The organism is Bacterioplanoides pacificum, from assembly GCF_042648445.1.
GTDB lineage: Bacteria > Pseudomonadota > Gammaproteobacteria > Pseudomonadales > Oceanobacteraceae > Bacterioplanoides > Bacterioplanoides pacificum.
Genome location: NZ_JBHRYB010000015.1, coordinates 173015 through 219418, shown reverse-complemented (window position 1 = coordinate 219418; position 46404 = coordinate 173015). Strand labels below are relative to the sequence as shown.

Annotated in this window: 42 protein-coding genes and 1 riboswitch (1 of these 43 running past the window's edge); of the genes, 26 read left to right on the top strand and 16 right to left on the bottom strand. The window is 52.2% G+C overall.

Annotated elements, in window-relative coordinates; translation table 11 throughout:
• The 3 genes from ACFOMG_RS15915 to queE all read left to right on the top strand — a co-directional run.
• Window positions 1-195, top strand: a 195-nt coding sequence (locus ACFOMG_RS15915) for a hypothetical protein (RefSeq protein ID WP_376868078.1), incomplete at its 5' end; no start/stop codon positions are given.
• A gap of 113 nt (window positions 196-308) precedes the next feature.
• Entirely contained in the window at window positions 309-983 is a 675-nt protein-coding gene (queC, locus tag ACFOMG_RS15910; protein WP_376868076.1) for a 7-cyano-7-deazaguanine synthase QueC, read from the top strand.
• The gene (queE, locus tag ACFOMG_RS15905; protein WP_376868075.1) at window positions 983-1723 is read left to right on the top strand and encodes a 7-carboxy-7-deazaguanine synthase; all 741 of its coding nucleotides are present in this window, start codon (window positions 983-985) and stop codon (window positions 1721-1723) included. The genes queC and queE overlap by 1 nt, the downstream gene beginning before the upstream one ends.
• Before the next feature lie 269 nt (window positions 1724-1992).
• On the opposite strand, the gene ACFOMG_RS15900 is transcribed toward queE, so the two are convergent.
• Entirely contained in the window at window positions 1993-2955 is a 963-nt protein-coding gene (locus ACFOMG_RS15900) for an alcohol dehydrogenase catalytic domain-containing protein (protein ID WP_376868074.1), read from the bottom strand.
• On the bottom strand, window positions 2952-3854 hold the full coding sequence (hdfR, locus tag ACFOMG_RS15895; RefSeq protein ID WP_376868072.1) for an HTH-type transcriptional regulator HdfR: 903 nt from the start codon (window positions 3852-3854) through the stop codon (window positions 2952-2954). The genes ACFOMG_RS15900 and hdfR overlap by 4 nt, the downstream gene beginning before the upstream one ends.
• A gap of 118 nt (window positions 3855-3972) precedes the next feature.
• Here hdfR and maoP point away from each other — a divergent pair, with 118 nt between their 5' ends.
• Genes maoP through rimK form a run of 3 tightly spaced genes read left to right on the top strand, consistent with a single transcriptional unit; the run spans window position 3973 to window position 5643 of the window.
• On the top strand, window positions 3973-4320 hold the full coding sequence (gene maoP, locus ACFOMG_RS15890) for a DUF413 domain-containing protein (protein ID WP_376868070.1): 348 nt from the start codon (window positions 3973-3975) through the stop codon (window positions 4318-4320).
• On the top strand, window positions 4310-4741 hold the full coding sequence (locus tag ACFOMG_RS15885) for an ATP-dependent zinc protease family protein (RefSeq protein ID WP_376868068.1): 432 nt from the start codon (window positions 4310-4312) through the stop codon (window positions 4739-4741). Before maoP ends, ACFOMG_RS15885 begins: the two co-directional genes overlap by 11 nt.
• Window positions 4738-5643, top strand: a complete 906-nt coding sequence (gene rimK / locus ACFOMG_RS15880; protein WP_376868067.1) for a 30S ribosomal protein S6--L-glutamate ligase — start codon at window positions 4738-4740, stop codon at window positions 5641-5643. The genes ACFOMG_RS15885 and rimK overlap by 4 nt, the downstream gene beginning before the upstream one ends.
• 70 nt (window positions 5644-5713) lie before the next feature.
• On the opposite strand, the gene ACFOMG_RS15875 is transcribed toward rimK, so the two are convergent.
• The gene (locus ACFOMG_RS15875; protein ID WP_376868066.1) at window positions 5714-7114 is read right to left on the bottom strand and encodes an AmpG family muropeptide MFS transporter; all 1401 of its coding nucleotides are present in this window, start codon (window positions 7112-7114) and stop codon (window positions 5714-5716) included.
• Entirely contained in the window at window positions 7114-7599 is a 486-nt protein-coding gene (locus ACFOMG_RS15870) for a YajQ family cyclic di-GMP-binding protein (RefSeq protein ID WP_376868064.1), read from the bottom strand. The genes ACFOMG_RS15875 and ACFOMG_RS15870 overlap by 1 nt, the downstream gene beginning before the upstream one ends.
• A gap of 121 nt (window positions 7600-7720) precedes the next feature.
• Here ACFOMG_RS15870 and ACFOMG_RS15865 point away from each other — a divergent pair, with 121 nt between their 5' ends.
• The 6 genes from ACFOMG_RS15865 (at window position 7721) to ACFOMG_RS15840 (ending at window position 15670) form a co-directional block, all read left to right on the top strand.
• A complete protein-coding gene (locus ACFOMG_RS15865; RefSeq protein WP_376868063.1) occupies window positions 7721-8737 on the top strand; it encodes a hypothetical protein in 1017 nt (338 codons plus the stop codon).
• A gap of 20 nt (window positions 8738-8757) precedes the next feature.
• Window positions 8758-9678, top strand: coding sequence for a ketopantoate reductase family protein (locus ACFOMG_RS15860; RefSeq protein WP_376868062.1), 921 nt, complete (start codon window positions 8758-8760; stop codon window positions 9676-9678).
• Window positions 9675-11672: a two-component system sensor histidine kinase NtrB gene (locus ACFOMG_RS15855; RefSeq protein ID WP_376868060.1), complete on the top strand. Its 1998-nt coding sequence runs from the start codon at window positions 9675-9677 to the stop codon at window positions 11670-11672. Before ACFOMG_RS15860 ends, ACFOMG_RS15855 begins: the two co-directional genes overlap by 4 nt.
• A gap of 18 nt (window positions 11673-11690) precedes the next feature.
• Window positions 11691-11923, top strand: a riboswitch (cobalamin riboswitch).
• A 7-nt stretch (window positions 11924-11930) separates the two neighbouring features.
• Window positions 11931-13784 carry a TonB-dependent receptor domain-containing protein gene (locus ACFOMG_RS15850; RefSeq protein WP_376868059.1) on the top strand — a complete coding sequence of 618 codons (1854 nt, stop codon included), beginning with the start codon at window positions 11931-11933 and terminating at the stop codon, window positions 13782-13784.
• 10 nt (window positions 13785-13794) lie between these two features.
• Window positions 13795-14349: a cob(I)yrinic acid a,c-diamide adenosyltransferase gene (locus ACFOMG_RS15845; protein ID WP_376868058.1), complete on the top strand. Its 555-nt coding sequence runs from the start codon at window positions 13795-13797 to the stop codon at window positions 14347-14349.
• Between the two features lies 1 nt (window position 14350).
• Complete coding sequence (locus tag ACFOMG_RS15840; protein WP_376868057.1) at window positions 14351-15670, top strand: cobyrinate a,c-diamide synthase; 1320 nt, start codon at window positions 14351-14353, stop codon at window positions 15668-15670.
• 113 nt (window positions 15671-15783) lie between these two features.
• Here the strand turns inward: ACFOMG_RS15840 and ACFOMG_RS15835 are convergent, their stop codons facing one another.
• The 3 genes from ACFOMG_RS15835 to aceE are packed head-to-tail and all read right to left on the bottom strand — an operon-like array spanning window position 15784 to window position 21863.
• The gene (locus ACFOMG_RS15835) at window positions 15784-17805 is read right to left on the bottom strand and encodes a methyl-accepting chemotaxis protein (RefSeq protein ID WP_376868056.1); all 2022 of its coding nucleotides are present in this window, start codon (window positions 17803-17805) and stop codon (window positions 15784-15786) included.
• Window positions 17806-17843: 38 nt separating this feature from the next.
• Window positions 17844-19157: a 2-oxo acid dehydrogenase subunit E2 gene (locus ACFOMG_RS15830; RefSeq protein WP_376868055.1), complete on the bottom strand. Its 1314-nt coding sequence runs from the start codon at window positions 19155-19157 to the stop codon at window positions 17844-17846.
• Between the two features lie 12 nt (window positions 19158-19169).
• On the bottom strand, window positions 19170-21863 hold the full coding sequence (gene aceE, locus ACFOMG_RS15825; protein ID WP_376868054.1) for a pyruvate dehydrogenase (acetyl-transferring), homodimeric type: 2694 nt from the start codon (window positions 21861-21863) through the stop codon (window positions 19170-19172).
• Between the two features lie 116 nt (window positions 21864-21979).
• Between aceE and cobO the strand changes: the two genes are divergently transcribed.
• The 4 genes from cobO (at window position 21980) to ACFOMG_RS15805 (ending at window position 28101) form a co-directional block, all read left to right on the top strand.
• Window positions 21980-22624: a cob(I)yrinic acid a,c-diamide adenosyltransferase gene (cobO, locus tag ACFOMG_RS15820; RefSeq protein WP_376868052.1), complete on the top strand. Its 645-nt coding sequence runs from the start codon at window positions 21980-21982 to the stop codon at window positions 22622-22624.
• A 223-nt stretch (window positions 22625-22847) separates the two neighbouring features.
• Window positions 22848-23477 carry a translesion DNA synthesis-associated protein ImuA gene (gene imuA / locus ACFOMG_RS15815; protein ID WP_376868050.1) on the top strand — a complete coding sequence of 210 codons (630 nt, stop codon included), beginning with the start codon at window positions 22848-22850 and terminating at the stop codon, window positions 23475-23477.
• Complete coding sequence (locus ACFOMG_RS15810) at window positions 23474-24964, top strand: Y-family DNA polymerase (protein WP_376868048.1); 1491 nt, start codon at window positions 23474-23476, stop codon at window positions 24962-24964. Before imuA ends, ACFOMG_RS15810 begins: the two co-directional genes overlap by 4 nt.
• Window positions 24961-28101 (top strand): error-prone DNA polymerase, encoded by a 3141-nt coding sequence (locus ACFOMG_RS15805; protein ID WP_376868046.1) that lies wholly within the window; start codon window positions 24961-24963, stop codon window positions 28099-28101. The genes ACFOMG_RS15810 and ACFOMG_RS15805 overlap by 4 nt, the downstream gene beginning before the upstream one ends.
• Here ACFOMG_RS15805 and ACFOMG_RS15800 read toward each other — a convergent pair.
• Together ACFOMG_RS15800 and ACFOMG_RS15795 are read right to left on the bottom strand one after the other, a co-directional pair.
• On the bottom strand, window positions 28022-30412 hold the full coding sequence (locus ACFOMG_RS15800) for a putative bifunctional diguanylate cyclase/phosphodiesterase (RefSeq protein WP_376868044.1): 2391 nt from the start codon (window positions 30410-30412) through the stop codon (window positions 28022-28024). The genes ACFOMG_RS15805 and ACFOMG_RS15800 overlap by 80 nt on opposite strands.
• 148 nt (window positions 30413-30560) lie before the next feature.
• Complete coding sequence (locus ACFOMG_RS15795; protein ID WP_376868043.1) at window positions 30561-32081, bottom strand: FMN-binding glutamate synthase family protein; 1521 nt, start codon at window positions 32079-32081, stop codon at window positions 30561-30563.
• Window positions 32082-32247: 166 nt separating this feature from the next.
• Here ACFOMG_RS15795 and ACFOMG_RS15790 point away from each other — a divergent pair, with 166 nt between their 5' ends.
• From ACFOMG_RS15790 to ACFOMG_RS15780, 3 genes are read left to right on the top strand one after another with little or no spacing between them, the layout of a single operon-like run.
• Window positions 32248-33789: a cryptochrome/photolyase family protein gene (locus ACFOMG_RS15790; protein WP_376868042.1), complete on the top strand. Its 1542-nt coding sequence runs from the start codon at window positions 32248-32250 to the stop codon at window positions 33787-33789.
• Window positions 33790-33800: 11 nt separating this feature from the next.
• Entirely contained in the window at window positions 33801-34010 is a 210-nt protein-coding gene (locus ACFOMG_RS15785; protein WP_376868040.1) for a DUF2256 domain-containing protein, read from the top strand.
• On the top strand, window positions 34011-35561 hold the full coding sequence (locus tag ACFOMG_RS15780) for a DASH family cryptochrome (RefSeq protein ID WP_376868039.1): 1551 nt from the start codon (window positions 34011-34013) through the stop codon (window positions 35559-35561).
• Window positions 35562-35676: 115 nt separating this feature from the next.
• Here the strand turns inward: ACFOMG_RS15780 and ACFOMG_RS15775 are convergent, their stop codons facing one another.
• From ACFOMG_RS15775 to ACFOMG_RS15765, 3 genes are all read right to left on the bottom strand, one after another.
• On the bottom strand, window positions 35677-36006 hold the full coding sequence (locus ACFOMG_RS15775; RefSeq protein ID WP_376868038.1) for a hypothetical protein: 330 nt from the start codon (window positions 36004-36006) through the stop codon (window positions 35677-35679).
• 252 nt (window positions 36007-36258) lie between these two features.
• Complete coding sequence (locus tag ACFOMG_RS15770) at window positions 36259-37173, bottom strand: TIGR01777 family oxidoreductase (RefSeq protein ID WP_376868036.1); 915 nt, start codon at window positions 37171-37173, stop codon at window positions 36259-36261.
• Between the two features lie 116 nt (window positions 37174-37289).
• Complete coding sequence (locus tag ACFOMG_RS15765) at window positions 37290-39056, bottom strand: acyl-CoA dehydrogenase C-terminal domain-containing protein (RefSeq protein ID WP_376868034.1); 1767 nt, start codon at window positions 39054-39056, stop codon at window positions 37290-37292.
• Window positions 39057-39220: 164 nt separating this feature from the next.
• Between ACFOMG_RS15765 and ACFOMG_RS15760 the strand changes: the two genes are divergently transcribed.
• The 4 genes from ACFOMG_RS15760 to ACFOMG_RS15745 all read left to right on the top strand — a co-directional run bounded on the left by ACFOMG_RS15760 (window position 39221) and on the right by ACFOMG_RS15745 (window position 41364).
• Complete coding sequence (locus ACFOMG_RS15760) at window positions 39221-40228, top strand: NAD(P)/FAD-dependent oxidoreductase (protein WP_376868033.1); 1008 nt, start codon at window positions 39221-39223, stop codon at window positions 40226-40228.
• Between the two features lie 84 nt (window positions 40229-40312).
• A complete protein-coding gene (locus ACFOMG_RS15755) occupies window positions 40313-40711 on the top strand; it encodes a sirohydrochlorin chelatase (RefSeq protein ID WP_376868032.1) in 399 nt (132 codons plus the stop codon).
• Between the two features lie 52 nt (window positions 40712-40763).
• Window positions 40764-41111, top strand: a complete 348-nt coding sequence (locus tag ACFOMG_RS15750; RefSeq protein WP_376868030.1) for a type II toxin-antitoxin system Phd/YefM family antitoxin — start codon at window positions 40764-40766, stop codon at window positions 41109-41111.
• On the top strand, window positions 41092-41364 hold the full coding sequence (locus ACFOMG_RS15745) for a Txe/YoeB family addiction module toxin (RefSeq protein WP_376868028.1): 273 nt from the start codon (window positions 41092-41094) through the stop codon (window positions 41362-41364). The genes ACFOMG_RS15750 and ACFOMG_RS15745 overlap by 20 nt, the downstream gene beginning before the upstream one ends.
• A gap of 253 nt (window positions 41365-41617) precedes the next feature.
• On the opposite strand, the gene ACFOMG_RS15740 is transcribed toward ACFOMG_RS15745, so the two are convergent.
• The 4 genes from ACFOMG_RS15740 to ACFOMG_RS15725 all read right to left on the bottom strand — a co-directional run bounded on the left by ACFOMG_RS15740 (window position 41618) and on the right by ACFOMG_RS15725 (window position 43762).
• Window positions 41618-42001, bottom strand: coding sequence for an SMI1/KNR4 family protein (locus ACFOMG_RS15740; RefSeq protein WP_376868027.1), 384 nt, complete (start codon window positions 41999-42001; stop codon window positions 41618-41620).
• Window positions 42002-42083: 82 nt separating this feature from the next.
• Complete coding sequence (locus tag ACFOMG_RS15735) at window positions 42084-42383, bottom strand: hypothetical protein (protein WP_376868025.1); 300 nt, start codon at window positions 42381-42383, stop codon at window positions 42084-42086.
• Window positions 42384-42410: 27 nt separating this feature from the next.
• Window positions 42411-42881: a hypothetical protein gene (locus ACFOMG_RS15730; protein ID WP_376868023.1), complete on the bottom strand. Its 471-nt coding sequence runs from the start codon at window positions 42879-42881 to the stop codon at window positions 42411-42413.
• Window positions 42882-43504: 623 nt separating this feature from the next.
• Window positions 43505-43762, bottom strand: coding sequence for a type II toxin-antitoxin system RelB/DinJ family antitoxin (locus ACFOMG_RS15725; protein ID WP_376868021.1), 258 nt, complete (start codon window positions 43760-43762; stop codon window positions 43505-43507).
• 269 nt (window positions 43763-44031) lie between these two features.
• Between ACFOMG_RS15725 and ACFOMG_RS15720 the strand changes: the two genes are divergently transcribed.
• The 3 genes in view from ACFOMG_RS15720 to phrB are tightly spaced (each overlapping or abutting the next) and all read left to right on the top strand, a layout consistent with a single transcriptional unit that may run on beyond the window.
• On the top strand, window positions 44032-45021 hold the full coding sequence (locus ACFOMG_RS15720; protein ID WP_376868019.1) for a YbgA family protein: 990 nt from the start codon (window positions 44032-44034) through the stop codon (window positions 45019-45021).
• Window positions 45011-45877 carry a MerR family transcriptional regulator gene (locus ACFOMG_RS15715; protein ID WP_376868017.1) on the top strand — a complete coding sequence of 289 codons (867 nt, stop codon included), beginning with the start codon at window positions 45011-45013 and terminating at the stop codon, window positions 45875-45877. Before ACFOMG_RS15720 ends, ACFOMG_RS15715 begins: the two co-directional genes overlap by 11 nt.
• Window positions 45874-46404: the 5' portion of a deoxyribodipyrimidine photo-lyase gene (gene phrB / locus ACFOMG_RS15710; protein ID WP_376868015.1), read on the top strand. The gene runs 1014 nt beyond the window's last position; 531 of the gene's 1545 nt are visible here — the first part of the coding sequence; the start codon lies at window positions 45874-45876; the stop codon falls past the right edge of the window. The genes ACFOMG_RS15715 and phrB overlap by 4 nt, the downstream gene beginning before the upstream one ends.

Sequence of the window (46404 nt, the reverse complement as noted above, 5' to 3'; positions counted from 1 at the left end):
ACCAAGCCAGCGTGTCAAGCAGTTATTTTTAAAAAGTTATTTAAAAACAAGCACTTAACCAGTTCCGTCTGGCTTTCCTTTTCGCCCTCAGCGATCAGGAGCGGCGCATTCTACAGACATAGAAAAAGCCGTCAACACCTTTTTGTAAGTTTTTTACAGCAAGATGAAATTTGTCCTTTCTCCTCCGACCGCTGAGTTTTAGCACTGCTTCTATAAAGAACGTATACTTGTCGGCGGTACACAATCCCGTGCCCTGATTCGGACTGTTCTCTGTTTCAGCATCTTAGTAATAAAAGAGAGACCTGTTTATGTCTGCTACAGCAGCTGAAAAGGCCGTCGTTATCTATTCCGGCGGCATGGATTCCTTCACTATTCTGAATAAGGCTCAGCAAGACGGCTATGAGCTGTACGCCCTGACCTTTGATTACGGCCAGAAGCACTCCAAAGAAATTGAGTTCGCTAAACGAGTCTGCGCCGAGCTGGATATCCGCCATAAGATCATCGATATCACCGCCATCAATCAGCTATTGCAGAGTTCTTCCCTGACGTCGGATAAAGACATCCCTGAGGGTCACTACGAAGCCGCCAATATGAAGTCGACCGTGGTGCCTAACCGCAATATGATTCTGCTTTCACTTGCGATTGGTTACGCCGTCGATATTGGCGCCAATAAGGTGTTCTACGGCGCCCACTCCGGCGACCATGCCATCTACCCGGATTGTCGGCCTGACTTCGTTCACGCTATGAATAAAGTCGCCAAGCTGGCCAACTACGAGCCGGTGGATATCGTGACGCCTTATTTAGACAGCGATAAAATCGAGATTCTGGCCGATGGCCTGGCAATGGGTCTCGACTACGGCAAATCCTGGACCTGCTACAACGGCCGTGACAAAGCCTGTGGTAAATGTGGCTCTTGCGTCGAACGATTGGAAGCGTTTGAAAAGAACAATGCCACCGACCCGCTTCCGTACGAGACAGCCTGATGCCCGCTCCTCAATCAGGCAATCGAACGAAAGAGAAGCGGTACCGGGTCAAAGAGATCTTTTACACCCTGCAAGGCGAAGGCGCTCAGGCCGGGCGCCCTTCGGTGTTCTGCCGCTTCAGTAAATGTAATTTATGGAATGGTCGCGAAGACAGCCGTGCAGCTTCCATCTGCGATTTCTGCGATACCGATTTTGTGGGCACTGATGGCCAGCTCGGCGGTCAATACAGCGCCGAAGCCCTGGCCCGGCAAATTGCCGACCTCTGGCCTGGCGCGACCGGTAATAAAGTCGCTAAACCCTATGTTGTCTGTACCGGGGGGGAACCTCTGTTACAACTGGATGAGCCTTTGATTGATGCTTTGCACCAGCAGGGTTTTGAAGTGGCCGTTGAAACCAATGGCACCCTGCCTGCACCAGCGGGTATCGACTGGATTTGCCTGAGTCCGAAAGGCAAGTCCGAGATTGACCTGATTCGCTGCGACGAATTAAAGCTGGTGTATCCACAACCGGATGCCATGCCTGAACGGTTTGACTATATCGAAGCGGATCATCGTTATTTACAGCCGATGGCCGATTATCAACCGGTTGTTTTTGCCAGTGATAAAGGCCTGGATGCTCAGTTAGAAGGGGCGAAAGAAGGTCTTTCGAAAACCAATACTCAGAAAGCAGTGGATTTCTGCTTAAAACACCCTGAGTGGAAACTGAGTTTGCAAACCCACAAAATGCTGGGCATTGAGTAAATTATTTCGCGTTATTAAAAAAGAATCGAATATCTTTCAAAAGCAGCTGCAGGATGCAGCGGTAGGATCGTGGTTCAGGGACGAACTTTCGATCCTGTGGCTGAAAGATGTTCGGTTCTTTTCAGCAGTATTCGTTTCGATAACGTACCGCTCAATCCCAGTTATTTTTCAGTCACACCCATCGCAATCGCCATCTATGGCTCCGGCGATGGTACGCAGCTCCATGCTGCTGTTTTGAAAAACAACCGAGATTAAGTGGCTATTTGAAATCAAAGCTCCGCTTTCATCACCACTTTATTTTTTAACTCACCGGCTTCGTAAGCGCGGTGGATACCAGCGACATCCGACATCCGCTTTTCGTCAGCTTCAGGCACCTGAATCAAACCGGCATCGATGCTGTCACTCAACTCCGCCAGAAACTCACCATGAGCCTTACGCCCATTACCAGTTAACAACGGCAACAGCATAAAAATGGCATGAATCGTCAGGGATTTCACATGCGCCTGAGTCAGGTCGTAAGTGTTGCGCGCATTAATCGTCGCGACCTGGGCATACGGAGCCGCCACGCTTAACGCTTGCTGAAAGCTGTCGCCGCCAAAGGTATCCAGCACCTTGTCGAACCCGCCGTTAACAAGGGCCGCCACGTCATCATGCAACGCTGCTGTAACCCCTTGTTGTTGCAACTGCGCCAGCCGCTCATCATTGCCGGCACTGCCATAAACGGCGATGCCCTCTTTCTGCGCCAGACGAACGGCCCACTGCCCCACGCCACCGGAGGCCCCCAACACTAACAGTTTATCCTCACTGCTGATCACCAGGCGCTGCAACGCCTCAAACGCTGTGATGGCGACCAATGGAATAGCCGCGGCCTGCGCCAACGACAACGATTGCGGCGCTCTGGCGAGTAAGTCGGCATCACACACCATTTCTTCGGCCAGCGCGCCGCCGCTTCCCTTCACCCCGCCGGCACAGCCATACACTGCATCACCCACAGCCAGATGATCAACACCGTTCCCGACCGCAATCACCTCGCCACTGACATCACAGCCCAGCACACCCGCTGTATTAATAATGGGTGCCAGACCGGCACGGATTTTGGTATCAACCGGATTAAAGCCGGCGGCACATACCCGGATTTTTACCTCACCCGGCTGCAATTCGGCTAACACGATTTCCCCCGGCTGCATCACCTCCGGGCCCCCTGTTTGCGTCACAATCCAGGCCCGCGTCATAAGCTGCTCCTGTCATCAGAAAGATCAGTGGGGGCCAGCGACGGCGCCGCAATAGGTTCACGCAGACACAGCTGACCAATCAATTTTTCTAACAATGCCGGGCTTGCATGACTGCTGCTGTAACTGGCGTACAGGGTTCGTTGCAATACCGGCGCCTGGTGCAACACCGTCAGCTGACCGGAGTCGATAAAGGGTTGTGCCAGGCTCAGTGGCAGATAGGCACAACCGGGTTTATTTAATACACAATCCAATGCGATCCGGCCAGTATTGGTTTGCAGAATAGGCATCGCTTCCACCGGGCAAGACTGGGCCTGCTGCATCTGAAACGATACTCCCCAGTCCACCAGCACATACGCATCCCGCAACGCCTGCTGCCAGTTATCACACGGCAGAGAGCTGACCAGATACAATTCCAGCATCAGTACTTCGCGGGTAATCAGTTCATCCACTTTGGGTGCATCAAATACAAATGCCAGATCCAGTGAGTGCTCCATGACCTGACGAATCAGCGTGTTGCCGCTGTGCGCCACGGCATTAAATGCCAGCTCCGGCTGCTCTTTAATCAGACGTAACAATTCATGTTGCAGAAAGGCATCCCATAAATTGGGCGTTGCGCCTACGGACAGCTGCTTCTGTTTATCATCACTTAAGGCAACTTCCTGACGCATACGCTGCACCAGCAGCAGGCTGTTCTCAGCCAGAGGCATAAGCTTTTCGCCCGCTGGGGTCAGACGGATGTTGTTACGCTGCCGGGTAAATAACTCAACACCCAGCAACCCTTCGAGCTGACGCACCCGGGAGCTGACCGCCGACTGAGTCAGATAGAGGTTTTCCGCCGCCCGGCCAAAATGACGGGTACGCGCAACCTCAGTAAATGTTCGCAATAATTCGGTATCCATAACGCCTTTTTAAAACAAAATTGCTTTTCGTGTCGATCAATTTTTTTCGTTTTACCCGTCCGCAGCACATCACCATACTCCGCGGCGTTTTTTCGGCTATTGTGGATAACATCCCATTATGACAACACAAACCAGTTTCAGCGGTTACGGACGTTTTTTCGATGACGCTAACTATCCATACGGCTTTGCCCGCTCCGGTGACTTCAGCCGCAATCAGGCAGACCTTCTGGAGCAGTACGGTAACGCGTTAAAAGCACTGCATCAGGGCGATTGCCAGCCCCGGGATGAGCAGGAAGCACGTTTTGTTGAGGTTTGTCAGGGCCAACAAGCGGCCCAAAGCCCGTTAGAAAAAGCCTGGTTGCTATACCTTACAGGTCTGAAAAAGCGTAACGTATACTTCAGCGCATCTACCGCTGCTTCTGTTGCAGAACAAGGAAACGATAACAACTATGACGATGACGACTAAACAGACCCTGGGTTTTATCGAACGCATTGCTTTTGATGATCTGGATATTGATTGCAAAGCCAAGGTCGATACCGGCGCCTGCAGCAGCAGCCTGCACGCTGAACGCATTGAGGTGTTTCAGCGGGATGGTAACGACTGGGTGCGTTTTCATGTGTTGTTTGACAGCAACAAGGCGCGTATTGATCGCCTGTGTGAAGCCCCGGTACTGACTCAGCGTCACGTGACCAGCTCCAATGGCCAGACCAGCCATCGTTATGTTATCGCAGCCAGTATTACGTTAGCTGGCCAGCAATTCACAACGGAAGTTACCTTAAGCCACCGTGGCAATATGACGTACCCGGTGTTAATTGGCCGTAAAGCATTAAGCGGCCGCTTTATTGTCGATGTGTCTCAATCATTTGCAGGAGACAAAAAAGGATGAGAATCGGAATTTTATCACGCAACAGCAAGCTGTATTCCACCCGGCGCCTGGTAGAGGCCGCCGAAGAACGCGGCCATGAAGTTCAGGTGCTGGATACGCTGCACTGTTATATGAACATTAACAGCAGCGATCCCAGCATTCATTACCAGGGCGAGGAGTTACCGTCGTTCGATGCGGTGGTGCCTCGTATCGGTGCTTCGATTACGTTTTATGGTACAGCGGTATTGCGTCAGTTTGAGATGATGGACGTTTACCCGCTGAACGAATCTGTAGCGATCAGCCGCTCACGCGACAAATTGCGCTCGATGCAACTGATGTCGCGCAAAGGCATTGGTTTACCGATTACCGGCTTTGCTCACAGCCCGGATGATATTCCTGACCTGATCAAAATGGTCGGCGGAGCCCCGCTGGTGATCAAGCTGCTGGAAGGTACCCAGGGTATTGGTGTGGTACTGGCGGAAACCAAAAAAGCTGCCGAAAGTGTGATCGAAGCCTTCCTGGGGATGAAAGCTAACATCATGGTGCAGGAATACATTAAAGAAGCCGGTGGTGCCGATATTCGCTGTCTGGTGGTCGGTGATCGGGTCGTGGCGGCGATGAAACGCCAGGCACAGGAAGGCGAATTCCGCTCTAACCTGCACCGCGGTGGTACCGCCTCAGTGATCCGCATCACTCCGGAAGAACGTGCCACCGCAGTAAAAGCAGCCAAAGCCATGGGACTGAATGTCGCCGGGGTGGATATTCTGCGTTCTAACCGCGGTCCGGTGGTGATGGAAGTAAACTCTTCCCCCGGTATTGAAGGTATCGAACGCTCCACCGGTATTGATGTCGCGGGCAAAATTATCGAGTTTATCGAAAAAAATGCCCGCTCAAACCGTACCCGCACACGGGGCAAAGGCTGAACCTTTTATCACGCCTCAACAACATCACATCTCAATAACGGGCCTGTCGCTGACGACAGGCCCGTTGTGATCACAGCTCTGCAGAGCGCTTTTGTTGTTCCTCCTGACGGTGATGCCACATCAGCACCACCACCAGCGCAATCGCCGGAATCCCCAACACCGATGCCAGAATAAAAAACTCGGTGTAACCTGAGCTGTCGACCACCCAGCCGGAAAAACCCGAGATAAACTTACCGGGTAAGGTCATCAGCGAGCTGAACAAGGCGTATTGCGTGGCGGTATAACTGCGATTGGTCAGACTGGACAGGTAAGCAATAAAAGCCGTACTGGCGATACCCCCACTGAGATTATCAGCACTGATCACCAGCGCCAGCCAGGCCAGCGATGGCTTCAGCTGAGTGCCCATATCCAGACCAGCCTGCACAGCCAGCAGCGCAAATAGCAGGTTGGTGGCAGAGACCAGCACAGCGCCCAACAATAATGGCCGCAAGATGCCGTAACGCACCACCAGCACGCCACACAATGCCGAACCGGCAATGGTCATAAAGAAACCGAATATTTTCGCCACATTGGCCATTTCTTCTTCGCTATAACCAAGGTCGATATAAAACGGATTCGCCATGATCCCCATGGTGATATCACTGAGGCGGAACAGCGCAATAAACAACAGAATTAATAACGCAAAGGCACCATTGCGCTGAAAAAACTCCAGAAACGGACAAATCACCGCCCCTAACAACCAGCGCTGCCAGGCCGGGCGTTGAGCCAGATGCATAGGCCGGCCCATCACCTGATCGACCATCAGAGCTTCATCTGCAGCTCGCTGCTGGGCACTCTTGCGCACCGTAGCGTCTGCCCATAACGTCACCAGCACCATCAGTGCCGCCAATGCTGCCATGATGCTGTAGGCCGTTGGCCAGTCTCCCCAGCTGGCCAGGTACAAAGCACCGGCCCCGGCAACCAATAACGCCAGACGATAACCAAAGATATACGCCGCCGACATCGCACCCTGCATCGTATCTTTGACAATTTCAATGCGATAAGCATCCAGCGCGATATCCTGGGTAGCGGATGAAAAGGCCACCAGCACGGCTGCTGCCGCCAGCCATAACAGCGACTGCGGCGGATGCCAGTGACTCATCACCAGCAACCCCGCCACAATCCCCAGCTGACCAATCAGAATCCAGCTGCGCCGCTGGCCAAACGCTTTGGTTAACAGCGGAATCTTCAGCCGGTCAACCACCGGCGCCCAGAATATTTTGACCGAATAAGTCAGACCGACCCAGGCAAAAAAACCAATCGAGGTACGTTCAATCCCTTCCAGCCGTAACCAGGCCGTCAATGTAGTGAACACCAATAAAAACGGTAAACCAGCCGAAAAACCCAGCAGTGCAATCACTATCACCGGTTTGCGGAAATACACCAATAAGGCTTCACGCCAGCTTCCTGCTGACCGGGAAAGCGCCATCATTAATCTTTAAAGTTTTTAAACATCAACGGCATCTGAATCGACTCATCAGAACGGAACAACGCCATCACATCCTGCAGATCATCACGTTTTTTACCGGTCACCCGCACCATCTCGCCCTGAATCGCAGCCTGAACTTTCAGCTTGCTGTCTTTAACCAGCTTTACCATTTTTTTCGCCAGTTCTTTATCAATACCCTGACGCATAGTCGCGGTTACTTTTACCTGCTTCCCGGCACCCACACAGTCGCTGTACTCCAGACAACTGACTTTAATTTTGCGTTTGATCATGGCGCCTTCCAGCATGGGTTTCATCTGTTCAATCTGGAACTCTTCATTCGCCGTCAGCGTGACAATAAAATCCTTCAGTTCAAAACTGGCATTCACACCTTTAAAGTCAAAACGAGTAGATAACTCGCGATTGGCCTGATCGACCGCATTCTGGGCTTCGTGTTTATCCACTTCGGATACCACATCAAATGAAGGCATGGCCTTACTCCTGCATTCACACAATCAAAATTTAACCGCCGCACTGTAACACGGAATGTGGTTGCCACCGACACTGGCATTTGCATAAAACTCAGCTACCTTTTTGGCTATGGAAACCAAAATGACACTGCACGGCGCCGGAAGTTATTATTTTTCGGTGCGCGGAGCGAAAGACCAGGCCATTTTTCACTCAGTACTGGAATACGGATACGGGGTGGAGATTCTTGCAGGCATCAAACAGACCCGGCTACTGGCCTACGTGTTCGATGAACATCAGATGCAATTTGTGATGCAGTGTGATCGCGACTGGACAGAAGTGATGGACGACATCCAGATCGCTTTTGACGATATGCACGAGCGCTGCTGGCACAAGCGCCGGCAGTTATTGTCTGACCAGGGTATCGTGTTACTGGTGGATGAGCGTGCTTACCTCACCGACCTGATCATGCAACTGCACCGCTGGCCGGAAACCAGCCGGCGGGTTTCCGACGCCAGCCTGTATCCCTGGAGCAGCGATCGCCACTATCGCGCACTGACACCCCCCGCCTGGTTAGACGTGGAACCGATGCTGAATCTGCTATGCAACAGCCGCCATAACCGCGCACAACGCTACGACAGTGTGATGCAACAACCTCATAACAAAACACTGGACCTGCAACATGGCAGCCACCCCACGTATCAGGCGCTGGCACGGGATGAATTCATCAGCCGCTTTATGAAAAAACAAGCCCTGAGTCAGGCAGCCCGCAGCAATGACGATCTGCAACGGCTGTTTAACGATGCCTGTCAACTGGTTGCTGAACGGTTTGACGTCAGTGTTGAACACATGACCAACCCGATCAATCGCCGCCATTTCCACCGGCTGATGCCGGTGGTGGTCTGGTTATTACGGGAACGTGGTGCCCATCTGGATGACATCACCAGACTGGTGGGTGAAGACGAAAGCCGCTTACGGCTGTGGCTGCGTAATCTGCCTGCCGATCATCCGGCGTCGTTGCTGAATAAATTGTTGGCGTTGTGGTCTCCACAACCCCCGGCAGCAGCCCGGCCTGCAGCAGCCGATAAGCTGGACAGCGCTACAGCTGACAATCCACCGGAAACGGCGGCGGACGCGTTACTGACTTCCGGTTCCGGCTAAAGCCACCTTATAATCGGCACATGACTACTGCCGTTTCCACTTCCGCCGCGCCACACCCCCGCAACCCGCCTGCTGCCAGCATCACACTGCTTGGCATGGGGGCCATCGGAACCCTGATGGCCTGGCACTGGCGAAGCCAGCGACTTTTCTGCCTCAGCCGCAGTCAACAAGGCTGTGAACGCCGGATACAGGACCAGCAAGGTGCCAACCACACCTTGTTATTACCCCACTGGGACCATGCCCCGACAGACTGGCTGGTGATAACCACCAAAGCGGCTGACACCCTGAACGCTCTGCGTCCGTTGCAGCCCGACCTGCCACGAATAAACAATATCCTGCTGCTGCAGAATGGTATGGGTCAGCAACAACAGGTTGCTGAATGGCTCAGCCAATTCAGCCAGGCACCACAATTGTGGGTGGGTATTTCCACCGAAGGGGCTTATCGCTCAAGCCAGCAACAGGTTATCTGGGCCGGTTGTGGAGAAACCTGCATCGGCCGCTGGTCTGAGCAAGACCGGATTCCCGCTCCGGCATTGCCGAACACCCGGAGTGTCAGTGACATCCATACCCGTATGCGCGCCAAGCTGGCCATTAATGCAGTGATAAACCCAATGACGGCAGTCCTTCAGTGCCGTAATGGCGAACTGCTCAGCAATGCGGATTATTCCCGCCAGATGACCCTTCTGGCGAATGAAATTCAGTGGTTATATCAGCAACTTGGCTGGTCACTGGATTTTTCCTTAGCTCAGCGCGCCGCCGAAGTCGCACAAGCCACTGCGAATAATCTCTCATCATCGCTACAGGATGTGTTAAATCAGCGCCCCACTGAACTGAACTACATTACCGGCTTTTTATTACAGCAGGCGCAGAAACATCAGTTGTCGTTACCCCACAGCGAATACTGGTTACAACAGCTGGGCGAGCGGAGCCGCAACGAATGATGCTGGCACGGCAAAAAGCCATATTCGCCACCCTGCTGACGATCAGCAGTGTGATCCTCATTGCGACCTTGTCTTATATTGCCGCTGCCGATCGTATTGGCCGTCAGCAACTGGCGCCTCAGGTAAGCCAGATCATGGCCGGCATACTGCAGACCGAGCTCAGTCACCATGCCGATCTGCTGGTACTACAAACCATGCTGCAACGCATGACCCAACATTATCAGATAGACGAAGCCGCACTGTATAACGACCAGCAACAACGCTTGATTCACAGCTACCAACACACGTTAACACCCCAACTTAACGCCCACCTGGCGGAAGAATCCCAGCCAACCGACGGCCGGCAGATGTTGTTTCCGCTCAGTTATCACGATCTACAGGGCAAACCACAGCGTTTTACTCTGGCTATTATTAACCGTGCCTCCCTGCCCGGCTTTTTTCTGCTCGATACCCTGACAACCACCCTGTTTGTTGTTTCCTTGTCAGCGTTGCTGTGTTTTCTGCTGTATCTGGCAATCCGCCGCTGGCAACGCTCTCCTTACGACACGTTATTACAGGAGTTACAGCAACAGGCCGAACAACCTCACGGTGACGTGCAGCTGAGCGCCAGTGATCCGGATATCCAGCCGCTGGTCAATGCCCTGAACGATATTTTCTGGCTGCGGGAACAGCGTCACCGGGATTTGCGCAGTGCCCGGCACCAGGCAGAAAGTGCCCGCTGGCGGGCAACCCGGTTGTCGGATGAAACCCGTCGTATCAATGACCACCTGGCCAAAGAAGTTTCGATTCGCCGCGGTATTGAAACCCAGCTGAAAAATACCCAGAGCCTGCTCGATAATATACTTCACGCCATGCCCTCGGCCATTTTTGCCGTCGATGAACAACTGCGCATCGTACAATGCAACCAACAGGCCGGAGAATGGTTACAACATGACCCACAGCAACTGGTGGGTCACCGGCTGGTGCGACTGATTCCGGAACTGGAAACACAAAATATTCTGTTTGAGCGCGAGTTACCGCAACCAGAAAAAATTGAACGTTTAGCCCTGCCCAGTCTGGGACAAAACATCACGGGTGACCTGTTAATTTACCCGATTCAGCACGCCCGCCAGGCGAACCGTGTGATTCGTATTGACGATGTCAGCGTACGTCTGCGCATGGAAGAAATAATGGTGCAGAGCGAAAAAATGATGTCGGTCGGCGGCCTGGCCGCTGGTATGGCACACGAAATCAATAATCCGCTGGGAGCGATATTACAAAATGTGCAGAATATTCGCCGTCGTCTGCAAGCCGGCCTCAGTGCCAACCAGAAAGCAGCCAATCAACACGGGCTCGATCTTGAGAAACTGCAACATTATTTACAGCAACGTCAGATTTTTCTGTTTATTGATCATATCCAGCAAGCCGGCGAACGGGCAGCCACCATCATCCGCTCCATGCTTCAGTTTGCCCGTAATGACCACCTGCAGAAACGCCACATTAATATCCACGACCTGATAACAACCAGCCTGACCATTGCAACCACCGACAGTGATCTGAAACACATTCGGATTAACACCGAACTGCCAAAAACGCTGCCTGACGTCGCATGCGTACCCAGTGAAATTGAACAGGTACTGCTTAACCTGATCAAAAACGCACAACAGGCGCTGGATGATAGCCAACAACAAACACCAGCTATTCAGATTCGCGCCTTCCTCCAGCAACAGTCTGCACCAGCTCCACAACAGCAACAAATTGTGATCCAGGTTGAAGACAATGGCCCGGGGATTAAGAGCGCTGATATCCCACATATTTTTGAACCTTTCTACACCACCAAAGACGTGGGAGAAGGCACAGGCCTTGGGTTATCAGTCTCGTATTTTATTATCACCGCCCATCATCAGGGACAACTTAATTACCGGTCAGGTAAGGATGGTGGATCCTGTTTTGAAATTGTTTTACCACTTAATGCCCCCGCTCCTCAGACTTTGGTAACAAACACTGAAACTTGACCAGTTTTCAGCCAGCGGATATTCTGCCGCCCCTCAGGTGCTCTGATCTTCGATCAAGTTAAACGGGAAATTGGTGTCATTCAGCTCCCGCTGAAGCAATCCAATGCTGCCCCCGCAACGGTGATCGGCCTATCCGACTGACCTCAGCCACTGTAACTTAACCGTTATGGGAAGGCGTCAGTTGGCGTTACAGGTTTCAAACTGTGTAACAGGCCGTCAGCCCGGATACCGGCCTGATAATGTTCAACTCGTATTGCGGTGGGCGATACAGAAGAAGTAGCCAAAACAGAGGCTACTTGTTTTGATTCCCGCCGATTGGATAAATCCTATCGGACTCTTATGAAAAAACTGATCTTATTCTCCGGACTGATCTCAGCAACATTTTCTTATGCTGAAACCCAGCTGGATACGCAAACCGTTACAGCAACGCGCTTACCTGAAAACACCATCAATGATGCACAATTGATTATCATTGATCGTGAGCATATTGAGATGAGCAACGCTCAATCACTGCCGGAGTTACTCAACCTCGAGTCAGGTATCCAATTTACTCAGAATGGTGGCCGCCTGAACACCACCAATCTTTATATCAACGGTCTGGATAACAAGCGTATTACAGTATTGATTAATGGTGAACGCGTAGGAACGGGCACAAACGGAACAACGGCTTTTAATCTGATTGCACCGGAACAGGTAGAGCGGATTGAAATAATTCAGGGGGCGCGTGGTGCGTTATACGGTGCGGATGCCCAGGGTGGTGTGATTAATATTATTACCCGAAACGAGACAGATAACAGCCAGCTGACCGCGGCCTTTGGCAGTGATAAAAACAGAGAGCTGAACCTGAGAACTGCCACCAGCATTGGTCGTACAAGTCTTTATTTCAATGCACAACACGATGCCAGTGATGGCTACGACATCAAAGATGATGACGAAAGTGACAAAGACGGTCATGAGCGTTACAGCATTGCAGGTGGAGCCGCGATCGAAATCAGCAAACAACAAAAGCTGGCACTCGATTATCAGCGTAGTAAAGGTAACTACGAGTACGATGGTAACTTTGGCAACAACGCCGACTTTGATAATCAGGCACTTTCTGCCAGATATCAGATCGTTGCAGAAAAATTAACAATCAGTGCAGCGGCTGGTCGCAGCGAAGATAACAGCTGGGACTATAAGGATCATCAGAAACGCTCTGCAGATGATTTATTTGCCACTACAAAAAACACGGCCAGCCTCATTGGTCGTTACCGTGTTAATTCACAACATTCTGTGATTTTGGGTTCTGACTATCAATCAACAGATATCAGCGAATCCGGCAAAGACTACGACGAGTCAAAAGACAACAACACCGGCATTATTACCGGCTACCGTTACACCAACAGCTTTGCGTCCGTCGAATTAGGAGCTCGTCATGATAACAACAATCGCTATGGCCAGTTCCGCTCGTTTAATACACAGGTTGTACTGACGGCTGAGAATGGAGATGTTATTTCCGCCGGACAAGCCACTGCTTTCAGAACACCAACATTTAATGACTTGTATTACCCGGGGTTCGGCAATGATGAGCTGGAGCCAGAGCGCTCCAGAATCTGGTCATTAGGGTACCTCAGACCGTACAACAACGGCTCTTTAAAGTTAAATGGCCAACGGGCAATTTTTAACAACAAGATTACTTATAATCCTGTCGCGTTTAAAAGTGAAAACATCGGAAAATCCAGTGTTGATTCAGTCTCTCTGGTCTGGAAACACCAGTGGAACAGTTCTCTAAATTCGCAACTGAGTCAGGATTGGCTTGATGCCAAGAATGATGGAAACGGAAAACGTCTGAGCCGTATTTCCCCCCGCAGCAGTAAGGCCATCATCCGCTATTACAGCGGTGCAGTTTCTACGCAGCTGGAAGGTATTTATTATGAAGGCTCTCCTAAATCCGATGGCGGAGAACGTTTAGCCAGTTACAGCTTATTTAACGCAAGCATTAACTATCGTGTGATTCAGGACCTTACCGTCGGTTTACGACTTGATAACATTTCAGATCGTGAATATGAAACAATATCCGGCTATCCTGCACCGCGGCGCAGCTGGATGCTAAAATCGCGCTACAACTTCTGAGGTTAACACCATGGGCAACCGACTCTCTAAAATTGCCACTAAAACCGGCGATAAAGGTGAAACAGGACTGGGCGATGGCTCACGGGTCAGCAAAAGCAGTGCCCGCATGCATGCCATTGGCGATGTCGACGAGCTGAACTCCTGGGTCGGTATGCTGCGTGCTGAACTGGATGAAAACGACGAGCTGATTGCTCTGTTACATCAGGTGCAGCACGATTTGTTTGATCTGGGTGGCGAGTTGTCCGTACCCGGTTTTAATGCGCTGCAGGAAGTGCTGATTACCGATCTGGAGAACCATCTGGAAGGGTTAAATGACACCCTGCCACCACTGAAAGACTTTATTCTTCCCGGTGGCAATAAAGCCGCAGCGACCTGCCATCTGGCACGCACCGTGTGTCGCCGGGCAGAACGTTCACTGGTGGCACTCAACACCAGTGAAACGAGCAGCCCGCTGGCTTTACGTTACCTCAATCGCCTGTCAGACGTGCTGTTTGTGATGGCGCGGGTACTGGCCCGACGTTCAGAGAGTGGTGAAATTCTCTGGCAAAGCCGCCATCAGAGATAATATGAAACCATCGTTATGTCCGGCCTTATTCCTGACGGCACCCTCTTCCGGACAGGGTAAAACCACAGTCACGGCAATCCTGGCGCGCTGGTTCAGCCGTCAGGGTAAAACCGTCCGTATTTTTAAAACCGGTCCGGATTACCTCGACCCACAAATACTGGAGCAGGCCTGTGGCCATCCGGTTGAGCAGCTGGATTTATGGATGTGTGGTGAGGCCTATTGCCGCCAGCGTTTATATCTGGCCAGCCAACAGTCTGACCTGATCCTGATTGAAGGCGCGATGGGCATGTACGACGGCAATCCATCCAGTGCCGATTTAGCGGCCACCTTTGGTATTCCTCTGGCGTTATTAATGGACGTCAGCGGTATGGCGCAAACAGCCGCAGCACTGGCATATGGCCTGGCCAGCTATCGTGATGATATCCAGGTTGCCGGACTGATCGCCAACCGTTGTGGCAGTGATTATCACCGCAACCTGATCGACGCAGCATTACCGGATACGCTGCCCTTATTATTCGCCCTGCAACGCGATGAAGACATCAGTCTGCCGGAACGCCATCTCGGCCTGGTACAGGCCAGTGAAATAACCCAACAACTGGAACAGAAACTGAATCACGGTGCCGATAAACTGGCAGCACTGAATCCTGATGACTTCCTGCAACAATGTGGTGTCGTGGAATTTCAGCCACAAACACAACAACAACCCCCGGCACTGCTTCGCAACCAGCGCATAGCCATCGCCCGGGATGCGGCATTCAGCTTTATTTATCGCGCCAACCTGGAGTTGTTACAGCAGATGGGGGCTGAGTTATTGTTTTTCTCCCCGCTGCACGATCAGCAGTTGCCCGATGCCGATGCCCTGTGGTTACCCGGTGGCTATCCTGAGCTTCATCTTGAGCAACTCAGCCAGAATCAGCCAATGCTGGACGCCATCCGTGATTTTTTTAATGCCAACAAACCAATCCTGGCCGAATGTGGCGGTTTTTTGTATTGTCTGGAGCAATTACAACCACTCCATGGTGATGGCGTCAGGTTGCTGGGATTATTAACCGGTGAAGGCATAATGCGTGATCGTGGCGGCTGCCAGGGCATGCAAGCGGCACCCTTGCCGGAAGGTGACATCCGTGGCCATTCCCATCATCGCTCAGCCACTCGCTCTTCAGAACAACCATTAATATTTGCCAAACGCGCACGTCACCCGGCTCCGGGTGAAGCCATTTACCGTCGTAAACAATTAACGGCGGGCTACCTGCATCTGTTTTTCCCATCCAACCCGCAGGCCGTGGCGCAGATATTCTCGAACACTCACGACCTTGTTTAACACCTATAAATGTATTTATTAAATTGTGTGTATTCCAAACCGGTTGGGAAGTTTTCCGCAAAAAAATGCCGCAGTCACTGCGGCATTTTGCTATTGAAAGCATCACAAGCGAGTCAGTGCACTTTAAACTGATCCACCCGCTGCGATAACGAATCGGTAATCGCCTGGGTTTTACGCACCGCTTCCACCGTTCCTTCGGCATTAGCCGATGTTTCTTCACCACCATGACGAATGGCTTCCAGGTTAGTCTCCAGCGCGGTAGCGTTATCTTTCTGCTCCGCTGCCGTCACCACGATATCGTTGGTTTTACTCTGAATATCACCCATGCTGGCCTGAATTTCAGACAAGGTGGTTCCTACCTGTTCCGAGTTAGTTACCGTGGTTTCCACCATATCGCGATTCACCTTCATGGTTTCCACCGCACTGACGATATTCTGCTGCACATCACTGATCAGTTCTTCAATTTCCTGCGCCGAACCCTGAGTGCGGCTGGCCAGCGTTCGTACCTCATCCGCCACCACGGCAAAACCGCGCCCTTGCTCTCCGGCCCGCGCCGCTTCAATCGCCGCATTTAACGCCAGCAGATTGGTTTGTTCAGCAATGCCCTTAATGGTTTCCAGAATGCTGGAAATGCTGCTGGAGTTCTCAGCCAGACGATTTACCGCCTCCATCGAGTTCTCCATCTCCTGAGATAATCGTTGTACCTCACCCATTACCTGAGTCACGATCTGACCCGCTTCATCTGACTTTAATTGCCCCGAGCGGGCGGCCTGTTCTGCGGCTTCCGCCAGACTGGTCACCGTGACAGCCCGCTCGACCATCGCACTTAACGCATCCGATACCTGATGGGTTTGTTCCAGCTGATTCTGCACCGCACCGCGACTGCGGTTCGCGATACCTTCAACATCATTGACGTTATCCGATACCGAGGCTGCTGACTCTTTCACCGCCGCCAGCGTGGTACGGATATTAGCGATCATATTATTAAAAGCATCCCGCAGCTGTCCCATCTCATCTTTGCCGTTAAAGCTGATTTCCTGGGTCAGATCACCGTTAGCAATATAACCGGCGGTTTTTGAGAAGTGTTTGATGGTGTAACGAATCGACATAAAAAATGCGATATAAAGGTAAGCAATAACCGACAACACCACACCAATAACAATCACAAAGTTACGTACTTTATTCTGTTGTCCTTCCAGCCGTTGCTGCAGTTTGGCTTTAATCAACGGCATGGCCTGCTCTTCAATCGCCGATAATGCTGCCCACTCCTGCTCCATAAACTGCGAAAACTGTTGCCATTTCATTTCTACTGATACCGCAGAAATCAATTCATCATCGAGTTTAAAACGAATATTTTCCAGCGCTTTGTTTGCAGCACGAGCGGTTTCTCCCAGCGTCAGACTACCGGATTCATCAGCGGCGGAAACCACCACGCCCATCACGGCTTCAGCAGCAATCAGTTTGTCGTAGGTATCATTAAGTAGATCGAAGGTAGACGACTTGAGGTATTTTTCTAACAGACCATAAATCCCCAGCGCCCGGGCACTGCCGGCAGCATCAAATACCTTCGGCATATCATTCAACAACAGTGCCACCAGACTTTGAATTGAGGGATCAGCATCCAGCGATAAACCACTGATCTGACTGTACTGACGAACCAGAGCATGCAGTTTATCCACCGCGGTCTGATAATGCTGTAATTGCCCGGAATACATGGTCTGCCGATTCTGCCCCTCAATGCTCAGGCGTACACCGTAGTCCGCCTGCCATCCTTTGAGTTTTTCACGTAACTCATCGCTGGGAGCGTGTTTAATCGCGTCGCTGATCCGCTGTTCCAGTTGTAGTTTGTGTTCAGCAACCTGCTGACGTAATCCGTCATCACTGAGAAACGGCAGCACAGCAGCATGATCCCGGTAGGCTTCCACCGCATGGGCCAGCTGCAACAACTCACCGATGGTGTGAATGCCCTGCAACTCGGCTTCGGTCTTTTTAACCGTTTCAAATGCACCGAAGAACACCTGTCCGCTGAGCACAATCAGGGGAAGGGTAAATAAAAAACTGATCAGGCCAAATTTAGCGGCATAGTTTAACCGCCCCATAAATTTGATAGCTGGCCACATAAGTGCCTTGAGCATAGACAAACAACCTCTGATGCTTATTATTGTCGGCCGATTTACATCAACACATTCCTAAGATCCTGCAGGCAAGCCACCAGCCGCTGGCTGAATCTGGCCGCCTCTGCACCATCAATAACCCGGTGGTCATACGACAGCGATAAAGGCAACATCAGCCGTGGAACAAACTCCTGACCATTCCACTGCGGTCTAAATTCCGCTTTCGATAACCCCAGGATAGCGACCTCCGGAGGATTAACGATGGGAGTAAAGGCTGTTCCGCCGATGCCACCCAGGCTGGACAGACTGAAACAGCCGCCCTGCATATCCCTTAAGGTTAGCTTACCTTCGCGTGCATATTGCGCTTTTTCATTAAGCAGCTGTGTGATTTCTGTAACAGACAAGCGATCAACGTTGTGAATCACCGGCACCAGTAATCCTTTTGGCGTATCCACCGCCACACCGATATGAACATAGTCTTTGATGATCAGTGATTCACCATCCGCACTCAGCGACGCGCCAAATTGCGGAAACTCGCGCATAACCCTGGCAATCGCCTTCAGCACAAACGGCACGATGGAGAAACGTATCCCCCGGGCCTTGTACACCTCATTCTGTTGCTTACGGTAGCTCTCCAGTTCGGTGATATCGGCCAGATCAAACTGAGTGACCTGTGGCACATTAAGCCAGGCGGTGGTCATCGCTTTAGCGGTAGCGCGCTTAATGTTGTTCAGCGGTTCCTGGCGTATTGGCCCGAACTTGCTGAAATCCACCTCAGGGACGGCCGGAATGCCCTGAGCAGAAGCGGCAACAGCTGCAGCACCACTACCCAGGCGCTGCTTCACAAACCGCTGCACATCATCTTTAGTAATACGTTGTTTACGCCCGGATGCCGTTACCTGAGTTAAATCGACTCCCAACTCGCGCGCCAGCTTACGCACGGCAGGCCCGGCATGTACCTTGCGGCTGGCGGATGGTGCCCCATGCCCGGGCTGGTTTTCCGGTATGCCCGGCTCAGGTTGCTTTTCAGCAACCAACGCAGGTGGATGTTCTGCTGTTGCGGCAGTTGCATTATCCTGCTGGATTTCGCTAGCAGCCGCTGATGGAGCGGATGGTTCTTCATTTTCCTGGTTCACCGATGCCACATCCAGCACCATAAAGACGTCGCCTTCATTGACCTTATCACCAGCCGCCACTTTTAATTCCAGCACGGTGCCGGCCGCCTCGGCCGGGATTTCCATGCTGGCTTTATCGGTTTCCAGTACCAGCAGTGTTTGTTCCGGCTCAACCTGATCGCCTGCAACAACCGCCACTTCGATCACATCAACGTCACTGGCACCGCCTAAGTCAGGGATTCTGAATTCTGTTGTCATCTTCATCCCTCCTTATGAGTACAGCGGATCGGGTTTACTGGCATCAATGTTCAGTTCGCTGCGCCACTGCTGCAGTTGCTCCGCGTTCAGCTCCCCCTGTTTCATCAGCTCCACACCTGCGGCCCAGGCAACGTGTTGCCAGTCCACTTCAAAGAAACGACGCAGATTTTCGCGCGAATCACTGCGGCCAAAGCCATCCGTTCCTAAACAGCGGTAGCAACGCCCCGCCGGAATAAAGGGCCGGATCTGTTCCGCGTACGACTTCATATGGTCGGTGGTGGCCAGAATCGGGCCGTCAGAATTTTCCAGCTGCTTAGTGACATACGCTTTCGGGTTTTGTTGCCCGGCTGACAACAGTTGCTGACGTTCACAGGCCAGGCCATCGCGACGTAATTCATTAAACGAAGTAACACTCCAGACATCGGCACTGACGCCGTTATCCTGCAGCCAGGCCGCGGCCAGTTCGACCTGACGTAAAATAGAGCCACACCCCAGCAGCTGGATTTTTATCCCGCTGCTGTCGTTGTGTTGTAAGCGATAAATACCACGCCGAATCCCTTCCTCCACACCTTCCGGCATAGCAGGGTGAGCGTAGTTTTCATTCAGACTGGTGATGTAATAGAAGACTTTTTCCTTCTTCTCGTACATACGGGTTAAACCATCCTGAATAATCACCGCCAACTCATAGGCATAGGTTGGGTCATAACTGACACAATTCGGAATGGTAGAGGCGAGAATATGAGAGTGGCCATCCTGGTGTTGTAAGCCTTCACCATTCAGCGTGGTACGTCCGGACGTGGCACCGATTAAAAAACCCTGGCATTGCATATCGCCGGCAGCCCAGGCCAGATCCCCCACCCGCTGAAAACCAAACATGGAGTAATAAATATAAAACGGAATCATCGCCAGGCCATTGGTGCTGTAGGAGCTGGCCGCTGCCATCCAGGCCGAAAATGCACCGGCCTCATTAATCCCTTCTTCCAGAATACGGCCCTTTTTATCCTCACGGTAAACCATCATCTGGCCCTGATCGACCGGTTCATACAACTGCCCTTCTGAGGAATAAATACCCAGCTGACGGAACATACCTTCCATGCCAAAAGTACGGGCTTCATCCGGAACAATCGGTACCACCCGGTCGCCCATGGTTTTGTCTTTAATCAGCAGCGACATGATGCGCACAAAGGCCATAGTGGTGGAAATTTCCCGCTCCCCGGTTCCCTCCAGCTGAGCTTTAAAAAAAGATAATGCCGGCGCGGTTAACGCGGTCCAGTTTTCATTACGTTGTGGCAAATAGCCGCCCAGCTTCTGCCGTTGCTTACGCATATATTGCAATTCCGGGCTGTCTTCCGGTGGCCGGTAAAAAGGCAGATGCGGTAAATCATCATCCCTGACCGGAATATCAAACCGGTCACGGAAAGCACGGATACTTTCGATATCCAGTTTTTTCACCTGGTGTGCCTGATTCTGACCTTCGGCTTCCGCTCCCATGCCATAACCTTTGACGGTATGGGCCAGAATCACCGTCGGCTGACCTTTATGATTCATCGCCGCCTGATACGCAGCAAACACTTTATACGGGTCATGGCCGCCGCGATTGAGTTTATAAATATCTTCATCCGACAGATCTTTAATGATTTCCTGTAATTCCGGGTATTTTTCAAAGAAGTGTTCGCGGGTGTATTTACCACCTTTGGCTTTATAATTCTGGAATTCGCCGTCAACGGTTTCATCCATGCGTTTCTGCAATAAACCTTTACTGTCTTTTGCCAGCAGCGGATCCCAGAAACGTCCCCACACCACTTTTATGACATTCCAGCCCGCACCGCGGAACTGTCCCTCCAGCTCCTGAATAATTTTGCCATTACCCCGTACCGGACCATCCAGACGCTGCAGATTGCAGTTAATCACAAAAATCAGATTTTCCAGTTTTTCCCGGCCAGCCAGACCAATCGCCCCCAGCGTTTCCGGTTCATCACATTCACCGTCGCCCAAAAAAGCCCAGACTTTACGATCTTTGCGTGGCACCAGTCCCCGGGCCGAGAGATAACGCATAAAATGCGCCTGATAAATCGCCTGTAATGGCCCCAGACCCATCGACACCGTTGGAAATTGCCAATAATCCGGCATCAGTTTCGGATGAGGATAAGACGACAGCCCCGGCTGCAGGGCTTCCTGGCGGAACCGGCTCAGGTCACTCTCCTGTAACCGCCCTTCGAGATAAGAGCGGGCATAAATACCCGGCGCCACATGGCCCTGATAGTACAATAAATCACCGTGAGGGCACTGTTCATTAGTGGCATCCGGGGCGCGGAAAAAATGATTAAAACCAACGTCGTATAAGGTTGCACTGGATGCAAAACTGGAAATATGACCGCCCAGATCACCGCCGCCTTTTTTGTTCGCACGCAATACCATCACCAGGGCATTCCAGCGAATCAGGGAGCGAATGCGCCGCTCCATAAATAAATCCCCCGGCATCGGGGCTTCATTTTCTACCGAGATAGTATTGCGATAAGGCGTATGTAAGGCGTAAGGCAGCGGCATGCCATCGCGGGTAGCTCGCTCGGCGATGCGTTCAATCAGGTAATGTGCCCGTTCCACCCCCTCTTCACGAATAACCGAATAAATGGCGTCCATCCATTCCCGGGTTTCCTCGGGGTCCGGGTCGGTATAAGAGGTATTATCCGGCGTTTGCTCTTCCATACAGCTGGCTCCTGCTGATCAGGCCCGATATCCATCAGGCATTAGTGAGAACTACCCTCATTTCGAGTATAGTCGAGGCTTCTGTGAATGCCTGTTAACCACTGAAGTCTGTCATTATGAGCCAACAAGAAAGCCCCCTTACTCCCGAACAACAAGCCCAGCAAGATAAAGATAACCAGCGCCACAAAGAAAAGATGGCGCGTCACAAGGCCAAAGTGGATGCCGCCATCGAACGGGCTCAGGAAGAGCGCGGCGTGGTGATTGTGTTAACCGGCACCGGCAAAGGCAAAAGCAGCTCCGGTTTCGGTACCGTCATCCGCACCCTGGGGCATGGCTATCAAGCCGGTATCGTGCAGTTTATTAAAGGCACCTGGGACTGTGGCGAAGCCAATATCCTGCAACAGCTGGACGGTTTACAGCACGAAGTTATGGGATCGGGTTTTACCTGGGAAACTCAGGATAAAGAACGCGACCAGCGTGCTCTGGATGCCGTCTGGCCCAAAGCCAAAGCCATGCTGGAAAACCCGGACCTCCGTACCGTCATGTTTGACGAAGTCACCTATATGCTGGCCTATAAGCTGCTCGACTGGGAAACCTTAAAAGCAGCACTGGATAACCGCCCGCCACACCAGAACGTGATCCTCACCGGTCGTGGCGCACCGAGCGCCATGCGTGACTACGCCGATACCGTTACCGATATGAAAATGGAAAAACATGCCTTTAAAGCCGGGGTTAAAGCTCAGGCCGGCATTGAATGGTAAACAACGCCTGATCAATTATTGCTGCAACAACCTCTGCCCCGGCCAGCCGCCGGGGTAACTCCCTCTGCTCACACCATTATTTCACGCCACAATAACGGCTGCTGCTTCAGTCATCATTGCCATGACTGTCTTTACTGCTGTCTTTCCTACACCCCTGAGTTGAATACTGTATTTATATCCACTACTGTATATAAATACAGATAAAATATTACACGGAGAATCCATGAACCAGCAGCTGGCACAAATCTGCGCGAATGGCCAGGTGTGGCCAGCGAATCATGCTCCGGCCGCGGCCAACAGCATACTCTCCAGTGGCTACCACAGCCTCGATCAGCAGCTACCCGGTGGAGGCTGGCAGGCTGGCCAGCTGTGTGAGATTTATGCCGCCCCCGGCTCTGCAGAAGTCAGCCTGCTGTTACCGGTACTGGCTCATCTCAGCCAGCAACTGGGCTGGTTATTATGGGTGGCACCACCGGCGATTCCGTTTGCCCCTACGCTGCAACAGGCCGGCATCGCACTGGAGCGGTTATTAGTTGTGTACAGTCAGGATTACCAGCAAACCTTATGGTGTATGGAAGAAGGGCTGAGAAGTGGCCAGTGCAGCGCGGTATTGGGCTGGCCGCAACAATGGCATAAAACACATATCCGGCGGTTACAGATTGCTGCCAGCGACAGCCAGAGCTTTTGCTGGTTATGGCCACAAACCGGCTACGATGCCAGTGGTTCCCCGGCGGCCTTACGGCTGACGCTGGAACGGCTGAATAACGGCTTACAACTGGAGTTTCGCAAACGCCGTGGCAGCTGGCCCTCAGCCGCTTTCCAACTGGATATTCAGGCCTCTGATAAAGTATGAAAATCTGGCTTTACCTGCATTTTCCCAACCTTTATCTGCACAGCCTGTTTGTGCCGCAACAACAGCTGTCGCAACCACAACAGCAACAGCAACAGCAACAACAGCCGCTGGCCATTCTGCAACAACCGGCTCCCGGGCGTCAGCATTATTATGTCTGGCAGCTTAACCAGGCCGCAGCCCGGGCCGGCGTCGAAGCCGATATGCCACTGGCCAGTGCCTTGTGTTTTTGTCCGACGTTACAAACCCGGTTAGCCGAGCCACACAAAAACCAGCAACTGCTGCAGCAAAAAGCCATCTGGGGGTATCAGTTTTCAGCCCGGGTCAGTATCGATCCACCTCAGGGATTATGGCTCGAGGTCAGCTCCATGCTGAGCTTGTTTGGTGGCCTGGAAGCGTTATGCCAGCGCATCCGCCAGGCTGCACAACAACAGCAATGGCCGCTGCAACTCGGGCTGGCCCACCAGCCATTAATCGCGCGGATACTGGCCCGCCAGCAACTCAGTGATCCACGCCAGTACCAGCCAGCGTTATTAGCGGCCAGCAGCCAGCAACTGCTGCAAGCGTTAACTCTGGAACAGCTGGATTTTCCGGCGGAACAACAGCTGGCATTACAACGCCTCGGTATCCGCCACTATGCCCAGCTGCAGACCCTGCCAATCACCCGGCTGAGCGACCGTTTTGAGGCCGCTCTTATTTCTCATTTATTACAGCTGAGTGGCGCGCAACAACCCGTACTTGAGTGGTTTCAGCCCCCCCTGACCTTTAGCGAAGAAGCCCACTTTATTCAGGAGGTGGAACATATCAACGGACTGTTATTTCCACTGAAACGCCAGCTGGCCTCACTCAGTATTTTTCTGCAACAACGTCAGCTGGCCGTATCTCAGCTGCGGCTGCAACTGAAACACCGCCAGCCCGCCGATCAGGTCATAGCGGACAGCGACTGGCTGATTCGTTTTGCCCGGGCGGAATCACGCCAGCACGAATTAATGACGTTATTGCGTTACCAGCTGGAAAAACGCCGCTTAACCGCCCCGGTACGGGAGTTAACCCTGAGCGCAACACACTTTGTTGCACAACAGCAGCAACAACAGGATTATTGGCCACAGCAGGCTGGCGGCCCGCAACACGGCGAAACCCTGCTTAATCGACTACAGGCGCGCTTGCAGCCACAACAACTTTGCCGCCTCAGTACCAGCGGTGATGCCCGGCCCGATTTTGCCTGGCACAGCAGCGACCCGTTACAACCGTATCCACAGAATCCGTCACGCTTATCTGCTACGCCACAACCGCTGTGGTTATTGCCTCAGCCTCAACCCTGCGCGGCCCCCCGCAACATTATTTCTGGTCCACAACGCATCAGCAGCGGTTGGTGGCAGGCGGATGATTATCAGCGTCGTGATTATTATCAGGTTCGGCAGCAGCAACAATTGTTGTGGGTCTTTCGCGATGAATATAAACGCTGGTTTATTCACGGCTATTTTTCATGAACAGTCAAAGCCGCCAATACGCCGAACTGCACTGTGTCAGCAATTTTTCGTTTTTACGTGGTGCTTCCCACCCGGAAGAACTGATACAACAAGCCGATCATTGTGGTTATCAGGCACTGGCACTCACCGATGAATGTTCCGTCGCCGGCGTCGTACGCGCTCATCAGGCACGTAAGGAGTTACAACTCAAAACCCGGCTGATTATTGGCAGTGAATTCCGCCAGAATCACACCTCAACCCCCCCCGCCAGCCCGGCTGGTCGTTATATTTTATTAGTCAGTAATCTGGCAGCCTATCAGGAATTATGCCAGCTGATCAGCCGTTGCCGGCGCCAGGCAGAAAAAGGGCATTATCAGTTTTGCCGCCATGACCTGCTGACCTTACAACACCTGCTGTTACTGGCTCAGCCGGAGGATATTCACCATCCGGAGGAACAACAGCTGATCCGCCATTTTTATCATCCCGAAAATGATAAAAACCGCTATTGGTTGCTGGCCGAACGCCTGCTCGACGAGCAGGATCCTGTCACCTATGGGCAGATCTGCACCTGGGGCAGCGATTACAACCTGCCGCTGGTATGTGGCAATGATGTCCATATGCACACCAGCCAGCGCAAAGCACTGCAGGATTGCCTGACCGCTATTCGTTTAAACACCAGCCTCAGCGACTGCAAACAGCATTTATTTGCCAATGCCGAACGCCATTTACGTTCCTTAAAAAAACTGCATTACCTCTACCCGCCAGCGCTGTTACACAACAGCTGTGACATCGCCCGGCGCTGTACTTTCGAGCTGGATGAAATCTCCTATAGCTACCCGCGTGATACGGTTCCCGAAGGCCAGCCGGCCCACCGTTATCTGCGCCAGCTGGTCGAGCAGGGACAACAAAAACGTTTCCCCGACGGCACGCCTGAATCCGTGCAGGCTACCATCAACAAAGAACTGAAGTTAATCCGGCAAAAAAATTATGAACATTATTTTTTAACCGTTTACGACATCGTACAGTTTGCCCGGCGCAATCAGATTTTATGTCAGGGCCGTGGCTCAGCAGCCAATTCGGTGGTGTGTTATTGCCTGGAAATCACCGAAGTTAATCCACTGGAAGTACAGCTGTTATTTGAGCGTTTTATTTCCAGTGGTCGTGATGAACCTCCGGATATCGATGTCGACTTTGAAAGTCAGCGGCGTGAAGAAGTGATCCAGTATATTTATCGTCGTTACGGTCGTGAACGGGCAGCGATTGCTGCCACGGTAATTACTTACCGCCGTAAAAGTGCGGTACGGGATATCGGTAAAGCACTGGGGCTGGATTTATTACAACTGGAACAACTGATTGCTAATTATGGCTGGCGTTATCGTGGTGAAAACTGGCTCGACGAACTGCTCAGCAACAGCCGCGAACCTGCCCGGTTATTGCAGCTGTTTAAACAACGAGTCAGCGAAATTCTGCATTTCCCACGGCATTTATCGCAACACGTTGGTGGTTTTGTTATCAGCCAGGGGCCACTGAATAATCTGGTCACCATTGAAAATGCCAGTATGCCGGGGCGCACTGTGATTCAGTGGGATAAAGACGACCTTGAAGCACTCGGTTTAATGAAGGTCGACATACTCAGCCTGGGCATGATGTCGGCGATCCGCCGTTCGCTGGACATGTTATCCAGTCACGAACAGCGCATGACCCTGGCCGATATCCCGCGTGATGATCCGGCGACCTACCAAATGTTACAACGTGCCGATACCATCGGTGTATTTCAGGTCGAAAGCCGGGCACAAATGAATATGTTACCGCGGTTACGACCAGCCAATTATTACGACCTGGTGATTCAGGTCTCCATCGTCCGCCCCGGCCCGATTCATGGCGATATGGTGCATCCTTATCTGCAACGCCGCCGTGGACAGGAAGCAGCCGATTATCCGCTGCCAGCACTGAAACCTATTCTGCAACGTACTCTGGGTATTCCGCTGTTTCAGGAACAGATGATTGCTTTTGCCATGGTCGCTGCCGATTTCACCGCCACCGAAGCCGATCAGCTCAGACGTTCGATGGCCAGCTGGCGCAAAAAAGGCCATATGCAACAATTGCAGCAACGGCTGGAAACTAATCTGCTGAAAAATGGTTTTCAGCGCGATTATATTCAGCGAATTCAGCGTCAGCTGGAAGGATTTGGCGAATACGGCTTTCCTGAATCCCACGCCGCCAGCTTTGCTTTACTGGTGTACGTCAGCGCCTGGCTGAAATGCCATCACCCGGCAGTGTTCTGTTGTGCCCTGCTGAACAGCCAGCCGATGGGATTTTACAGCCCGGCTCAGCTGCTACAGGATGCACGTCAGCATGGCGTGGAAATATTACCGGTGGATGTGAATCACAGCGACTGGCAACACCGGCTGGCTGCTGGCAGCGCAGCTAAAAATAACCAGAAAGCGGCTATCCGGCTGGGCTTAAGACTGGTCAAAGGGCTGACAAAAGACGCCGGACAACAGCTGCAGCAACAGCGGCCACTGGCGGGATATAGCAGCATCGCCGATTGTGTACAGCGCGCCCGGCTAACGCAACAACAACGCCAGGCACTGGCATCGGCCAACGCGTTTGGACAACTGGCCAGTGACCGCTATCAGGCTCGCTGGCAGGTCGCCGAACCGTTACAGGACGATTTATTAGCACCATTACAGCAACAACCAGCCAGCGAAAACGAAAGCTGGTTACCTGCCCCGTCAGAAACCGATAATCTGACCGAGGATTATCACAGCCTCGGGCTCAGCCTGGGACGGCATCCGCTGGAAATAATGCGGCAGCAGGGAACCTTAGGTGACAGTGTCACTGCTCTCGGGCTGAAACATTGTGCTCATGGTGATGAAGTGTACGTCGCCGGGCTGGTGACCTGCCGTCAGCGGCCGGGTACATCAGCCGGTGTCACCTTTGTAACGCTGGAGGATGAAACCGGCAATATCAACGTTATTGTCTGGCTGGCTACCGCCCAGCGGCAGTTAAAAATGCTGGTACAGTCAAGGATTCTTCAGGTGTATGGCAAGGTGGAAAAAGACCCGGATTCCGGTGTTATTCATCTGATTGCGTATCGCTTGCTGGATCTGAGCCGGGCACTGCCGTTACCGATGAACTCCCGGGACTATCATTAAACGGCTGGCTGGCATTAAACGGCTTAGCATCATTAAATTGTTTATTATTCTGCAATACATAACGGCGTAAATCCTCCACCGCTAACGGCCGGGCGAACCAGTAGCCCTGAAAATAATCACACCCGAAGTTTTGCAACATCCGCATCTGATGTTCACTTTCAACACCTTCTGCCAACACCGACATGCCATAATTTTTACCAATCGCAATGATGTTTTTAATCATCTTGCGGGCTTTTTCATCACGGTCGATATAATCAACAAAACTTTTATCCACTTTCAGTTCGTCGATTGGCAATTTCTGTAACACACTGAGTGACGAATAACCGGTACCAAAGTCGTCGAGGGAAATATTAAAACCGCGGTTACGCAGATCAATCACCACCTTACTGACGTTATTCATATCTTCGATAAACAGGTTCTCGGTAATTTCCAGCACAATCTGCTGTGGCTGAAAACCGCCGGCCGTCACCTGCTGTGTCAGTAACGAAGCAAAGTTGGCCTGCATCAGCTGGCGCACCGAAATATTAATCGCCACACTGAACGACTGGTCCAGCTGATCCTGTAAACTGCGCATTTCCTGCAGGGTGCGGTTAATCACAAACTCACCCAGCAGCGGCATCAGACCGGAACTTTCAGCAATGGCAATAAACTGATCCGGAGGAATAAAACCCATTTCCGGGCTTTGCCAGCGCAGCAACGCCTCCACCCCAATCAGATGGCCGCGACGATCCACCTGCGGCTGATACTGCATATACAGTTCATTCTGGCTGACCGCACCACGCAATAACTGCTCAATACGGTAATTGCGTAAATACACGTCGTTCACTTCACGGCGGTATAATTCAACGCTGTTTTTTTCCTGTTTGGCTTTGTGCATCGCCACATCGGCAGCGCGTAATAACTCATTCAGGTTGCGGCCGTGTTCCGGAAAACGGGCAATACCAATACTGGCTCCGGTATGAAACTGCAGGCCATGGACCCAATAACCGTCGGACACCAGAGCCAGTAACTTAAAGGCTTTATGCTGCAGCGACATTTCATCACTGATAAAGGTCACGACCACAAACTCATCGCCCCCGAGCCGTACCAGGATATCGCTGGGCTCCAGCTGACGTTGCAGCTTCTGTCCCATCTGAATCAATAACTGATCACCATAATCGTGGCCAAAGTTATCGTTAATGCCCTTAAAATTATCGACGTCGATAAATAATAATGAAAATTCCTGGCTACCGCGGGTCAGGTCATCGGTGCGTTCAATCAGAAACTGACGGTTGGGTAAACGGGTCAGCGGGTCGTGGGAAGCCTGATATTCAAGTTTTTCCAGCGTCCGCTGTTCCGCCCGGGCGATTGAACGAAACAACAAAAACACCAGCCCCTGTACCAGAATAAAAATAACCGTATAGGTCGTAAGCAGCGGAATAAACTGAGCAACCACTTCATCCATACTGACCGATGACATCACCCACAACCGATAACGCGGCTCGTACACCGCCGCTTCAATCCGTTTTCCCTGTGGCTCAGCGCGAATATAAGCGGTGGCCTGTTGTAATTGCCGGATGTCCTGCAATGAACGGCCGCTGGTTTTTTCCAGTGCCTGAAAAGCCGCCTGTAACCGTGCCGGATTTAACGGCTGCATATAACGCTGTTCCGGCTGATTCACTTCGGAGGAGTGATATTGCAGATAATGATCCGCCGCGCGCACCAGGCTGACTTCATCGGTGGCGCTGTAATGCAGGTCTTTATGTAATAACCGGCTGGAACCGAGAATATTGATACCGGCCGTCATGACTGCCACCACCTCACCCTGATCATTACGCAGGGCTTTACGGATAGGGATCAGCCAGTCGCCAATGGCCTGTTGAAAATAAGTCCGCCCCAGCACCATGCCGGGTTCCGTTAAGGTCTGACGAAAGGAGTCACGGCTTTCAGGCTGTTGTAATAAGTTCGGTAACAGAGCGCGCTTCTGACCTGAGTCCACCAGCATCAGCTGACCATCCGGTCGTGCCAGGCCGAAGCCCACCAGCGACGGATTCACCTGTAATAACTCATCCAGCAAACGGGGCGAACGCACCTGTTCAACCTCAGTGTCGAGTTTCAGCAGCTGCTGCCCCAGCACATCCAGCATCATTTCCTGGCTGACTAACACCGCGTGTACCGCCGAACTGACCTGTTCAGCACGGTGGATATGTAACATTTCCTGGTCGGCCACAATGCCCTGCCAGCGAACCTGGGTAATGATGCCCGCCAGCACGCTGCTACCAATTAAAAACAGCAGATAAATAATCCAGATATTTTTTCGCAGGTGCGCCATAGAAACAGGAAAAGTCGCCGTTTAACCGTCATCAGACATTCGCGCAGAGCATACGGAAGGCCCCGGTTAAAATCTAATGTAATTTGGTAACGGCTGACTCAGGTCAACGCCCGCAATTGCTGCAGGCGTAGCGAGTGCTTACACGGAGCTAACGGGAAAAGTCATGATCGGAACGAAAATCGCTACCGGCGTACAAATCCGATAACAAAATAGCACCGCCACTGGGTTGTACCACCCGGGCATGATGGCGGCGTAATTTACGTGGTTCGTCAACGCCACAGGAATGCGCAATGATGCCGACTTCCTGAATCATGGATTCAACGTACTGAGCAACCCGCACCGCTTTGTTGTCCACCACCAGACCTTTCTGTAGGCGGGGATCATGGGTGGTAATACCGGTCGGGCAGCTGTTGTTGTTGCACTGCAATGCCTGAATACACCCCAGCGCAAACATAAAGCCGCGGGCCGATACGACAAAATCAGCACCGGTACATAACGCCCAGGCCACCCGGTCCGGATTGATCAGTTTACCGGAGGCAATGACCCGGATGCGTGGCCGTAAACCAAACTCATCCAGCGTGTCCACCAGCATAGGCAACGACTGACTCAGAGGCAGCCCCATATAGTCCATCAGCGGCTGCGGCGCCGCACCGGTGCCACCTTCGGCACCATCCAGCGTGATAAAGTCCGGCGCACTTTCTTTGCCGCGCTGCATAATTTCGTGACACAGATCCTGAATCCAGTCCACGCCACCCAGCACGGTTTTAAAACCAACGGGTTTACCGGTGACGTCGCGCACGTGCGCAATCATATCAAGCAGATCATCCACCGAACGGATCTCCGGATGACCATTAGGGCTGATCGAATCTTCACCTTCGGCAATACCACGAATGGCGGCAATTTCCGCACTGACCTTAGCGCCGGGTAACATGCCGCCTTTGCCTGGCTTGGCCCCCTGACTGAGTTTGATTTCAAACATACGCACCTGCTCATGGGCGGCAATGGCACGCAATTTATCGTCATCCAGCTCGCCGGCAGGTGTACGTACACCGTATTTGGCGGTGCCAATCTGAGCCACCAGATCACAACCACTTTCCAAATGAAACGGCGACACACCACCTTCTCCGGAATTCATCCAGCAACCAGCCCGTTGTGCACCATAAGACAAGGCCCGGATCGCCGGTTTCGATAACGCCCCGTAACTCATACCAGAGATGTTAATCAGCGACTTTGTGGTGTAAGGATGACGGCAATGTTTACCAATGGTGATGGCTTCCGGTTCAGCAAAATCCTGCTTCAGTGCCGGAAACGGGCTGTTAACAAACAACACAGTGCCAGGTAAATCGAGCCGCCGGGTGGAGCCAAAAGCGATGGTGGTACTGACCTTTTTTGCCGCTTTATACGCCCAGGCCCGTTCGGCACGGTTAAACGGCATTTCTTCGCGATCCATAGCAAAAAAATACTGCCGGAAAAATTCGCCCAGATGTTCAAAAAAATAACGGAAACGACCAATCACCGGGAAATTACGGCGCACGGTATGGCGGGTCTGGGTGATATCCACCACATAGGCAAACACCAGCCAGACCAGTGCACCTAAGGTCAGCAGTGCCAATAAGCCGAGCAACAGCAACAGGCCGTAAGCGGCAAATAACAAAATATCATCAGGCATATCCGTTCTCCGGTGCGAGTCGTGCAAAGTTAAGCGGCTCAGATTACTGCGCTCTGACGTTATAGAAAAGGCAAAGCAGTCAGGAAAGACAGTTTTCCTGGGCCGACACACTCCCGAGCGCTCAAATATCTATACAAATATTATGCAAATAGTTTACATTGATACTATGAAACTTGGACTGATACTCGCTGACCAGCTCAGCCACACACTCGCCAGCCTGCGCGCGCTGAATCCACGGCAGGATGTTGTACTACTGGCGGAAGTTGCCGAAGAGGCCAGTTACGTCGCCCATCATCAGCAAAAAATCGCCTTGCTGTTCAGCGCCATGCGTCACTTTGCCGCTGAATTGCGCCAGCGTGGCTGGACGGTGATTTACCACCACTATAGCGACGTACTGCCCGACCACAGCGCTGCCACTTCGTTGCTCGACGTCGTCAGTCATTATTGCCGCAAACTGCAACCCGAAGCCGTGCTGATGACCGAGTGTGGTGAATACCGCCTGCAACATCAGCTTGATCAGCACTGGCAGGATGAACTGGCGGTTGAGCTGGCCTGCTACCAGGACGACCGCTTTATCTGCAGCACAGATGAGTTCCGGCGCTGGGCCGATGGCCGTAAACAATTACGCATGGAATATTTTTATCGTCAGATGCGCCGTAAAACCGGCTTATTAATGGACGATGACCAACCCGTTGGTGGCCAGTGGAATTTTGATCAGGACAACCGCAAACGTTACAACGGTGACGTGCCACTGGTGCCGCGGCTGATGCATCACCACGATGACACTGACCAGCAGGTGCTGAAGCTGGTGCAGCAACATTTCAGCCATCATCCCGGACGTCTCGATCATTTCCTCTGGGGCACCACCCGCGATCAGGCGCTGGCCGAGCTGGATCATTTTATTGAGCACCGCCTGCCCTGGTTCGGCCATTATCAGGACGCTATGAAAACCGGCGAACATACCCTGTTTCACAGCCTGATTTCACCCTATCTGAATTGCGGTTTATTAACGCCGCTGGAGGTGTGTCAAAAAGCCGAGCAGGCCTATCTCAATAATCGTGCGCCGCTAAACGCGGTAGAGGGATTTATTCGTCAGATCATCGGCTGGCGTGAATACGTGCGCGGTATTTATTGGTTACATATGCCGCATTACAGCGAGCAGAACGCTCTCAATAACCAGCGCCCGCTGCCCGATTATTACTGGCATGGAAAAACCCGGATGAAATGTATGAGCGAATGTTTCGAAAACACCTTTCGCCATGCGTATGCCCATCATATTCAGCGCTTAATGGTCACCGGCAACTTTGCACTGCTGGCAGGTATTATCCCGCAACATATTTGTGACTGGTATCTGGCGGTGTATGCCGACGCCTACGACTGGGTGGAACTGCCCAACACCCTGGGCATGGTGATGCACGCCGATGGCGGCTACCTCGGCAGTAAACCCTATGCCGCTTCCGGCAATTACATCAACAAAATGTCGGATTACTGCAAACAGTGTCATTACTCGGTGAAAACCGCGGAAAACGACAACAGTTGCCCGTTTAACAGCCTGTATTGGCATTTTATTCAGCGCCACCGACCACAATTTGAACGCAATCCAAGGATGACCATGATTTATCGCAGCTGGAGCAAAATGGCCGAAAACAAACAACAAGCCATCCTCGCCCGCGCCGAGCAGCTGCTGGACAGCCTTAACGATTTATAACGGCTCAGCCTATGGCCCATAAAAAAACTCAGCTACCGGAAAAAATCTGCCTGCATTGTCAGCGCCCGTTCGCCTGGCGAAAAAAATGGCAACGCTGCTGGCAGGAAGTGCGCTTTTGCAGCCAGCGCTGTAAGCAGACGTTTAAATCACTGCAGAAACAACCATCGCATGCGGCCAGCAGTAACCTGTGCGCCGCCGGCCAGGTAGAGGACGAATTTTAAATGTCTGACGCGTTTAACATCATCTGGTTGCGTAACGATTTACGCCTGCACGATAACCCCGCCTTTGAGCTGGCCAATCAAGCCGGCTTACCCGTGACCGTGGTGTTTATTGTGCCGCATTGCTGGATCAGTACTGAGCACAACGACGCAACACAACCACCACCCTTTAGTTATCGTGAGCCAACACTGCAAGCCTTCAACCAGCAACGCCTCGGCAATGCCAAAGCGCGGTTTTTGCGCGCCAGCCTGATTGATCTGCAGCGCCAGTTGTATCGTCAGAACATTCAGTTTCAGATGGTCTATGGCGATCCGGTTACCCTGTTCGGCCAATGGCAGACACTGGGATTACAGCAGGTATTTACCCAACAAGCTCAGGCACCGGAAGAGCAATATTGGCTGAATGCACTCGCGGCCGCCGGTATCCGCCTGACGCAATACAACAATCAAACGTTGTTCAGCCTTGAGCAACTTCAGGCGATGACATTAAACACCACGGCCGAAGGGTGGCCCGCCAGCTTCAGTGGTTTTCGTCGCCGGGTTGAAAAGCAGCTGCATACGGAGTCAGAGGTTTGCCCGGCTGCACCAATGCCACCGGTGGCATTACAGCTGGATGAGTTTGAATTACCACGCCAGCCCTCGATTCCCTGGCCAACAGACTTTTCCGGTTCAGGCTCTTCCAGCACACATACATCCGGTGCAAGCACATCCGCTACAAGCACGTCCGCTACAAACACATCAGGACAGAGCAGCGCCCTGCCCGCTTTGCGTTTTCAGCTGGCCGGAGGTGAAGACAACGGCCTGGCGCGGCTGTCGGCGTATTTATGGCAACACCAGGGGCTGCAACATTACAAACACAGCCGTAACGAGTTGTGCGGCGATAACGTCAGTTCGTTATTCAGTGCCTATCTGGCCTGGGGATGTGTATCCGCACGGCGGGTATGGCACGACATCGAGCACTATGAACAACAACTGGGCAAGAACGAACACAGCCAGTGGCTGAAATCGGAATTGTTATGGCGTGAATATTTTCATTGGTGTTTGCGCTTTTCCGGCCGCCGTTATTTTGTGTATCAGGGATTGATGAATAAACCGATGCCTGCCACTCACTTTAACCCGAAATTGTGGCAGGCCTGGCAACAAGCGCGCACCGGCGTGCCGGCCATTGATGCCGGGTTACGTGAACTGATCAACAGCGGCTATTGCTCCAATCGTATGCGCCAGTGGCTGGCCAGTTATTTTATCCACGAGTTGCAACTCGACTGGCGCTTAGGTGCACAATTCTTTGAAACCCATTTGCTCGATTTTGATGTCGCCATCAATTGGGGCAACTGGGCCTATCTGGCCGGTGTCGGTAACGATCCTCAGGGGCAAAACGGTAACGGGCGCTGGTTTTCGCTGAACAAACAATTGCAGCAATACGATCCGCAGCTGTCTCATCTGAAACAATGGTTGCCACAACTGGCCTGTTATTCACTGGCGGATATTCAGGCCCACAGCCGCGGCGACCATACCCTGGCCGGCTATCCTTCCGCCGTGGTTGCAGTGCGCTGAAGCGGCTGACCAGCACATCCGTAACAATAAAAAATGTACAACGGCAACAAAAAAACGGTCCGCCACAAAGTAGCAGACCGTTCAGGCAGGGTGCTTAAAGGGTGCAGAAACGGGTTCAGGCCGCCGGCGTAATGTTTTTCACATTTTTGGCCGTAAAGTAGGGAAATCCTCCATCGGAATCTCCCACTTCGATACGGCTAGCCGACAGTGGTGAACCTTTTATTGCCGCGATATAGATGCCGTGGCTGGTCACCAGATTTTTATCCACATCGTTAAATTGTGGCTGAGAAAAAGCAAAGGTTTTACGCTCACAGCCACGTTCCAGTGTCAGTACCAGCTGAGCATCCGTTAACTCATTAGCGCGGGTAAAATTAACATAAGTAACCCGATATCCCTGATCGAATTCATAAAGGTTCTGGTCGGCGACCTGGCGGCTCATGCTCATACATACATACTCATTACAATAACAAACCGGTATTTGTGGCTCACCGGATACCTTAAGGTTTAGCCGCTGCATTGAGCTGCCGCAATGTGTGATAACACAAAACTACAGTCTTTTCTGAAATTGAATAAAGTGGCAGATATTTGTCACAAAACTGCGTAAGAAAGACGGGTAATTCCCGTCAGGCCGTGTCAAAAAATTGAAGGTTACAAGAAAGCTACACAGCCTTACAGGCAGGAAAAACTGTTTTTCTTCCTACCAGTGCTGATGAATATCTTTCAGCGCCTGATGTGCTTCGGTGTAGTGATACTGAAACCCCTGCCCTAACAACACCTGTGGCTGCACCCGTTGTCCGGATAACAATAACTCCGACATTTCTCCGAATAACAGCGTCGCCAGCCAGGTGGGCAGCGGCGCCAGCGCCGGACGTTTCAGTTCGCGGCATAATGCCTGGGTGAATTCACGGTTGGTGACGGCTTTAGGTGCTGTCATATTCACTGCACCCTGTACCTGGGTGTGGCACAAATGATGGACGGCGCGGCAATAATCCTCCAGATGAATCCAGGACAACACCTGCTCTCCCTGGCCAATCACGCCACCTAACCCCAGCCGGAAGGGTAACCATAAACGTTTTAACATGCCCCCTTGCGGGCCAAACACCACAGCGGTGCGTAATAACAGCAAACGGTCGCTCAGACGACTGAATTCAGCTGCAATATTTTCCCAGTCGCGGCATAACTGCGCCGCAAACCCCTGACCTTCCGCTTGCTGTTCGGTAAACGCTTTGCCCTGCTGTTCGTCATTCGTGTAACTGCCATAAAAGCCGACAGCAGAGCCTGACATCACCAGCTGAAAATGTTGTTCACTGCGCTGTGCCCATTCCAGTAATTGCCGCGTCAGATCAATACGTGAGCGACGCAACACCTGTTTGCGCGCCTGACTCCAGCGGCCATCAGCAATGCCTTCACCGGCCAGGTTAATCAGCCAGTCAAACGGTTCGTTCAGCTGCGCCAGGCTGTCGCAGGCGCGTACCCTGCCCTGCCAGCGCTGCTCCACCCATTGTGGCCGGCGGCTGAGCACCACGATCTGATGATCCTGCTGTAACCAGTCATCCACCAGACGCGAGCCAATAAAGCCCGTGCCGCCGGTAATCAAGATACGCTTGCTCATCAGATATTCTCCTGTGATAACCCTGTTGCGGCACTACTGTGCCAGACTGCTGATCAATTAACAGCAAGCCGCCCGGCAAGTTAAGCCGGGCTGCTGACTTTTCGCATCAATCCGCGTCAGAACTGCTCCAGCGTCATCGCCATCAGGCTGTCTTTACCGGCTTCGATTTCTGTCAGCAGGCTGCTGGTCTGCGGCAGAATCTTCGCCATAAAGAATGCCGCACTGTGCAGCTTGGCCTGGTAGAAATCGGTTTCGCTGCTGCCGTTATCGAGCTGCTCACGCGCCACCCGTGCCATACGGCTCCAGAAGTACGCCAGCGCGGTTAACGCCATCAGACGCAGGTAAGGCGTCGCTGCCGAGCCGGCTTGTTCACGGTCCGTCATGCCGTTTTGCATCAGCCACAGGGTGGCTTTCTGCAGTTTCGCCATGGCCGCTTTCAGCTCGCCGACGTGCGGAGCATTCTCGTCTTTACAGTGCTCTTCCAACATGGCAAAGAAACGCTTCAGCGGACGACCACCGGCCATCCCCAGCTTACGACCCACCAGATCGAGCGCCTGAATGCCGTTGGTGCCTTCATAGATACGGGTAATGCGGGCATCACGCACGAACTGCTCAACCGGCCAGTCCTGAGTGAAGCCATTACCGCCCATCAGCTGCAGGCCATCGTTGGCGCAGAAGAAACCTTCATCGGTTAAGAAGGCTTTCACCACCGGGGTCAGCAACTGCACCATATCGTCGGCGTGTTCACGCTGTTCCGCGCTTTCGGCGTTGTGCGCGATATCGAGCTGCATCGAGGTGAAGTACGCCAGGGCCCGGCCGCCCTCAATGGTGGCCTTCTGGCGCAGCAACATACGGCGTACGTCCGGGTGGACGATGATGCAATCGGCTGCCTGATCCGGCTCTTGTGGACCGGCCAGCGAACGGCTCTGACGACGTTCTTTAGCAAACCCCAGTGATGTCTGATAGGCCGCTTCGGCGATGCCCAGACCTTGCAGACCCACCATCAGACGAGCGCTGTTCATCATCACAAACATCGCCTGCAGGCCTTTGTGCGGCTCACCAATCAGCCAGCCTTTGGCGTCTTCGAAGTTCATCACACAGGTGGCCGAACCTTTGATGCCCATCTTGTGTTCCAGGCCACCACAGAATGCCGGGTTACGGCTGCCATCTTCCAGGAACTTAGGCACCAGAAACAGCGAAATACCCTTTGAACCACCCGGCGCGTCCGGCAGCTTCGCCAGTACCAGGTGAACAATGTTATCCGCCAGATCGTGCTCACCGCCGGTGATCCAGATCTTGGTACCGGAAATGGCGTAAGAGCCATCCGCCTGAGGCTCGGCCTTGGTGCGGATCAGGCCCAGGTCAGTACCACAGTGCGGTTCGGTCAGACACATGGTGCCGGTCCACTCGCCGCTGATCAGCTTCGGCAAGAACCGATTTTTCAGCTCATCAGAACCGTAGCTGGTTAAGGCATTAATCGCGCCGTGGGTCAGGCCCGGGTACATACCCAGCGACAGGTTGGCGGAGCACACCATCTCTTCCGCCAGCGTGTTCAGCGTGTGGGGTAAGCCCTGACCGCCGTACTCAACTGGCGACGCCAGCGCGGTCCAGCCGTTTTCGGCGAACTGCTTGTAAGCCTCTTTAAAGCCCGATGGCGTGGTGACGCTTTTGGTTTCCGGGTCGTACAAACAACCTTCACGGTCACCGGAGGTATTCAGTGGTGCAATCACGTTTTCCGCCAGCTTTGCGCCTTCGGTCAACATGGCATCCATGATCTCACGAGTGGCATCTTCAAACCCGGGCAAAGCCGGCAGAACCTGATCGCCATGTAAAACCTCGTACAAGACGAATTGCATATCGCGTAGTGGTGCCTGATAGGTCATGCTAGTGTCCTCTTAATCATTAACGCTCAATAGCTATACATAAGTTATACATAATTTATCTATCAAGGCAAATAATGTTATACTCCGGGTGTTTTACCCGGTGGCTGAGCGATATCCGACGGTTACCAAAGTTGTACAGAGAAACAAAAGGACACGCGTAATTCATGGCACACATTGCAATCATTGGCGCAGGCATGGCAGGCCTCAGCGCTCTGCAGCTTCTGAAACAGGCCGGCCATCAGGTCACCGTATTTGATAAGAGCCGCGGCTCCGGCGGCCGCATGGCGACCAAAAAAGTCGGCAATGCCAGTTGGGACATGGGCGCTCAGTTTATCCGCAGCCACCACCCGGAATTCAGCAAAGTGTTGCGCCAGTGGCAACTCGATGGCTGGATCGAAGAATGGCAGATGCAGCCCCATGTGATTGATGATCAGGGCATCCGGCCTTCGCCCGACGATATCGAACGATTTGTCGGCGTCAGTCGTATGACAGCACTGAGCCGCAGGTTGCTGGCCGGTGCGGATGAATTTATTCCCTCCTGCCGTATCATCAGCTGTCAGTATCAGGCGGGCCAGTGGCAACTTTGCAGTGAGGACAACCGTCACTTCAACGGCTTCGATGCGCTGGTTATTAACACCCCGCCACAGCAGGCCAAACCGCTGTTGCAACAACCGGCCCCGGAGCTGGCGGCCCAGTGTGAGGTCGATATGTTGCCCGCCTGGAGCTTACTGTTAGCCTTTCAGCAACCGCTGAACAGCGACGTCAAAGCGGCCTTTGTCAAACACCCGATCATCGACTTTATCAGCTGCAACAGTGATAAACCGCAACGCGATAAACCTGCCGCAGGCGCCTTACAAACCTGGGTCGCACACGCCAATCACGACTGGACCCGGGCCCATTGCGACAGCCCGCGCGACTGGGTACAACAACAGATGCTGGATGCGTTTTTTGCCGTGCTGCGCCTTGATGCCCGGCCACTGGCCGAAGTGTGGCTGCATCGCTGGTTATACGCCATTGTTGACCAGCCGCTGCACAAAGGCGCACTCTGGTCCGAATCATTACCACTGGCGGTGTGTGGTGACTGGCTGGAACAAGGTGCTGTTGAAGGTGCCTGGCTCAGCGGCCGCAAAGCCGCCGAACTGACCCAGCAGCGCCTCGGTGCTGATCGCTGAAACAGCCATCACCCGAAGCAACACCTGAGTCCGCAGCAACACCTGAATGAACAGCAACACCCGAAACACCATTGAGGAACCAAGATGACCGCGCCAACCCCGAACAAAGCGTCCATTTTACTGGCCCATGGCAGCAGCGATCCGAACTGGCTGGCGCCGTTCGAAACCCTGTTGCAGCGCATTCGCGGCGAACTGACCGACAGCGCCCGGGTGGAACTGGCGTATATGGAACTGGCACAACCCAGCATGGAACACAGCATCCAGCAGCTGGCGGAGCAGGGCTTTCAGGTGATTGATGTATTGCCGCTGTTTTTTGCCGCCGGCCGCCATTTGCGTAAAGACGTACCGGCCATGTTGAATGAGTTACAGCAACGGCTGGCCAGCAGCGGCAAACAGCTGACACTGGAATTGCATCAGCCCATCGGCCTGGAGCCGGAGATGGCCAGCGCCATCAGCCAGGTGGTGGTGCGGAAATTGTCGTGATAACGACTTGTAGCTAAACAGCGGCGAAACAAACGTCCAGCCACAGTTTGTTGTGGCGATTGTGATTGCACTTGTCAGGGCTCTTGAGATAAATTCGTACGGAACTTCCGTACGTTTGGGTGATTTTATGGATACCATTAGTGTAAATAAGTTCAGAGACAACCTGAAAAGTGTTGTAGAACAGGTAGTTAGCAGACATGAGCCGCTTAAAGTAACCCGTCGGGCCGGTGAGGCATTTGTCGTTGTGAGCGCCGATGATTGGGAACGGGAACAAGAAACCTTGCATGTACTTCAGAACCAGGACTTGATGCAACAGATTTCAGCCTCTCTCGAGACTCACACCCGAGGTCAGGGATATAAGCCGACCGAAGAGCAGATGAATGAGATCACTGATATTTGAAGGCAATACCTGGCAAGCGTACGAAGCTCTGCGCGAGAAAGATAAAAAGCTGCATAAAGCACTTTGCAAGTTGCTTAAAGAAATGCTCCGATCAGACGATCCTTCAGCCGGTCTCGGTAAGCCCGAGGCGCTTAAACATAACTTATCAGGGCTGTGGTCAAAGCGTATTTCACAGAAAGACCGGTTGATATATCGGTTTGATGAAAATTCGATTTATATTTTCGCGATTGGCGGGCATTACGATCAGTTCTAGCACTATCAACAGTTGCCAGTAATTGTGGGGGCAGCGCCGGAGCAATTACTGGGAGACTATAAATAATTCTGTGTAACTGCACTGATTAAATATAGTCTCCCTAAAGGGCGAAACGCATATTTTAACTCATCAGACACAGAAAAACCCTGAAAAACAGGGTTTTCTCGAAGTTAATCTACAGCCTCAACGCCGCCAGCAGCGGCCGAGTGAAACGAGGTCCAGCGACCGCAGAGAGCGATGCTGGCTGGCCTTGTTAAATGTTTTCATTCAACGCCTGCTTAATATAATTTGAAAAGCTATCAGCCACTTTATAAGGGGGATCATTACCATCCATTATTCTGTATACTTCAGGATCATCTGATTCTCCACATAGGAAATAGTGATACTGAAACCCTTGATATTCACTAAAAACAAAAGCATTTTTTGGGAGCTGAAAGTCTAAATTATCTTCCTCAATCAACTCAAGTAGGTCTGCCCTAAGCCCTAGCATGAACGGATAAAGAATTTGGACATCGTGGCCAAGAACACACTCTTTTCCATAGGTTCTTAAAAATTCAATGTAAGCTTCTGGCAATTCATACTCAAACGAAGCTTTCACATTTTTAATTTCTTGGTCAGTGATACCCTTAATTTTCATGTTCCTAAATTTCATTTAACGCCTACCAGCACGGGCGAGTGAAACGAGTCCGACAGCTTGCTGGCAATACTGCCTGGCTTTGTTATATGCGGTCATAAGCTTCCGTAAACCAATTATAAGATTCTGATTCAGGCAGCCCTAGCCAGTCTTCGCTTGCATCCGGATTGATAGAAATCCACCAATCCTTAAGCTCTTTATAAACGCTTGTATCGATTTCAAATGGTTGCCACCGAATGTGCAAGTAATCTTGATCTGCAGGGTCATGTCCCTGAGCCATAAATTCATTGATCACTTTTAACGGTGGGAAATATGGCCCTCCGCTGATAATTTTGAACGTGGGACTATCATCGATAATTGTCTTAGCCAGCGCTAAATTATTCATCGTCTACTACTAACCCCATATAACGATTCAAGAAGGGGCGCCGCTTTTTGGCGTTCCATTTGCTTGATTTGTTATAGCGCAGTTGGTATTTGTATCAGTCAGATTAGCAATAATGACGCCTGAAACGATTGATGCAACAAGAGTCAAAACTGCAACAATGTACCAACCCCGCCTTAATTCCCAGCGTTGATGAAAATACGAAATTCCTTTAGGACCAATATAAAAATAGGAATCCTCATTTTTACTAAACAAGGTTGTACGACCGTAAGTTTGCCGCCCCTCGCCCTGTGAATAGCATTGAAATGTTTCTACTTGGTTCAAAGTTTCTTCATGAATAGGGCCAGTAAATCCGATATACCCCTCTTTTAATAATGCTGCAAGACCATAGAAATCTCGGTGATCATCATACTTGCGAACCATCATGCGAGAGACTTCCCTAATCCCAGCCTCTTCATTTTTATAAATGTATTCCAATATTTGATGGTAATTCTGTTTCATCGCGCCTTCTCAAGTTTGGAGCTATAACAGTATGTTCGTGTGCGTGCCTGATACTTCGGCGAGAATCTATCGAGCTGGTAACAGCAACTAACGGATTTCATTCTGAAACCTTCCTTAGCAAGACCATTCCCTTCGAGAAAAGCGTGCAGGCACACTATTTCGATTACTTTGCGCCTACTATCTTGTAAACCAAGTTAGTAAGTCGCTGATTTGATTGGTGTTTAAATTATCACCAACCACAAAATCGGACAAGCCCGAAAGCAAAGGGGTTAATCACCATCCGCAGAGGCCGCTGCATTACCACGCAGAGCGTGGGAACGAGAGGAGACTATTCGTGTGCGTGCCTGATACCTCGGCGAGAATCTATCGAGCTGGTAACAGCAACTAACGGATTTCATTCTGAAACCTTCCTTAGCAAGATCATTCCCTTCGAGAAAAGCGTGCAGGCACACTATTTCGATTGCTTTGCGCCTACTATCTTGTAAACCAAGTTGGTAAGCCGCTGATTTGATTGGTGTTTAAATTATCACCAACGGAGAAAACGGGCAAGCCTGAAAGCAAAGGGCTTAATCACCATCCGCAGAGCCAGCTGCATTACCACGCGGAGCGTGGGAACGAGAGGATTACCACTGTGGTTGTTTATTAGAGCCATCAGGATCATCTGTAAAACCCCGGCCCGACTCCAGCTCTTCAATCGCTGCCGCAGTCTGAGCGTTTGGCCGTTTGGCCTTCAGCTCAAACGGTATACCACCATGGTTGATCACCGCTTTAGCGAACAGCTTGAGTGCCTGGGACGGACTAAGACCCACCTCCTCACATACGTGAGTAAAGGCCAGTTTGGTATCCGCATCGATGCGGGTGCTTAACATTTCAGTTTTCATATTGCTGTCCAGATACTTCATATGTAAGACATAGTATTACAAAGTATATCGTTCATCATACACACGCACAATCTACTGACATCGCCACTGACCAGTCCAACAACATTCACGCCCGCACCTTATAACCCCCCGTCATTGCCCACCCCCTTTTCAGAACACTTCCCTTTTCCTATACAAAACCTCAAATTCTTATACAAAAACTGTTTGACTTGTACAGCTATACAACCCATATTATTTCTTATACAGAAATTGATACGAGGTTGTACAAGATGACCACAAACCACATCAATCAAGCGTTCAGCAGCAAGATACCGGTAGGCATCAGTGCCTGCCTGATGGGCCAGCAGGTGCGGTTTGACGGCGGCCATAAACGCTCTCGTTTCTGTACCGATGTACTGGCAGATTATTTTGACTATGTACCGCTCTGCCCTGAGGTCGCCATTGGCCTGGGGACGCCACGCCAGCCGATCCGCCTGGTCAGTGAATCCGCCAGCGACGAGCGAGTGTTTGCCCGTGGTACCCGTGATGAGTCGCTGGATGTCAGCGATGCGTTGCGCCAGTACGGTGAGCAGCAGGGTCGACAACAACAGCAGTTGTGCGGCTACATTTTTATGCAGAAAAGCCCCAGCTGCGGCGTGTTTGGTGTTAAGCGCTATTTACCCAACGGCATGCCGGAAGGGGTCGCGCGTGGCCTGTACGCCGATGAATTCATCAAGCAGCAGCCGCTGTTACCGGTAGAAGAAGCCGGACGTTTAAACGACGCCGGTCTGCGGGAAAACTTTCTGGTGCGGGTATTTGCCTACCACGACTGGCAGCAGTTTAGTGCGACGGATTTCAGTGCTCAGGATCTGATTGAGTTCCATGCCCGCTATAAGTATCTGGTGATGGCTCACAGCCAGACCTATTACAAATCGATGGGCCGTTTGCTGGCAGATTTATCGGCGGCAGATTTAAGTACAATTGCGGCACAATATTTCGAGCAACTAATGACCGCTCTGGCCAGTCCGGCATCGCGTAAGATGCACACCAATACCCTGATGCATTTGCAGGGCTACCTGAAAAACCTGATCAGCAGCGACGATAAACGCGAGCTGACCGATGTTATTCAGCAGTATCACCAGGGCATTGTGCCGTTAATCGTGCCGCTGACACTGCTGAAACATCACCTTAACCAGCATCAGGAAGCCAACCGTTACGCCCGCCAACAGGTGTATCTCAACCCCTATCCGTATCAGCTGGGGCTGCGTAATGCCATCTGAGATCAACCGTTTCAGTGGCCATTACCCGATCCGCGAATTCGCCCGCCTCACCGGGGTGAATCCGGTGACGCTGCGCGCCTGGGAACGGCGCTACGGCATCGTCCAGCCACAGCGCACCGATAAGGGCCACCGCTTTTACAGCGAGGCCGATATCCAGCGGGTGAACAACATCCTCTACTGGCTGGAGCAGGGTTATCCGGTGCGCCAGGTCAAACTGCTGCTGCAAAACGACCAGCCGCAAGCGCTGCAACAGGATGATGATGACTGGCAGCAGCGTCGCCAGCGCCAGATTACAGCCATCAGCGAAGGTCAGTTACAACAGCTCGACCGGCTGATTGTCGATGGCCTAGCCAACTACCCGATGTCGGTGTTTTACCAGCGCTGTCTGCAACCGGTGATGGCGTTTTTACAGGCGCAGCCGCTGCACTACCAGCTGTATTGCCAGCAACTGAAGCGCAGCCTGATCTGCCTGGTGCAGCGCCAGCAAAAACACAACCAAGACGCGCCGTTATTGCTGCTGAGCAATCATGAATCGCAGGAATTGTTTCTCTACGCCATGGCCTACGCCTTAGGTGCCGCCGCCTTCCGCGTAGAAGTGGTCTGCCAGCCACTGCAACCCGCCGACCTGGCCGCGCTGTGCCAGCTGCTCGACAGCGATCAGCTATGGGCCGATATCGAGCCGACCAACGCCGGCCAACAACAGCAGTGGGCTGAAGCACTGGCGCAACTGGCCTGCGAGCAAACGGTATTCAGCCGCCTGGCTGCCCAGGGCAGCCATCAGTTGCCCGACACCTTTGCCGAGCAACTGAGCTTTTTTATCCAACACCAAACTTTTCAGAAGGAAACCTCGTTATGAATCGCCTGGTGTGGTTCCGCAAAGATTTACGCGTCGCCGACAACCCGGCGCTGTGGCAGGCCCGTCAGGATCTGGCCAACAGTGGCGCCGAGGCGCGTTTGTATGCCGTCTTTTTTGATACCGAAGTTCAGTGGCGCCAGCATGGTATGGGCGAGCGCCAGATGAATCTGCTGCGCTGCGCCGTGAGCGAGCTGGCGCAGCAACTGCGGGCGCTGAACATTGCCTTAATCGTGATCCCCTGCGATACCTTTGAGCACAGCCTCGGGCGGCTTACGGCCCTGTGCGATGCCCTTAATGTCAGTAATATTTACGCCAACCACGAATACGAAATTAACGAGCAACGGCGCGATCAGACGCTGGCCGATGCCTGCCAGCAGCAAGACGATTGCCAGCCACGCGCGTTTCACCGCTTCCACGATCAATGTCTGATTCCGCCCGGCAAAGTACTTACCGGCGATGAGCAGATGTATAAGGTGTACTCGCCGTTTAAACGTGCCTGGCAAAAGGTGTTTCCGGGGTATTGTCAG

Excerpts from the sequence above, each read along its gene's own strand:
- ACFOMG_RS15845 (WP_376868058.1), top strand. The coding sequence starts at position 13,795 with ATGGGCAACCGACTCTCTAAAATTGCCACTAAAACCGGCGATAAAGGT.
- imuA (WP_376868050.1), top strand. The coding sequence starts at position 22,848 with ATGAACCAGCAGCTGGCACAAATCTGCGCGAATGGCCAGGTGTGGCCA.
- queC (WP_376868076.1), top strand. The coding sequence starts at position 309 with ATGTCTGCTACAGCAGCTGAAAAGGCCGTCGTTATCTATTCCGGCGGC.
- ACFOMG_RS15830 (WP_376868055.1), bottom strand. The coding sequence starts at position 19,157 with ATGACAACAGAATTCAGAATCCCTGACTTAGGCGGTGCCAGTGACGTT.
- ACFOMG_RS15790 (WP_376868042.1), top strand. The coding sequence starts at position 32,248 with ATGAAACTTGGACTGATACTCGCTGACCAGCTCAGCCACACACTCGCC.
- ACFOMG_RS15765 (WP_376868034.1), bottom strand. The coding sequence starts at position 39,056 with ATGACCTATCAGGCACCACTACGCGATATGCAATTCGTCTTGTACGAG.
- ACFOMG_RS15735 (WP_376868025.1), bottom strand. The coding sequence starts at position 42,383 with ATGAATAATTTAGCGCTGGCTAAGACAATTATCGATGATAGTCCCACG.
- ACFOMG_RS15900 (WP_376868074.1), bottom strand. The coding sequence starts at position 2,955 with ATGACGCGGGCCTGGATTGTGACGCAAACAGGGGGCCCGGAGGTGATG.
- ACFOMG_RS15800 (WP_376868044.1), bottom strand. The coding sequence starts at position 30,412 with ATGGCGCACCTGCGAAAAAATATCTGGATTATTTATCTGCTGTTTTTA.
- ACFOMG_RS15865 (WP_376868063.1), top strand. The coding sequence starts at position 7,721 with ATGACACTGCACGGCGCCGGAAGTTATTATTTTTCGGTGCGCGGAGCG.
- rimK (WP_376868067.1), top strand. The coding sequence starts at position 4,738 with ATGAGAATCGGAATTTTATCACGCAACAGCAAGCTGTATTCCACCCGG.
- maoP (WP_376868070.1), top strand. The coding sequence starts at position 3,973 with ATGACAACACAAACCAGTTTCAGCGGTTACGGACGTTTTTTCGATGAC.
- ACFOMG_RS15810 (WP_376868048.1), top strand. The coding sequence starts at position 23,474 with ATGAAAATCTGGCTTTACCTGCATTTTCCCAACCTTTATCTGCACAGC.
- ACFOMG_RS15840 (WP_376868057.1), top strand. The coding sequence starts at position 14,351 with ATGAAACCATCGTTATGTCCGGCCTTATTCCTGACGGCACCCTCTTCC.
- hdfR (WP_376868072.1), bottom strand. The coding sequence starts at position 3,854 with ATGGATACCGAATTATTGCGAACATTTACTGAGGTTGCGCGTACCCGT.
- ACFOMG_RS15855 (WP_376868060.1), top strand. The coding sequence starts at position 9,675 with ATGATGCTGGCACGGCAAAAAGCCATATTCGCCACCCTGCTGACGATC.
- ACFOMG_RS15795 (WP_376868043.1), bottom strand. The coding sequence starts at position 32,081 with ATGCCTGATGATATTTTGTTATTTGCCGCTTACGGCCTGTTGCTGTTG.
- ACFOMG_RS15725 (WP_376868021.1), bottom strand. The coding sequence starts at position 43,762 with ATGAAAACTGAAATGTTAAGCACCCGCATCGATGCGGATACCAAACTG.
- ACFOMG_RS15740 (WP_376868027.1), bottom strand. The coding sequence starts at position 42,001 with ATGAAAATTAAGGGTATCACTGACCAAGAAATTAAAAATGTGAAAGCT.
- ACFOMG_RS15885 (WP_376868068.1), top strand. The coding sequence starts at position 4,310 with ATGACGACTAAACAGACCCTGGGTTTTATCGAACGCATTGCTTTTGAT.
- ACFOMG_RS15870 (WP_376868064.1), bottom strand. The coding sequence starts at position 7,599 with ATGCCTTCATTTGATGTGGTATCCGAAGTGGATAAACACGAAGCCCAG.
- cobO (WP_376868052.1), top strand. The coding sequence starts at position 21,980 with ATGAGCCAACAAGAAAGCCCCCTTACTCCCGAACAACAAGCCCAGCAA.
- ACFOMG_RS15835 (WP_376868056.1), bottom strand. The coding sequence starts at position 17,805 with ATGCTCAAGGCACTTATGTGGCCAGCTATCAAATTTATGGGGCGGTTA.
- ACFOMG_RS15745 (WP_376868028.1), top strand. The coding sequence starts at position 41,092 with ATGAGATCACTGATATTTGAAGGCAATACCTGGCAAGCGTACGAAGCT.
- ACFOMG_RS15775 (WP_376868038.1), bottom strand. The coding sequence starts at position 36,006 with ATGAGCATGAGCCGCCAGGTCGCCGACCAGAACCTTTATGAATTCGAT.
- ACFOMG_RS15860 (WP_376868062.1), top strand. The coding sequence starts at position 8,758 with ATGACTACTGCCGTTTCCACTTCCGCCGCGCCACACCCCCGCAACCCG.
- aceE (WP_376868054.1), bottom strand. The coding sequence starts at position 21,863 with ATGGAAGAGCAAACGCCGGATAATACCTCTTATACCGACCCGGACCCC.
- ACFOMG_RS15780 (WP_376868039.1), top strand. The coding sequence starts at position 34,011 with ATGTCTGACGCGTTTAACATCATCTGGTTGCGTAACGATTTACGCCTG.
- ACFOMG_RS15730 (WP_376868023.1), bottom strand. The coding sequence starts at position 42,881 with ATGAAACAGAATTACCATCAAATATTGGAATACATTTATAAAAATGAA.
- ACFOMG_RS15770 (WP_376868036.1), bottom strand. The coding sequence starts at position 37,173 with ATGAGCAAGCGTATCTTGATTACCGGCGGCACGGGCTTTATTGGCTCG.
- ACFOMG_RS15785 (WP_376868040.1), top strand. The coding sequence starts at position 33,801 with ATGGCCCATAAAAAAACTCAGCTACCGGAAAAAATCTGCCTGCATTGT.
- ACFOMG_RS15805 (WP_376868046.1), top strand. The coding sequence starts at position 24,961 with ATGAACAGTCAAAGCCGCCAATACGCCGAACTGCACTGTGTCAGCAAT.
- ACFOMG_RS15715 (WP_376868017.1), top strand. The coding sequence starts at position 45,011 with ATGCCATCTGAGATCAACCGTTTCAGTGGCCATTACCCGATCCGCGAA.
- ACFOMG_RS15875 (WP_376868066.1), bottom strand. The coding sequence starts at position 7,114 with ATGATGGCGCTTTCCCGGTCAGCAGGAAGCTGGCGTGAAGCCTTATTG.
- ACFOMG_RS15720 (WP_376868019.1), top strand. The coding sequence starts at position 44,032 with ATGACCACAAACCACATCAATCAAGCGTTCAGCAGCAAGATACCGGTA.
- ACFOMG_RS15760 (WP_376868033.1), top strand. The coding sequence starts at position 39,221 with ATGGCACACATTGCAATCATTGGCGCAGGCATGGCAGGCCTCAGCGCT.
- ACFOMG_RS15755 (WP_376868032.1), top strand. The coding sequence starts at position 40,313 with ATGACCGCGCCAACCCCGAACAAAGCGTCCATTTTACTGGCCCATGGC.
- queE (WP_376868075.1), top strand. The coding sequence starts at position 983 with ATGCCCGCTCCTCAATCAGGCAATCGAACGAAAGAGAAGCGGTACCGG.